Origin of the sequence: Arcticibacter eurypsychrophilus (genome assembly GCF_001730525.1) — a bacterium.
Taxonomy (GTDB): Bacteria; Bacteroidota; Bacteroidia; order Sphingobacteriales; family Sphingobacteriaceae; genus Arcticibacter; species Arcticibacter eurypsychrophilus.
In genome coordinates, this window is sequence record NZ_MDFN01000020.1 from 1 (window position 1) to 57,671 (window position 57,671).

Annotated in this window: 50 protein-coding genes (1 of these 50 running past the window's edge); 35 read left to right on the forward strand and 15 right to left on the reverse strand. The window is 37.9% G+C overall.

Annotated features, from left to right (window positions below; all coding sequences use genetic code 11):
- Positions 1-910 (forward strand): aldose 1-epimerase family protein (locus BFL47_RS11950; protein ID WP_245681359.1); only part of this gene is annotated, 910 nt, incomplete at its 5' end.
- 434 nt (positions 911-1,344) lie between these two features.
- Here the strand turns inward: BFL47_RS11950 and gltX are convergent.
- Positions 1,345-2,859: a glutamate--tRNA ligase gene (gltX, locus tag BFL47_RS11955; RefSeq protein WP_069660034.1), complete on the reverse strand. Its 1,515-nt coding sequence runs from the start codon at positions 2,857-2,859 to the stop codon at positions 1,345-1,347.
- A gap of 643 nt (positions 2,860-3,502) precedes the next feature.
- Here gltX and BFL47_RS11960 point away from each other — a divergent pair.
- The 10 genes from BFL47_RS11960 to BFL47_RS12005 all read left to right on the forward strand — a co-directional run bounded on the left by BFL47_RS11960 (position 3,503) and on the right by BFL47_RS12005 (position 17,037).
- Entirely contained in the window at positions 3,503-4,219 is a 717-nt protein-coding gene (locus BFL47_RS11960) for a phosphoadenylyl-sulfate reductase (RefSeq protein WP_069660035.1), read from the forward strand.
- A gap of 18 nt (positions 4,220-4,237) precedes the next feature.
- Positions 4,238-5,146, forward strand: a complete 909-nt coding sequence (gene cysD, locus BFL47_RS11965) for a sulfate adenylyltransferase subunit CysD (RefSeq protein WP_069660036.1) — start codon at positions 4,238-4,240, stop codon at positions 5,144-5,146.
- A gap of 98 nt (positions 5,147-5,244) precedes the next feature.
- A complete protein-coding gene (locus tag BFL47_RS11970; RefSeq protein WP_069660037.1) occupies positions 5,245-6,486 on the forward strand; it encodes a sulfate adenylyltransferase subunit 1 in 1,242 nt (413 codons plus the stop codon).
- 48 nt (positions 6,487-6,534) lie between these two features.
- Positions 6,535-9,864, forward strand: a complete 3,330-nt coding sequence (locus tag BFL47_RS11975; protein ID WP_069660038.1) for a DUF4175 family protein — start codon at positions 6,535-6,537, stop codon at positions 9,862-9,864.
- Between the two features lie 6 nt (positions 9,865-9,870).
- On the forward strand, positions 9,871-10,305 hold the full coding sequence (locus tag BFL47_RS11980) for an ATP-binding protein (protein ID WP_069660039.1): 435 nt from the start codon (positions 9,871-9,873) through the stop codon (positions 10,303-10,305).
- A complete protein-coding gene (gene ybeY, locus BFL47_RS11985) occupies positions 10,305-10,736 on the forward strand; it encodes an rRNA maturation RNase YbeY (RefSeq protein ID WP_069660040.1) in 432 nt (143 codons plus the stop codon). The genes BFL47_RS11980 and ybeY overlap by 1 nt, the downstream gene beginning before the upstream one ends.
- Before the next feature lie 77 nt (positions 10,737-10,813).
- The gene (locus BFL47_RS11990; protein ID WP_069660041.1) at positions 10,814-11,467 is read left to right on the forward strand and encodes an NAD(P)H-binding protein; all 654 of its coding nucleotides are present in this window, start codon (positions 10,814-10,816) and stop codon (positions 11,465-11,467) included.
- Complete coding sequence (locus tag BFL47_RS11995) at positions 11,464-13,323, forward strand: ABC-F family ATP-binding cassette domain-containing protein (protein WP_069660042.1); 1,860 nt, start codon at positions 11,464-11,466, stop codon at positions 13,321-13,323. The genes BFL47_RS11990 and BFL47_RS11995 overlap by 4 nt, the downstream gene beginning before the upstream one ends.
- Before the next feature lie 56 nt (positions 13,324-13,379).
- Entirely contained in the window at positions 13,380-15,239 is a 1,860-nt protein-coding gene (gene mnmG / locus BFL47_RS12000) for a tRNA uridine-5-carboxymethylaminomethyl(34) synthesis enzyme MnmG (RefSeq protein ID WP_069660043.1), read from the forward strand.
- A 190-nt stretch (positions 15,240-15,429) separates the two neighbouring features.
- The gene (locus tag BFL47_RS12005) at positions 15,430-17,037 is read left to right on the forward strand and encodes an Ig-like domain-containing protein (protein WP_170827314.1); all 1,608 of its coding nucleotides are present in this window, start codon (positions 15,430-15,432) and stop codon (positions 17,035-17,037) included.
- A 208-nt stretch (positions 17,038-17,245) separates the two neighbouring features.
- Here the strand turns inward: BFL47_RS12005 and BFL47_RS12010 are convergent, their stop codons facing one another.
- Together BFL47_RS12010 and nadB are read right to left on the reverse strand one after the other, a co-directional pair.
- Positions 17,246-17,767: a gamma carbonic anhydrase family protein gene (locus BFL47_RS12010; RefSeq protein WP_069660045.1), complete on the reverse strand. Its 522-nt coding sequence runs from the start codon at positions 17,765-17,767 to the stop codon at positions 17,246-17,248.
- A 15-nt stretch (positions 17,768-17,782) separates the two neighbouring features.
- A complete protein-coding gene (gene nadB, locus BFL47_RS12015) occupies positions 17,783-19,369 on the reverse strand; it encodes an L-aspartate oxidase (RefSeq protein WP_069660046.1) in 1,587 nt (528 codons plus the stop codon).
- Between the two features lie 575 nt (positions 19,370-19,944).
- Here nadB and nadA point away from each other — a divergent pair.
- Entirely contained in the window at positions 19,945-20,937 is a 993-nt protein-coding gene (nadA, locus tag BFL47_RS12020) for a quinolinate synthase NadA (RefSeq protein WP_069660047.1), read from the forward strand.
- Between the two features lie 151 nt (positions 20,938-21,088).
- The gene (thiL, locus tag BFL47_RS12025) at positions 21,089-22,129 is read left to right on the forward strand and encodes a thiamine-phosphate kinase (RefSeq protein WP_069660048.1); all 1,041 of its coding nucleotides are present in this window, start codon (positions 21,089-21,091) and stop codon (positions 22,127-22,129) included.
- Positions 22,130-22,274: 145 nt separating this feature from the next.
- On the opposite strand, the gene BFL47_RS12030 is transcribed toward thiL, so the two are convergent.
- Positions 22,275-23,633, reverse strand: coding sequence for a DNA recombination protein RmuC (locus BFL47_RS12030; protein ID WP_069660049.1), 1,359 nt, complete (start codon positions 23,631-23,633; stop codon positions 22,275-22,277).
- Between the two features lie 155 nt (positions 23,634-23,788).
- Here BFL47_RS12030 and BFL47_RS12035 point away from each other — a divergent pair, with 155 nt between their 5' ends.
- Positions 23,789-24,481 carry a zinc metallopeptidase gene (locus BFL47_RS12035; protein ID WP_069660050.1) on the forward strand — a complete coding sequence of 231 codons (693 nt, stop codon included), beginning with the start codon at positions 23,789-23,791 and terminating at the stop codon, positions 24,479-24,481.
- Between the two features lie 178 nt (positions 24,482-24,659).
- On the opposite strand, the gene apaG is transcribed toward BFL47_RS12035, so the two are convergent.
- Both apaG and dusB read right to left on the reverse strand, forming a co-directional pair.
- Entirely contained in the window at positions 24,660-25,046 is a 387-nt protein-coding gene (gene apaG, locus BFL47_RS12040; protein ID WP_016194172.1) for a Co2+/Mg2+ efflux protein ApaG, read from the reverse strand.
- A gap of 32 nt (positions 25,047-25,078) precedes the next feature.
- Positions 25,079-26,071, reverse strand: a complete 993-nt coding sequence (dusB, locus tag BFL47_RS12045; protein ID WP_069660051.1) for a tRNA dihydrouridine synthase DusB — start codon at positions 26,069-26,071, stop codon at positions 25,079-25,081.
- 66 nt (positions 26,072-26,137) lie between these two features.
- Between dusB and BFL47_RS12050 the strand changes: the two genes are divergently transcribed.
- Genes BFL47_RS12050 through BFL47_RS12065 form a run of 4 tightly spaced genes read left to right on the forward strand, consistent with a single transcriptional unit; the run spans position 26,138 to position 29,061 of the window.
- Positions 26,138-27,037, forward strand: coding sequence for a CPBP family intramembrane glutamic endopeptidase (locus BFL47_RS12050; RefSeq protein ID WP_069660052.1), 900 nt, complete (start codon positions 26,138-26,140; stop codon positions 27,035-27,037).
- Entirely contained in the window at positions 27,034-27,240 is a 207-nt protein-coding gene (locus BFL47_RS12055) for a putative signal transducing protein (RefSeq protein WP_069660053.1), read from the forward strand. The genes BFL47_RS12050 and BFL47_RS12055 overlap by 4 nt, the downstream gene beginning before the upstream one ends.
- Complete coding sequence (locus tag BFL47_RS12060) at positions 27,237-28,040, forward strand: phosphatidate cytidylyltransferase (RefSeq protein ID WP_069660054.1); 804 nt, start codon at positions 27,237-27,239, stop codon at positions 28,038-28,040. Before BFL47_RS12055 ends, BFL47_RS12060 begins: the two co-directional genes overlap by 4 nt.
- A 7-nt stretch (positions 28,041-28,047) precedes the next feature.
- Positions 28,048-29,061: an energy transducer TonB gene (locus BFL47_RS12065; protein WP_069660055.1), complete on the forward strand. Its 1,014-nt coding sequence runs from the start codon at positions 28,048-28,050 to the stop codon at positions 29,059-29,061.
- 15 nt (positions 29,062-29,076) lie between these two features.
- Here BFL47_RS12065 and mfd read toward each other — a convergent pair whose 3' ends face one another.
- The gene (gene mfd, locus BFL47_RS12070) at positions 29,077-32,421 is read right to left on the reverse strand and encodes a transcription-repair coupling factor (RefSeq protein WP_069660056.1); all 3,345 of its coding nucleotides are present in this window, start codon (positions 32,419-32,421) and stop codon (positions 29,077-29,079) included.
- Positions 32,422-32,848: 427 nt separating this feature from the next.
- On the opposite strand from mfd, the gene BFL47_RS12075 reads away from it, so the two are divergent.
- From BFL47_RS12075 to BFL47_RS12095, 6 genes are all read left to right on the forward strand, one after another.
- A complete protein-coding gene (locus BFL47_RS12075; RefSeq protein ID WP_069660057.1) occupies positions 32,849-33,262 on the forward strand; it encodes a DUF4199 domain-containing protein in 414 nt (137 codons plus the stop codon).
- Between the two features lie 97 nt (positions 33,263-33,359).
- On the forward strand, positions 33,360-33,563 hold the full coding sequence (locus BFL47_RS19305; protein WP_245681362.1) for a DUF2752 domain-containing protein: 204 nt from the start codon (positions 33,360-33,362) through the stop codon (positions 33,561-33,563).
- Positions 33,560-33,925, forward strand: coding sequence for an NINE protein (locus tag BFL47_RS12080; protein ID WP_069660058.1), 366 nt, complete (start codon positions 33,560-33,562; stop codon positions 33,923-33,925). The genes BFL47_RS19305 and BFL47_RS12080 overlap by 4 nt, the downstream gene beginning before the upstream one ends.
- A gap of 74 nt (positions 33,926-33,999) precedes the next feature.
- A complete protein-coding gene (locus tag BFL47_RS12085; protein ID WP_069660059.1) occupies positions 34,000-34,491 on the forward strand; it encodes a hypothetical protein in 492 nt (163 codons plus the stop codon).
- The gene (locus tag BFL47_RS12090; RefSeq protein ID WP_069660102.1) at positions 34,478-35,575 is read left to right on the forward strand and encodes a Nif3-like dinuclear metal center hexameric protein; all 1,098 of its coding nucleotides are present in this window, start codon (positions 34,478-34,480) and stop codon (positions 35,573-35,575) included. The genes BFL47_RS12085 and BFL47_RS12090 overlap by 14 nt, the downstream gene beginning before the upstream one ends.
- Positions 35,575-36,336: a zinc ribbon domain-containing protein gene (locus BFL47_RS12095; RefSeq protein ID WP_069660060.1), complete on the forward strand. Its 762-nt coding sequence runs from the start codon at positions 35,575-35,577 to the stop codon at positions 36,334-36,336. The genes BFL47_RS12090 and BFL47_RS12095 overlap by 1 nt, the downstream gene beginning before the upstream one ends.
- A 79-nt stretch (positions 36,337-36,415) precedes the next feature.
- On the opposite strand, the gene BFL47_RS12100 is transcribed toward BFL47_RS12095, so the two are convergent.
- The 3 genes from BFL47_RS12100 to BFL47_RS12110 form a co-directional block, all read right to left on the reverse strand.
- The gene (locus BFL47_RS12100; protein WP_139125816.1) at positions 36,416-37,270 is read right to left on the reverse strand and encodes a hypothetical protein; all 855 of its coding nucleotides are present in this window, start codon (positions 37,268-37,270) and stop codon (positions 36,416-36,418) included.
- A complete protein-coding gene (locus tag BFL47_RS12105; protein ID WP_083257147.1) occupies positions 37,245-38,240 on the reverse strand; it encodes a type IV toxin-antitoxin system AbiEi family antitoxin in 996 nt (331 codons plus the stop codon). The genes BFL47_RS12100 and BFL47_RS12105 overlap by 26 nt, the downstream gene beginning before the upstream one ends.
- 97 nt (positions 38,241-38,337) lie before the next feature.
- Complete coding sequence (locus tag BFL47_RS12110) at positions 38,338-39,417, reverse strand: PA0069 family radical SAM protein (protein ID WP_069660063.1); 1,080 nt, start codon at positions 39,415-39,417, stop codon at positions 38,338-38,340.
- 236 nt (positions 39,418-39,653) lie between these two features.
- On the opposite strand from BFL47_RS12110, the gene BFL47_RS12115 reads away from it, so the two are divergent.
- From BFL47_RS12115 to BFL47_RS12125, 3 genes are read left to right on the forward strand one after another with little or no spacing between them, the layout of a single operon-like run.
- Entirely contained in the window at positions 39,654-40,436 is a 783-nt protein-coding gene (locus BFL47_RS12115) for an MlaE family ABC transporter permease (protein WP_069660064.1), read from the forward strand.
- Positions 40,436-41,209 carry an ABC transporter ATP-binding protein gene (locus BFL47_RS12120; protein ID WP_069660065.1) on the forward strand — a complete coding sequence of 258 codons (774 nt, stop codon included), beginning with the start codon at positions 40,436-40,438 and terminating at the stop codon, positions 41,207-41,209. The genes BFL47_RS12115 and BFL47_RS12120 overlap by 1 nt, the downstream gene beginning before the upstream one ends.
- Positions 41,209-42,189, forward strand: coding sequence for an MlaD family protein (locus BFL47_RS12125; RefSeq protein ID WP_069660066.1), 981 nt, complete (start codon positions 41,209-41,211; stop codon positions 42,187-42,189). The genes BFL47_RS12120 and BFL47_RS12125 overlap by 1 nt, the downstream gene beginning before the upstream one ends.
- 108 nt (positions 42,190-42,297) lie before the next feature.
- Here the strand turns inward: BFL47_RS12125 and rnc are convergent, their stop codons facing one another.
- The 3 genes from rnc to BFL47_RS12140 all read right to left on the reverse strand — a co-directional run bounded on the left by rnc (position 42,298) and on the right by BFL47_RS12140 (position 44,680).
- Positions 42,298-43,026 (reverse strand): ribonuclease III, encoded by a 729-nt coding sequence (gene rnc / locus BFL47_RS12130; protein WP_069660067.1) that lies wholly within the window; start codon positions 43,024-43,026, stop codon positions 42,298-42,300.
- A 144-nt stretch (positions 43,027-43,170) separates the two neighbouring features.
- Entirely contained in the window at positions 43,171-44,424 is a 1,254-nt protein-coding gene (gene fabF, locus BFL47_RS12135; RefSeq protein WP_069660068.1) for a beta-ketoacyl-ACP synthase II, read from the reverse strand.
- 19 nt (positions 44,425-44,443) lie between these two features.
- On the reverse strand, positions 44,444-44,680 hold the full coding sequence (locus BFL47_RS12140) for an acyl carrier protein (protein ID WP_016194153.1): 237 nt from the start codon (positions 44,678-44,680) through the stop codon (positions 44,444-44,446).
- A gap of 152 nt (positions 44,681-44,832) precedes the next feature.
- On the opposite strand from BFL47_RS12140, the gene BFL47_RS12145 reads away from it, so the two are divergent.
- Positions 44,833-45,249 carry an IPExxxVDY family protein gene (locus BFL47_RS12145; RefSeq protein WP_069660103.1) on the forward strand — a complete coding sequence of 139 codons (417 nt, stop codon included), beginning with the start codon at positions 44,833-44,835 and terminating at the stop codon, positions 45,247-45,249.
- Between the two features lie 62 nt (positions 45,250-45,311).
- Positions 45,312-46,742, forward strand: a complete 1,431-nt coding sequence (gene pyk, locus BFL47_RS12150; RefSeq protein WP_069660069.1) for a pyruvate kinase — start codon at positions 45,312-45,314, stop codon at positions 46,740-46,742.
- Positions 46,743-47,063: 321 nt separating this feature from the next.
- Here the strand turns inward: pyk and BFL47_RS12155 are convergent, their stop codons facing one another.
- Together BFL47_RS12155 and BFL47_RS12160 are read right to left on the reverse strand one after the other, a co-directional pair.
- Entirely contained in the window at positions 47,064-48,644 is a 1,581-nt protein-coding gene (locus BFL47_RS12155; protein ID WP_069660070.1) for a PspC domain-containing protein, read from the reverse strand.
- A 4-nt stretch (positions 48,645-48,648) separates the two neighbouring features.
- Positions 48,649-49,002 carry a PadR family transcriptional regulator gene (locus tag BFL47_RS12160; RefSeq protein ID WP_069660071.1) on the reverse strand — a complete coding sequence of 118 codons (354 nt, stop codon included), beginning with the start codon at positions 49,000-49,002 and terminating at the stop codon, positions 48,649-48,651.
- A gap of 357 nt (positions 49,003-49,359) precedes the next feature.
- On the opposite strand from BFL47_RS12160, the gene BFL47_RS12165 reads away from it, so the two are divergent.
- From BFL47_RS12165 to BFL47_RS12190, 6 genes are all read left to right on the forward strand, one after another.
- Positions 49,360-52,578: a SusC/RagA family TonB-linked outer membrane protein gene (locus BFL47_RS12165; RefSeq protein ID WP_069660072.1), complete on the forward strand. Its 3,219-nt coding sequence runs from the start codon at positions 49,360-49,362 to the stop codon at positions 52,576-52,578.
- Positions 52,579-52,590: 12 nt separating this feature from the next.
- Complete coding sequence (locus BFL47_RS12170; RefSeq protein ID WP_069660073.1) at positions 52,591-54,081, forward strand: SusD/RagB family nutrient-binding outer membrane lipoprotein; 1,491 nt, start codon at positions 52,591-52,593, stop codon at positions 54,079-54,081.
- 21 nt (positions 54,082-54,102) lie between these two features.
- A complete protein-coding gene (locus tag BFL47_RS12175; RefSeq protein WP_069660074.1) occupies positions 54,103-54,765 on the forward strand; it encodes an immunoglobulin-like domain-containing protein in 663 nt (220 codons plus the stop codon).
- 9 nt (positions 54,766-54,774) lie between these two features.
- The gene (locus BFL47_RS12180) at positions 54,775-55,272 is read left to right on the forward strand and encodes a lipid-binding protein (protein ID WP_069660075.1); all 498 of its coding nucleotides are present in this window, start codon (positions 54,775-54,777) and stop codon (positions 55,270-55,272) included.
- 151 nt (positions 55,273-55,423) lie between these two features.
- Positions 55,424-56,182, forward strand: a complete 759-nt coding sequence (locus BFL47_RS12185) for a hypothetical protein (RefSeq protein ID WP_069660076.1) — start codon at positions 55,424-55,426, stop codon at positions 56,180-56,182.
- A 3-nt stretch (positions 56,183-56,185) separates the two neighbouring features.
- A protein-coding gene (locus BFL47_RS12190) for a TonB-dependent receptor (protein ID WP_069660077.1) crosses the window boundary here: on the forward strand, positions 56,186-57,671 show its 5' portion. Its footprint extends 1,307 nt past the window's final position; the window shows 1,486 of its 2,793 coding nt (coding positions 1-1,486); its start codon is at positions 56,186-56,188; its stop codon lies beyond the right edge, outside the window.

Sequence of the window (57,671 nt, forward strand, 5' to 3'; positions counted from 1 at the left end):
CCTTTTTTCTTTTACCGGACAACAGTATAAATTAATCTATTTTATATCCATGATAACTTTAGAAAACGATGATTTTAAAGCGGATATCCATCCGTTTGGCGCTGAACTTCATAGCCTTTACTCCAAAAAAAATAAAATTGAATACCTATGGGATGGCAATCCTGAATTTTGGCCAAGACATTCACCTGTATTATTCCCTATAGTTGGCGGATTGATAAATGATGCCTATACCTACAAAGGAACTTTATATACATTGGCCAAACATGGTTTTGCCCGTGATACAGAATTTGAAGTAGAAAGCAGTTCAGCTGACAAGGCCACGTTCCTATTAAAAAGCAATGAAGAAACATTAAAAGTTTACCCTTTTGCGTTCGAACTTCGCCTGATCTATACGTTAACGGATAGTGAGATCACCTTAACTTATGAAGTAACCAATCCTGCTCAAGAACCGATGTACTTCTCAATCGGAGCACACCCTGCATTTAAGGTCCCTTTGACTGACGGAACATACGAAGATCACTCCCTTGTGTTCAGTGAAGAAGAAGATTCGGATAGATGGTTAATTGATGGCAATTATTTAACAGAACCTGTTAAATACATGGATCACCAGTCTAAAATTGTGTTGAAGCATGATCTATTCTATGAAGATGCGGTAGTTTTTAAAGACCTTAAATCCACTTCAATTTCTATTGTGAATAATAATAATCCACATGGATTAAAGCACACGTTCAAAGGATTCCCTTATATGGGCATCTGGTCGGCCACTGATGCTAATTTTGTATGCATTGAGCCTTGGTGTGGTATCCCTGATGGCATTAAACACGATCAGAAAATAGAAAACAAAGAAGGAATCAATAAGCTGGATGGCGACAAGAAATGGTCTGCCAGCTGGAGTGTTGCTTGTTTTTAATCTTTAATTTACTTGTTTCTGATCCTTTACTTCGGATAAACAATGTTTAGCATTGTTAAAAAGCTATATCTAAAGATTAATTTTCACTTCACAAGAACTGAATATTAAACTGGAATAAACATAAGATTGATCAAGAATAGACTTTAGATCGAACATCAATAGGTACAAGATGGATCGAGAATAGATAAAAGATCGAACAAGAATAAACAGAAAGAGGCTGAATCATTGATGATCCAGCCTCTTTCTGTTTATTCTTGTTTTTTTTAAAAGTGCTTGATTAACCCTCTTGCAATCCTTCCTGTTGTTCTATCCTTTATTCGGGAGAAGAACAAACATCAAATTTATCGGGCTTTAAAAATAGCAGCCTTCCAATCCAACAAATTACAATTCTGTATAAAACACTACATTAAACAGCAGTAAGTAATCTTCTAAAATTATGCTCTAAATAGTTCAAGCGCAATTCCAATTCTTAAAATGGCTTCCTTTTCTCCAAGTACTTTTGTGATATCAAACACAGCAGGTCCATATTTACCACCTACCAGCATAATGCGGTAAGGCAGCATGACATCCCCTACTTTTAAGCTTTTTTCCTGAGCTAACTCCTTAAATTGAGCTTCCAGCTCTGCAGAAGTCAAAGCAGCACTACCAAGCAGTATTTCAGAAAATGAGTGAAAGAATTCTTCTTTTTGTTCTGTCCATTTAGGCTTAACTGAATTTAAATCGTATTCAGACGGAATTTTAAAGAAATATCCAGCTTGTTGAACAAAGTCGGTCATCACCGTACAACGATCTTTGATCATATCGATAACGGCCAGTAACTTAATCGGCTCAGCAGTGATACCATTCTTTTTAAAGACTTCATTTACAGCCGGAGCAAGTTGCTTAGCCGCTGTCTTTTTAATCCATTCGGCACTATACCACTTTGCTTTTTCAAAATCAAATTTCGCACCAGCCTTACTAACGCGATCAAGTGAAAATTTATCAATCAGTTCTTCGATACTGAACAATTCATTTTCGGTACCATCATTCCAGCCCAACATGGCTAACATATTGATAAACGCTTCCGGCATAAAGCCTAGTTCGCGGAAACCTGGAGTAACCTCACCTGTAGCAGGATCGGTCCAGCTCATGGCATATACTGGAAATCCCAATCTGGCACCATCCCTTTTACTCAATTTACCATGACCATCCGGTTTTAGGATTAAAGGTAAATGAACCCATTTAGGCATGTCATCTTCCCATCCCAGGTACCTCCAGAGCAGTAAATGTACAGGCGCTGATGGCAACCACTCTTCACCACGAAAAGCATGCGTTATTTTCATCAGATAGTCATCCACAACCACTGCAAGGTGGTAAGTAGGCATCCCGTCTGCTTTTAAAAGCACTTTATCATCAGATAATCCAGCTTCAAAACTTACTTCTCCCCGAATCAGGTCAATGAAAGAAATGGTTTCACCTTCAGGAATCTTTATACGGATCACATATGGAGTTTCCGCAGCAAGCAAACGTTGCACTTCATCTTCCGGAAGGGAAATCGAATTCTTCATGTCCATACGATGTGCATGTCCATATTGAAAGTTATTAATCTCTTTGCGCTTGGCATCCAATTCTGCAGATGTATCAAATGCGTAATAGGCATATCCTTCCTTTACCAGCCTTTCTGCGTATTCCCGATACATCGGTTTCCGCTCACTTTGGCGATATGGGGCATATGGTCCTCCTGCAACCGGACTTTCGTCTGGTTTAAAGCCGCACCAATCCAGGCAATCTAGTATGTATTTTTCAGCACCTTCAACAAAGCGATTTTGATCGGTATCTTCAATTCTTAGAATAAATTTACCACCGTGTTTTTTTGCAAAAAGGTAGTTAAATAGCACTGTACGTACGCCCCCTAAGTGCAAGCCACCGGTTGGACTTGGAGCAAAACGTACCCTTACTTTATCCATCATAATATTTAATTAAAATCCAAAGATACGCTTAATCGCATTATCCATAATATCCAGATACGCATTACCCCCCCATGATCCAATTAGCTTATAATTTTATAGCACCTATCTTTCAGATGAACCGCACCTTCTACGCACCTTCTCCGCTCGGGATTGGATTACCTGAAAGACAGGTGAAAATTAATTTGCTAAAAGTTACAAATACAATAATAAGTTGAGGCGTTTATCCTAATGGGTCCTGATAAATAAGAAACGATTAAAATGAAGGCAACCCGTTTAGAATAATTTAAAATTTTAAAAACAGAGCATTTATGAATACCCCTTAACCCAAGTTAAAATAGGTTGAGAGAAATACTTAAGATGGTTTTTATATCTTATGTATTGCAGGTAGCCAATGTTCGTTTAAGCAAATTATCTGATGCTAAAACACTTAAAAGTAATTTCAAGCATTTCAATACAAGCTTATATCTTGGTTCTTCCCAATCAAAAAAGCCCTTTATTTTAACGACCGGAAGGTATAAATAGGTCATCCCTATGCCTTATTTCAAATTTCATGCGCTATTAATAAGCAAAGTTTCTATTTTTGACTACCTTTTCTATAGATTTACACATAATAAAAATTAGAAAGGCAATTCTTTTTCATACCATGTTAGATACACTGCAAAATAAATTAGAAGATTTAGTTCCGACCTTATCGCAACTATCGCCACAAGAGGGACTTTCCTTATTGGCTCAGCAGTTTGAAGGAAAGATCATTTTTTCGACTAGTTTCAGCTGGGAAGATCAGGTTATTGCTCATATGATTTTATCGCAATCCCTTCCTGTTAAGATTTTCACATTGGATACCGGTCGTTTATTTGGTGAAACGTATTATGTTTGGAGCCGTACAAATGAGTTATACAACACGAAGATTAGTGCTTACTATCCGAACCAGGAGCATATTGAACGCTTTGTAACGGAAAAAGGTCCTAATTCATTTTATGAATCGGTAGAGAACAGGAAGTCCTGTTGTTACATCCGTAAAGTGGAGCCCCTAAAAAGAGCCTTAGCCGGAAACCAGTTATGGGTTACAGGTTTACGGGCTGAGCACTCCCCCGAAAGAGGTGACCTTCCTGCTTTGGAATGGGACGAAGGCAATCAAATATTAAAATATCATCCTCTTTTACATTGGACAACAGAGGAAGTAAAAGAATTCATAAACAAGAACGGAATACCTTACAATACCCTTCATGATAAAGGATTTGTCAGTATTGGATGCCTTCCATGTACACGTGCCATACAGCCTGGAGATGATTTCAGAGCTGGAAGATGGTGGTGGGAAGACAAGGCCAGTAAAGAATGTGGCCTACATGCTCATTCCTAATTATTAAATAAAGTTTTTATGCCGCAACATACATTGAATTATCTTGACCTGCTTGAAGCGGAGTCTATACACATTATGCGCGAGGTGGCGGGTCAGTTCGAACGTCCCTGCCTTCTTTTTTCAGGTGGAAAAGATTCGATCACACTCGTTCAACTTGCTTTAAAAGCCTTTAAACCAGGTAAAATACCTTTCCCTTTGGTTCATATTGATACCGGACATAACTTTCCGGAAGCTTTAGAATATAGGGATAGAATGGCTAAAGAAGCGGGTGCAAAACTGATTGTCAGGAAAGTGGAAGATACCATTAAGGCCAGAGGTTTAAAAGAAGCGGGGGGAAAGTTCCCTTCACGTAATGCCCTGCAGTCGTATACTTTACTGGATACGATTGAAGAGTTTGGTTTTGATGCCTGTATTGGCGGTGCGCGTCGTGATGAAGAAAAAGCGAGAGCGAAAGAACGTATTTTTTCTGTGAGGGATGAATTCGGTCAATGGGATCCTAAAAAACAACGTCCGGAACTTTGGAACTTATACAATGGTATGATTGCTAAAGGAGAAAACGTTCGTGTATTTCCGATCAGCAATTGGGTGGAGCTTGACGTTTGGAATTATATCAAACGCGAAGGCATCCAACTTCCTTCCATTTATTTTACGCATGAGCGTGAAGTAATCATACACAATGAGTACCTGGTGGCTATGTCCGAATTTGTTCGTGTAGATGAAGGCGATGTAATTGTGAAACGGAATGTACGTTATAGAACCGTTGGCGATATGACTTGTACGGCTGCGGTTGCGTCCACAGCGGCTACAATTGATGATATCATCAAGGAAATTCAACATACGAATATCAGTGAGCGCGGTGAAACCAGGATCGATGACCAGGTATCAGAAGCAGCTATGGAAGACCGTAAAAAGAACGGTTACTTTTAGTCCCTGTGTATTAACAAATTGCTCTTTCGGGAGCTTAATAATCATGATGAGGCGAATGCAATAGGCATGAGTCCTAATTTGGAAGAATAAAAATTACAATGGATTTACTTCGATTTATAACTGCCGGTAGTGTTGATGATGGAAAGAGTACCTTAATAGGGCGCCTTTTATATGATACAGATTCTATAAAGGTTGATCAGCTTGAAACAATACTAAAGCAAAGTAAAAATAAGTCTGAAGGGGAAATAGATCTTGCCCTATTTACAGACGGTCTCCGCGCGGAAAGAGAGCAAGGAATAACAATTGATGTAGCCTATAAATACTTTGCTACTGAAAAGCGTAAATTTATTATTGCTGATGCTCCAGGGCATATTCAATATACCCGTAACATGGTTACGGGTGCTTCAAACTCTGATTTGATCATCATTTTAGTGGATGCTCGTTTAGGGGTTATTGAACAAACCCGTCGTCATAGCATTATCGCTTCGTTATTGCAGATCCCGCATGTGGTGGTTACCATCAACAAGATGGATATGGTTAACTTTTCGGAAGAGGTGTATAATACCATCGTGGCGGATTATTCCAAGATGGCCGATATGCTGAAGATAAAGGATGTGACTTTTATTCCGATTTCTGCGCTGAACGGTGATAATATTGTAAACCCTTCGATCAACACCCCTTGGTATAAAGGAGAAACGTTGCTTAACCTGCTGGAGACGATCAATATAACCAATGACATCAATTATGAAGAATCGCGTTTCCCGGTACAATTTGTCATCCGTCCGCAGTCTGAAGATCTTCATGATTACCGTGGATATGCAGGAAAAGTACTGAGTGGAACCTATAAGAAAGGCGACGTTGTTACGATTCTTCCTGATGGCATTGATTCTACCATTAAAGCAGTTGAAGTTCATGGAATTGAAGTGGACGAAGCTTTCGCGCCTCAAAGTGCTGTGATCCGACTGACTGATGATATCGATATTAACCGGGGTGACCTGATTGTAAAAAAATCAAATATTCTTAAAGTATCACAAGAAATTGAAGCTACGTTATGCTGGATGGACACTAAGCCGTTAGTAGTAGGCAATAAATATCTATTGCAGGTACAAAGCAAACGAGTTCGTTGCGTGATAAAAGAGATCAACTATAAGCTTGATGTGAATACGCTTGTCAAACATGAACAATTTGATCCGGTAGGATTGAATGATGTGGTTCATGTGCTGATTAAAACCGCATCCCCTATCGCTTATGATAGTTACAACACGTTAAGGGCAAATGGTGGAGCAATTTTGATCGATGAAACGGCTCACACTACTGTTGCCGGTTGCATGCTTTCATAAAGCTACGATTTCATATTTATTCATTATCTTCGGATATGAACGGATGATATGGGGAATTCAGCCGAAAACTTTAGTGATCTCATCTCTAAGATAGATGAGTTTATCCGTAAATACTATTTCAACAAAATAGTAAGAGGATTGATATATCTGGCTGCAGCAGGATTTGCTGGATATATTATCATTACACTATCCGAATATTATGGAAACTTCAGCCCGGTGATACGGGCTGTTCTTTTATTTAGCTTTCTCCTGCTGAACAGCCTACTGTTTTTTCGATTCATCTTCTGGCCCCTCCTATCTTATTTTAAGCTTGGAAAAAGAATCAATTACCTCCAGGCATCTGAAATAATTGGAAAGCACTTTCCAACGGTTAAAGATAAGTTGATCAATACGCTGCAATTAAAGGAATTATCCTCCAGAAGCGAGGATGGGAGTCAAATTATTGAGCATGCTATTAATCAGAAGATCGCAGAACTCAGGCCTATCCCTTTTCATACGGCTATTCGCATTCGGGATAATAAAAAGTACTTCCGATATGCTTTGCCTCCTATTTTTCTGATTGTGATCATTGCATTTACAGCTCCTTATATATTCAGCGAAAGCACAGAAAGAATTCTGCATTACAAAACACGGTTTGTAAAGAAAGCGCCCTTTGAGTTTGTGGTTCTAAACGCCAATCTTCGTGCTTTTCAGGGAGAAGATTTAACGCTGCAGGTTAAGCTGACCGGGAATGAGATTCCTGATGAGATTTATGTGGAGGAGGGATTGAATACCTACAAGCTTCAGAAAGATAACCTGGTGCATTTTAAGCATGTTTTTAGAAACTTACAAAAGGATAAAACGATTCGTCTTTTTGCCGGCGAATTCTATTCGGAGCCGTATGTGCTGAAAGTGATTCAGAAGCCTTCGTTGGTTAATTTGTTTGTTAAAATTAACTATCCTTATTATTTAGGCTTGCGAAATGAAATAAGAAAGGACCTGACTGATTTAACGGTACCGGAGGGGACTAACATCCATTATGGGATAAATACCCACTACGCTACTAAAATACGTCTTCATGACGGATCAAAGCAAACCATTCTTCAACCGGTATCGCTCAATCATTTTGAGTATTCTTTAAAAGCCAGGAAAAGTATGGAATTGCGCATTGCTCCTCAAAGTACTACTTTGGTTAATGGGACTGATTTCATGTCTTTTCGGTTAAACGTGATTCCTGATGAAAGGCCAACGATACAAATTATCGAAAAAGAGGATACTCCGAATAATAAAGCGACTTCTTTTATTGGGCAGCTGGCAGATGATCATGGTTTCTCCAGTTTGAAAATTCATTACCGGGTTAAAGATCAGGGGAAACTTTCGAAAGCAAGTTCCCGAAACATTCCTGTAGATAAAAAGGCTACCCAGTATTCCTTTATTTATGCGGTTAAATCCAATGATTTCAAGCTGAAGCCTGGACAAGAGTTAGAGTTCTACATTGAGGTATCTGATAATGATGCCGTAAATGGCTTTAAATCTGCACGTAGCGAAACAATGCGGATTAAAAGGCTGACGGTTTCGCAGGTAGAAAAGAATGTGGATCAATCTACCCGGGTAACGGAGCAGAAGCTACAGCAGGCCATTAAAGAAGCCTCTCTCATTGAGCGTGAAACTAAACGGATCAAAAAAGAGCTGATGAATCAGAACAGCTTATCTTTTGATCAAAAGAAACAGGTAACTGATTTATTAGGCAAGCAGAAAGAGCTGGAAAAACTGATTGATCAGATTAAAAAGGAAAGTGAGAAAAACTACCAGGAACAGAATTCCGAGCTTTTAAATCAAGCGACATTAACCGATCAGCAGAAGCAATTGCAAAAGCTTCTGGAACAGGTGATGGATGAAAAAACGCAAGCCTTATTAAACAGTATTGAGAAAATGCTGATGGAAAACAATAAAGCCCAGACTCAGGAGGAGTTAGGCAAAATGCAATTGGAAAATAAAGGAGTTCAGAAGGAGCTGGACCGGATCCTTGAGTTATACAAACAATTGCAATTTGATCAGAAATTAACTGCTTCAATTAATGATTTGAAGAGGGCGGCTGATCAGCAAAATAAGTTAAACAAGTCTGTTGAAGAGAAGAGGTCTACTTTCCAGGACGCGGCGGCTCAGCAAGAGAAATTATCTAAAGAATTTGAGGACATTACGAAGCAGCTGGAAAGTTTAAAGAAAAAGAATGAAGAGCTGGAAAAAAGTCATCCTTTAGCAGACCTCTCGAAAGAAGAGAAAGAGGTGAATGAAGAGCAAAAGAAGAGTAAAAATAGCCTTCGGGCAAACAATGCGGATCCTGCACAAAAAAGCATGCAAAAGGCAGCGGATCAGATAGCTGAGATGGCTAAACGGATGGAGGCGATGAAGGAAACATCCAAGACATCAGAAAATAAGGTTAATCTTCAGGCGCTAAGGGAAATATTAGCCAATCTTTTAAAGTCTTCTTTTGATCAGGAATCTATATTAATAGCTACCCGTAAAAGTGTTGCTACTGACCCTTTGCTGGTAAGCCATACGCAAAAGCAGTTACAGATCCGCAATAATATACAGGTTATTGGAGACAGTTTAGCTGTTTTAAGCAGACAGATCCCTCAGATTGAATCTGTGGTTAGTCAGGAACTCAAAACGATCACTGAGCGCATTAATTATTCATTGGAGAGTATGGCTGAGCGGAGTATTCAAGAAGCGGTCAGCGATCAGCAAAGCGCCATGGCTTCTATCAATAACCTGGCATTGCTGCTAACGGAGGTGGAGGAACATCTGCAGAAAGCGATGAAGAATGCTTCATCGGGAGGTAAAGGAAGTCAGCAAAGTTTATCACAACTCGGTCAGCGGCAAGATCAGCTAAATAAAAACATGGAGAAAGCCAGGGAACAAATGAAACAAAATGGCTCCGAAAGTGGTAGAATTAGAGGTCAGGTAAATTTATCGCAGCAATTTGCAAGAATGGCTCGTGAGCAGAATTTAATCAGGCAGACCTTGCAGCAAATAAACAGAGAAATGAATAAAGATGGGCAGGGAAAACTTGGTAACCTGGATAAGCTTAGCCAGGATATGGAGCAAACCGAAATGGAGCTGGTTAATAAAAATATTCAGTCTGAAACTCTGATCAGGCAGCATGATATTTTAACCCATTTACTGGAAGCAGACCAAGCGGAAAGAGAGCGGGATTTGGATAATAAGCGGGAAAGCAAAGCGGGAATTGACCAGCTACCCGGGTACATTGAAAAGCTTAAACAATTGAAAAATATAAAATTAAAGGAGACCGAGTTATTGAAAACGGTACCGGCCGATTTAAATTTATTTTATCAATTGAAAATTAATGAATATTTTAGGTCTTTAGATTCAATTTGAACAAATATGCCACCTGATAATGTAAATGGTTCAGATAATTCCTCACTTTATACACTACAGCTTCCTTCTAAAATGGAAAGCATCACTATTGTTGAAAATTTTATTGATACAATTAGAGATGAAAATAACATTTCGGCGGAAGTATATGGCAATATGTTAACTTGCTTAAATGAGGTAGTGATTAATTCTATTGTTCATGGAAACAAACAGGATGAATCCAAGAAGGTATATATTAATTTAGAGATTGTTAACAAAAAAAGTCTGCAATTTACCGTGATGGATGAAGGGGCGGGCTTTGATTATAACAACCTTCCGGATCCTACTGCTCCTGAAAACCTGGAAAACCTAACCGGTAGGGGGATATTTATCATCAAACATTTGGCTGATCAATGTATATTCAACATGACCGGTAATCAGGTGGAACTTCACTTTAACATTTAATGAGTCAAGAAAAAATTCAATTTCATTCCGAAGAAATTACCTACATATTAAAACAGAAAGAGCATATTCGTAAATGGATTAAAGCAAGTATACGGGAGGAAGGGAAAATTCCAAGTGAGATTTCTTTCATATTTTGTTCAGACGCGTACTTGCTGAATATCAATAATCAATACCTACACCACGATACCTATACCGATATCATCACGTTTGACAATAGCGAAGAAACGGATTTGATTGCCGGAGATATTTTCATCAGTATAGACCGCATCAGAGAGAATGCTGTTACCTTTCATATATCTGAAAAGGATGAAGTTCATCGGGTACTTATTCATGGCATTCTTCATTTATTAGGTTATACGGATAAGGGGAATGAACATAAAAATTTGATGACCAGTAAGGAGAATTACTACTTATCATCGAGAACATTTTAAATCCTTTCATATACTGACCTTTCTATTATGGTATAAATCTATTATTTCCTTAGTTTTGTAAATTAAGGATACATAATTTGAAAAAGGTAATAGTAGTTGGCGGTAGCGGACTTATTGGATCTCACCTGATTCAATCTTTGTTACGCGAAGATCGTATTGAAGAAGTAGTTGCTTTGGTAAGAAAGCCATTAGATCTCATTCATGCTAAATTAAAGCAACAAATTGTATCCTTTGATGATCCAAACACTTTTTCAGAATTGATCAATGGCGATGCTGTAATGTGTTGTTTGGGTACTACGAAAAGTAAAACACCCAATTTAAAGGATTACAAAAAAATTGATTACGATTATCCATTGTTAATCGCAAAGATAGCAAGTGATCATTTTGTGCCTCAATTTCATTTAATTTCATCACTAGGCGCTGATAGTCAATCTGTTATGTTTTATACTAAGACGAAAGGTAAATTAGAAGATCGCATTAAAGCTTTAAAATTTAGATCATTGCATATCTATCAGCCTTCTTTATTGGATGGGGATCGTAAAGAAGCCAGACCAACTGAGAAAATTGCAATTGGGGTGATGAGGCTTATTAATCCCATTTTGTTGGGACCATTAAAGAATTATAGAAGCATTAAAGTTGAAACGATAGCAAATGCTATGGTTATCCAAACATTAAAAAATCTTGAGGGGACGTTTACTTATCCTTCAGACAAGATTAAAGAATTAATATGAGTATTTTATCAGGAGAACAATTAGGTCATGTATTTAGTGATGCATGGTTATTTAAAGAGCTTACATTCGGAATAGACAAAGGGCAACGGGTTTCATTAGTTGGAATTAATGGTTCCGGGAAGTCTACTTTATTAAAGATTTTAGCTGAAAAGATCGTTCCTAAAGAAGGGAAAGTGGTTAAGGAGCGAGGTCTCAATATTGGTTATTTGGAACAAGACCCTGATTTTAGCGGTCAGAAAACTATTGCCGATTATGTGTATAGTCTCGATAATAATCAACAGCAAGTAATCAGGCAATATGAAAAACTGATTGAGTTAGAGCATCCCGATCCAAAAGAGCTGGAGAGTCTGATTGATCAACTTAGCGAGCTGGATGCATGGGAATATGAACATGAGATTAAAACTATCCTTCAACGTCTATCTATTTTTGATCATGAACAGGAAATAAAAAGCCTTTCGGGTGGTCAGAGAAAACGTTTGGCATTAGCGAAACTTTTGATTGATAATCCGGATGTCTATATCATTGATGAGCCCACCAATCATCTGGATATTGAAATGATTGAGTGGCTGGAAAGCTTTCTGACTACTGGTCATAAAACGGTATTAATGGTTACGCATGACAGGTATTTCCTCGACAATGTTTGTAATCAAATTATAGAGCTGGATAAGCAACGCTTATTTAATTATAATGGTAACTATAGTTATTACCTGGAAAAGAAGTCAGAGCGTGAAGCAGACGATGCCTCTTCTCTTCAAAAGAATCGTAATTTATTAAAGAAGGAACTAGAGTGGATGAGAAGGATGCCTCAGGCAAGGGCAACTAAATCTAAAGCAAGGATAGACTCTTTTTATGAACTGGAAGCGAAGACTAAAACGACTCAGAATTTAAAGGTAGAGTTAAGTACTTCAGTTTCCAGACAGGGCAATAAGATCATTGAGATTAAAGGAGTTCAGAAAGGATTTAATGATAAAGTTTTCATTGAAGACTTCAGCTATACCTTTAAGAAAGGTGATAAGATAGGTATTGCCGGAAGAAATGGAACAGGTAAATCTACCTTGTTAAATTTAATCACGGGTCTTATTCAACCAGACGCTGGAACCATATCTATTGGAGAAACCATTGTATTTGGATACTATCAGCAGAGCGGTTTAGAATTAAATAAAGATGAACGCGTTATTGATGTAGTTAAGAATGTAGCGGAATATATCATGATGGCTGATGGAAAGACATTAACAGCATCGCAGTTACTTACACACTTCCTCTTCCCTCCTGCTAAGCAACATAACATGGTTAGCAAACTAAGTGGTGGAGAAAAGAAGCGGCTGCAATTGATGCGTGTGTTGATGAAGAATCCGAATGTCTTGATTCTTGATGAGCCTACCAATGACTTAGATATAGATACCTTAAATATACTGGAAGACTTTTTAGAACGTTATTCGGGTGTGCTTTTATTGGTATCGCATGATCGATATTTAATGGATCGGTTGACGAATCAATTGTTTATTTTAGAAGGTAATAGTAAAGTGAATATCTATTCAGGAAACTATACTGACTATCGGTTAGAAAAAGACAACGAAGTAAAGACTAAAGAAAGCAATAAAAATAGTCTTCCAGCTGTTGAGAGTTCAAAAAAGAATAAGCTTTCTTATAAGGAAGAAAAGGAATTAGAGGCGATTGATGTTCAGGTTCCTGATCTTGAGAATCAAATTCAACTATTAACCGATCAATTGAATAGTGGAATTACAGACCATCAAGAGCTAACATTACTTGCTGATGAAATTCAAAAGCTTAAAAGTCAATTGGATTTGATTAGTGTACGCTGGATAGAGTTAACAGAAATACAAGAAAATCAATAAAAGTTCCACGTGGAACTTTAAAGACATATAAACGTTCCACGTGGAACATCAATAAAATGTTTAAAAAATACGATATAATAGTTGTAGGGGCAGGACATGCAGGTTGCGAGGCAGCGGCAGCAGCTGCTAACCTGGGATCTTCTGTACTTTTGGTTACAATGAATATGGCTACTATAGCTCAAATGAGTTGTAATCCAGCAATGGGTGGAGTAGCAAAAGGTCAGATAGTTAGGGAAATTGATGCCATGGGTGGTTATTCTGGTATTGTTTCTGATAAGTCGACTATCCAATTCAGGATGTTGAATAAGTCTAAGGGGCCTGCAATGTGGAGTCCTCGTACTCAGAATGACAGGATGAGGTTTGCTGAAGAATGGCGACTTATGCTGGAACAAACTCCTAATGTTGATTTTTGGCAAGACACTGTAAATGAATTGCTCGTTAAGGGCGATCGTGTAATAGGAGTTAAAACTTCATTGGGAATTAACATTGAAGCAGGTGCAGTTGTTTTGACTAACGGTACTTTCTTGAATGGTTTAATACATATAGGAGAGAAACGATTTGGTGGAGGCCGTACAGCTGAAAAATCAGCAACTGGATTAACTGAACAGCTTAACGAATTAGGCTTTACTTCCGGAAGGATGAAAACAGGAACCCCTCCAAGAGTAGATGGAAGGAGCCTTGACTATTCCTTAATGGAAGAACAATGGGGAGATGAGACTCCTGGTAGATTTTCATTTACAGATGTAGAGGTACCGAAACAACAGAAATGCTGCTGGATTACTTATACAAATTTAGACGTTCACGAAACACTTAAGGAAGGGTTTGAAAAATCTCCTATGTTTACGGGACGAATTAAAGGCTTAGGCCCTCGATACTGTCCTTCCATTGAAGATAAAATAAACCGCTTTGCTGACCGTGATAGGCATCAGATATTTGTTGAACCAGAAGGCCTGCACACAGTAGAAATATATGTAAACGGATTTTCAACCTCTTTACCAGAGGATATACAATATAAGGCTTTAACAAAAATTCCTGGGTTTGAAAAAGTAAAAATGTTCAGACCTGGTTATGCTATTGAATATGACTTTTTCCCTCCTACCCAATTAGGTTTAACACTTGAAACCAAACTTATAAAAAATCTATTCTTTGCTGGTCAGATTAATGGAACCACAGGATATGAGGAAGCAGCTAGTCAGGGATTCATTGCCGGAATAAATGCGCATCAGAAAATTAATGACTTCCATGAATTGATAATGAAAAGGTCTGAATCTTATATTGGCGTTTTAATAGATGACCTGGTAACTAAAGGAACTGAGGAACCTTATAGAATGTTTACTTCGAGAGCTGAGCACCGCTTATTATTAAGGCAGGATAATGCAGACATCAGACTCAGTCCTATTGGTCACCAGTTAGGATTAGTAAATGATGAAAGATTAGAAAAGGTAAATAAAAAAATTGAAAATTCTGATACGATCATTAAATATTTAAAATCTACATCCATTGAGCCTTCCTTAATTAATAGTCTGTTAGAAGAACTTGGTACATCAGCTTTAACTCAAAACTTTAAACTGTTTCAATTAGTAACGCGTCCTCAAGTATCCCTAAATGACTTAAGAAAAGCAAGTACGGGATTGAATGACTTGCTTATGCAGTTCGATATTGAGACAATTGAACAGGCCGAAATTAAAGCTAAATATGAGAGCTATTTTGAGAAAGAGCTGGAAATTGTAGGAAAGATGAAAAAAATGGAAGATCAGGAAATCAATCCTAATTTTGATTATTCCGGCATGGTATCCTTATCAAAAGAGGCAAGAGAAAAATTGAAAAAGATAAAGCCAAGAACATTGGGTCAGGCTTCAAGAATATCAGGCGTTTCTCCTTCAGATATATCAGTTATTATGGTACATTTGAAATAAAAACTTAATTAATTGATATACAGTTAATTAAGTTAATCAAAAGCATACAAAAATAAGCCGTTTTAAGCGACTTAAATAATAAAGTAATACTAGTAATCCATAATCAACTTTAATTCTCTTAAATAGCCACTAAATGCTCCGTTTTGCGAAATACAGTATTTTTTTATTTTTCTCAACCCTTCTTATAATTATGCTTGGATATGGGTGCGCAAGTATCCAAACTCCAACGGGTGGACCAAAGGATAGCATCCCACCAAAGGTCTTAAAAGAGACGCCAGCAAATTTTACTACTAAATTTAAAACCAAAGAAATAAATATCCAGCTGGATGAATATTTTAAAATCAATAATGAAGCAAAGGAATTTAGTGTGTCCCCTGCTATGGATAAAAATCCTAATTTTAAAATAAAGAAGAAAATTTTAAATATAAAATTTCAGGATACTCTTGCTGCAAACACAACATATACAATAAACTTTGGTAGAGGGCTTGTTGATTATAATGAAGGGAATATATTAAAGAATTACATGTATGTATTATCAACCGGTAATAAAATAGATTCGCTTACGATTACGGGAACCGTACTAAACACCTTAACTAAAAAGCCAGTTTTAGATGCTACTGTATTTATAATACCTATAAGTCAGGATACTATTTTTGGAAAGAAGAGAGCAAATATTTTTACTACCACAGATTCTTCAGGGGTATTCAATCTTAAATATTTAAGGCCTGATACGTATAAAGTTTATGCGTTGAAAGAAGAGAGTGGAGATCGGATTTATAATTCCACCAATGAAGAAATCGGATTTTTAAAAGATTCATTGGTACTGACCAAAAATACAGCAGGTATTAAACTTGAACTGTTTAAAGAAGAAGCTAAGATCTTCCGAATCATGGATCGCAAGATAGAAAAAGATGGTAAAATACTATTTCTATTCAACAAACAATTAAACAATCCGAGCGTAAGAATAATTCAACCTAAAGAGCTGGATACATCAAAAATTACGGTATTCAGCAAAACGAAAGACAGCTTATCGCTGTGGACAGAGAATATGAATTTCGATTCTATACAGGTTGCTATTATCAATAATGGAATACCTATTGATACCAGTGTAATAAGAAGGGGTAAAAAGGATGAATATAAAAGGGAATTAAAAATAACAGATAACATTCCTAATTCAAGAATAAAACCAGGAACAGACTTAATACTTAGCTTCTCAGCACCCATAGGAACCAAAATAGATCCATCCAAGATAACGCTATTACAAGATTCAATCTCTGTAAACGGATTGAGAATATTTAAAGACACAAGCTCGACAAGCCGCTACATCTTTAAATTTCCTTGGAAAATTGAAAAAAACTATGTTTTAAAATTGGAAGAAAAAGCTTTTACCGGCTTATTTGGCGGAGAAAACAAACCTTTCGATAAGGCATTTACAAGAGATGAAGAGATAAACTATGGAAATCTCGCATTAGCCGTAACTGTTCCGGACACTGCAAAACACTATATTGTACAGCTTCTTAATCAAAATGGAGAACTCTTAAGAGAAAATCCAATCACAAAAAATACGACCGTAAACTACATCATGTATGCGATTGGCAAATACAATTTCAGGATTATTTATGATACTAATGTAAATAAGAAATGGGATACAGGTGATGTCTATTTAAAAAAATCACCTGAAAATATATGGAATGCTGGGGTAGAAATAACATTGAGAGCAAACTGGGATTTAGAAGAAAAGTTGACTATTCCTCCGGAGACGGGATCCATTCCATTAACATCCCCTCAGGGGAAATGATCTATATAATTAATCACTGTTTCTGAGTTATGATCCTCTGATTAAGTATATTTTGAAGGCAAAATTCATTTGATTAAAACCCACAAGAGAAGGGATACTTCTTATTAAGTATATTCCCAAGGCCTAATCCATTTGCTTAAAATATTTTCTCCGAAAGCATAATGCATTTAAAGGATTACTTCTATGAAGGCCTAATCCATTTGATTACCTACCCCTCCGGGGACATAATCCATTTCGAATACATAATATAATTTAATGGAAGCTGCTTCAACATCTCCCGCTGTTCATCAGTAATAGCTTTAACTTTTTTGGCAGGAACACCGGCATAGATATACCCCGTTTCACATATTGTATTTTCCAGAACAACAGAACCGGCAGCAATAATAGTGAAAGATTGTACAACTACATTATCCATTACTATTGCTCCCATACCAATTAAAATATTATCCTCAAGCGTACAACCATGTACTAAGGCGTTGTGTCCTATTGAAACGTTATTACCGATATAAGTAGCCGCTTTAAGATATGTACAATGAATCACCGCACCATCCTGTATATTTACGTTATCGCCAGCTCTAATCGCATTGACATCACCTCTAATCACGGCGTTATACCAAACAGAGCAATTGTTTCCTAAAATCACATCACCCACTATTGTACTATTTGGAGCAAGAAAACAATCTTTACCAAATTCTGGAATTATACCCTTTACAGGGACTATCAACGACATAAGCCAATTTTAAATTTATAATATGGTATCTTGAGTTACATCCTGATGAAAAGGATAATCAGTTGTAAAATGCAAACCCCTGCTTTCCTTTCTCTTTAAGGCAGATTTTATCACCATATAAGCAGTTTGAATAACATTTCTTAACTCACACAACTTAACAGAAAGTTTGGTCAGTTTGTAAAACTCTTCCGTTTCTTCATAAAGAAGACCTAAACGACGCATGGCACGGTCAAGTCTAAAATCTGAACGAACGATACCTACATAGTCACTCATTATTTTTTGCGTTTCGCGTAGATTGTGAGTAACCAGAATATCCTCATTAGAAAGCTGCGTATTCGTTTCATCCCATTCAGGAATATCAGTAGGAATACTTACATTGGCAAATTTATCCAAAGAATCCGCATAAATACGATGAGCAAAAACAAGAGCTTCAAGCAAAGAATTTGAGGCTAACCGGTTTGCCCCATGTAAACCTGTAGACGAACATTCGCCGCAAGCATATAAGCGATGAATAGATGATCTTCCATTTTTGTCGACCATAACTCCTCCACACATATAATGACAGGCAGGAGTTACAGGAATCATATCCCTGCTCATGTCTATTCCGATGCTTAAACACCGGGCGTAAATATTTGGAAAATGAGTTAAAATTTCTTCTTTAGAACGATGCGTGATATCCAGGTAAACGAAATCCTCACCAGACTTTTTCATTTCTGAATCAATCGCCCGCGCAACAATATCCCTTGGCGCTAAAGATAAACGCTCATCATACAAATGCATAAACTCCTTGCCCTCTCTATTTTTTAACACACCACCGAAGCCACGTACCGCTTCTGAAATAAGAAAAGAAGGATATTCGCCTGGATTATATAAAGCAGTAGGATGAAACTGAATGAATTCCATATTTCTAACCTTACCTTTTGCACGATAAACCATTGCAATACCATCACCTGTTGCAATAACTGGATTGGTAGTATTCGAATAAATATGACCAGCCCCGCCTGAACCCATCACTGTAACTCTGGAAAGGAATTTTTCTACCTTACCTGACTTTGTATCCAGGGCATAAATTCCATAGCACTCAATATCATCTGATCGCTTATCTACAAATATGCCCCGGTGGTGCTGTGTTATTAGTTCAACAGCAAAATAATGTGTTAATATTTCAATATTTGGATTGCTATGCACTTGCTCTAATAGGGCACGCTCAATTTCGAACCCGGTAATATCCTTATAATGAAGAACCCGGTGTTCTGAATGCCCACCTTCTTTTGCTAAATCATAAAAACCCTTGTTCGTTTTATCAAACCGGGTACCATATTCTATAATTTCTTTGATTCGCTCAGGACCTTCATTCACTACTATATCAACAATTTCCTGATTACATAATCCATCACCCGCAATTAGAGTGTCATCTACGTGTTTGTCGAAAGAATCTTGTTTATCCACAACTACAGCCACCCCACCCTGGGCGTACTTCGTGTTCGATTCATCTTCATTTGCTTTTGTAACTATCAGTACCTTACCATGTTTTGCAGCCTTTAGTGCAAAACTTAAACCTGCTATTCCAGAACCTATAACAAGGAAATCAACATCTCTCATGAGTAACTATTTTAAAAAATTAAATATAGCATTGTGTATGTTGATAACTGTAATAAAGATGTTAATTAAAGAGATAAAAGAGCTAATAAATTTTAATAACTAATCGTTACTGGGGATTTTAGGAAAATTTATTTTATTTTTAATAAAGTTTTGAGTTCAAATCAAACAGTTATTAACTTTCTGATCACATCAAATAAATCACATTATAAAATAAACGTTAAAAATTTGGAAAATATATATATCTCCTTTTAAACTACTTATCACAACTAAAGTGTTAATAACTTGTTAATATTTAAGGTATAAATCATTTTACACCATAAATTTTAGCACACTACCAACATTACTAACACACTAATAACCTATAAGATTCTTTATATATATAACTAATTATAATTATTGAGATGTTAGAAATGGATACTTTTGAGGAAATAAAGAGCAGATAATTAAGATAGCGCGTGTTTGTTTAGCGAGCCAATTTTAGAAGTAATTAAGTTGGAGATCAAAACAAAGAGCAGGCTGTTTGAAAATTTAAAATAATATCCTAGGAACAATTTATATTTACAGGAAGGTTAGAAATGAATATTTTAGAGGAGTTAAATATGAAGGGTTTCATAGAAGAGCCCATTGATCCTACTTTGGATCTATATGTTGAAATTGAAAAATTAAAAAGAGAAAAGAATGCAGTGATACTTGCTCATTATTATCAGGAGCCTGATATTCAAGATATTGCTGATTATATTGGAGATAGTTTAGGTCTTTCACAACAGGCTGCAAAAACGGATGCTTCTATGATTGTATTTGCTGGAGTGCATTTTATGGCCGAAACAGCTAAAATACTATCACCTGAAAAAAAGGTTTTGTTGCCAGATTTAAAAGCTGGATGCTCTTTATCAGACAGTTGTCCTCCTGTTCTATTCGCTAAGTTTAAAGAAAAATACCCTGATCATTTAGTCATCACGTATGTAAACTGTTCTGCAGAGTTAAAGGCATTAAGCGACATTGTGTGTACCTCTTCCAATGCAGTACAGATTGTAGAAAGCTTACCTAAAGATCAGAAAATAATATTTGGCCCTGATAAAAATTTAGGTAAATATGTGGCCAAAAAAACTGGTCGTGATCTAGTACTATGGAATGGCGCATGTATGGTACATGAAATTTTCTCCAGACAACGTATTATTAAACTACAAGAGCGTCATCCAAATGCAAAATTCATAGCACATCCGGAATGTGAAGATGCTGTTTTAGAATTGGCTGATTACGCAGGATCAACAACGGGTTTATTAAAATACACGATAAACAGTCCCGCTACCGAGTTCATAGTAGCTACCGAAAGTGGTATTATTCATCAGATGCAAAAAGAAAATCCGGGTAAAACATTTATTCCTGCACCTCCGGATAATAGTTGCGCTTGTAATGATTGCCCTCACATGAAACGTAATACACTTGAAAAGCTCTATCTTTGCATGAAAAATGAGCTTCCTGAAATAAAAATACCATTGGATATTATTGAAAAGGCAAGGGTTCCCATAGCAAGAATGCTTGATATTTCTGCCAAATTAGGATTGTAATATATCACTTAACTAATTAATTATTTAAAAGTTAAAGTAAATATAAACTGTCAAGTTAATAATAAGGAGTTGTTGCATTCAAAAAGTAACTGTGAAGTTGAAATAAAAAAGCTGGCAAATTAATAATAAGGGAAGGTTAAATTAAAGAATTATGTTTGAGAACGTCGAGAAAAGTGAAATAGATAACCTGGGTGAATTTGGTCTGATTGATCACCTGACAAAGAATATAATTCTTACCCAACCTTCAACGATTAAGGGTGCTGGAGATGATGCTGCAGTACTTAATTTCGGAGATAAAAAGACACTTATTTCTACCGATCTTTTATTAGAGGGCATTCATTTCGATCTTGCCTATACCCCCTTAAAACATTTAGGCTATAAAGCGATTCAAGTCAATTTAAGCGATATATACGCCATGAATGGTACAGCTACCCAAGTAACTGTATCCTTAGGCTTATCAAGCAAGTTTCCTATTGAAGCTGTTGAAGAGTTGTATTTAGGCATGTTGCTGGCCTGTAAAAAGTATGAAATTGATCTCATAGGAGGCGATACCTCTGCTTCTAAACAAGGTTTGGTTATCAGTATAACCAGTATTGGGTATGCGGATGAAAAAGATATTATCTATCGTAATACTGCACAGGAAGGTGATCTTATTTGTGTTTCCGGTGATTTAGGTGGTGCTTATGTAGGCCTTCAACTCCTGGAACGTGAAAAACTCGTTTACCTTGAAAATCCCCAGATTCAACCTGATTTGGAAGGTAAAGATTACATTATTGAACGTCAATTAAAACCAGAAGCACGAAGAGATATCATTTTGGCTTTAAAAGAAATGGGTGTTAAACCTACTTCTATGATTGATGTATCGGATGGATTATCTTCCGAGCTCATACATATTTGTAAACAATCTGAAAAAGGATGTAATTTATATGAGGAGAAAATACCACTTGATCCGATGACTTTTGATACGGCCAGAGAATTTAACCTAGATCCTTCCATTTGTGCTTTAAGCGGTGGTGAGGATTACGAATTGCTCTTTACTGTTAAACAATCAGACTACGATATTATTAAAAATAACCCTGATATTACTGTAATTGGACATATCACTGAACAGGCAGCGGGAATGAATCTTATATCCCGTTCTGGAAAAGTACATCCTTTGAAGGCACAAGGCTGGAATGCTTTTAATAAATAAATGATGTAAAATATGTGATGTTTATATTTATTAAAAGTATTTTTATTCCTTTATAAGCGCAAGTTTAAAATGCTTTAAATAAATTATACAATTCAAAAGAAGTAGTAGGATATACTTTAATGTCCTAAATATCTGATAAAGAGCATTATTTCTCTTCAATCAGATATTTTGAATCAATTTTCTTTGATGATTTAGCACCCAGTTTTCTTAAATTTTCTACTTTGCCAATCAAATTACCATTACCAGAGGATAATTTACCAAATGCATCCGAATAGGCGTCCTTGGCGCCATCAATCTTCTCCCCTATCTTTTTAAGATCAGTAATAAAACCAACGAATTTATCATATAAAGCACCGGCCTTTGTTGCAATGTCAATAGCATTTCTGGTTTGCTGCTCTTGTTTCCATACCGAAGATATAGTTTTAAGCGTAGCGAGTAAGGTTGATGGCGTAACAATGACCACTCTTCTACTCCAGGCGTACTCAAATAACTCTATATCATGTTTGATCGCTACAGCAAATGAAGATTCAATGGGAATAAAAAGCAATACAAAATCTGGTGAATTAATGCCATATAAATCACAGTAATTTTTACTGCACAAATTCTTAATGTGCCCCTTTATTGAATTGATGTGATCATTTAGATAAGTCAGACGATCTGATTCTTCTTCACAGTTAACCAATCGCTCATAAGCAATAAGAGACACCTTAGAATCAATAATCAGATGTTTATTATCAGGCAGATTAACGACCACATCTGGCTGAAGCCGATTACCATCTTCATCTGTAAAACTAGTTTGCTTGCTGTAACTTTCGCCTAAAATAAGTCCTGAAGCCTCTAATATCCGATCCAGAATGACCTCTCCCCAATTTCCCTGTTTCTTTGTGTCTGCTTTTAAAGCTTTGGTCAGGTTGTGTGCCTCCTCTGAAATCTGTTTATTCAAATCCATTAATTTAGAGATCTCTCCTTTTAGCACGTTCCGTTCGTCTGATTCTGCCTTATAAACTTTATCTACTTTTTGTTCAAAGAGCTTAATATTTTCCTTCAATGGATTTAATAAATTATCCAGGTTAAACCTATTGACCTCTGTAAACTTGAGTGTTTTTTCTTCCAGAATTTTACTTGCTATTAATTCAAAATCTTTATTGAACTTATCTTGATTGCGATCCATTTCTTCCTTTTGTTCCGCAATTTTTTCTTGTTGAGCCTTTAAATAACTGCGACTGCTTTCATAGGATTGAGTAATAGTTATAAATTTCTGTCTTTCTGTCTGTAACTCATCAAAAAGCCTTTCCTGCTCATGCCGTAATATCAGGGTAACCGCTTCCTTTTCTGCATTAATGTTTACAGCCCGCTCTTCAGCACGTGCTAAGTTGATGCCCATAGCCTCAGTTAATACCTGTTTTGAACGTGTTTCGCTACGCTCTGATTGTAATTTTGACCAAAAGTAAAGGTTAAATAGTATAGATAAAATTAATAGTATTATCAGATAAATAAATTCCATTTGCTAATATATTTATCATAAAGGTACTAATATTATGCACTTATGTCAGGTATAAAAGTACTATCTATAAGCAAAACAGGTACATTGTAAAATATAGGATATAAATTATAATAGGAACACTTTTTGTAATAACTTACGTATAAATAGAAGTAGAAATGGGAATTATTTTAATTATAGTCATAGCAATAGCGAGTTTTATTGTTCAGGCACGATTTAAAAACAAATTTAAGAAGTATTCGGAGACGCCTTTATCATCAGGTCTTACAGGTCGTGACATTGCGGAGAAAATGTTGAATGATAATGGTATTTACGATGTAAGGATAGTATCAGCAGAAGGCAACTTATCCGATCATTATAATCCATCAGATCGTACCGTTAATCTGAGTCCTTCCGTTTATAGTGGAAAAAGCATTGCAGCCGCTGCGGTGGCAGCGCATGAATGCGGACATGCTGTACAACATGCTAAAGCTTATTCCTGGTTGCAGTTTCGTTCAGCAATGGTTCCGGTAGTTAATATTTCTTCCAACCTGCTGCAATATGTCTTTATGCTGGGTTTAATCATGTATGCATCAAGTTTTGGCTATACGCTTTTACTTATTGCTTTCGGTGCCATGATTGTGGTCACACTATTTAGTGTTGTCACCTTACCTGTTGAGTTTGATGCCAGTAACCGTGCCCTGGCATGGTTAGATTCAAATAAAGGAATTATGCAATCAAGCGTAGAACACACTCAAGCAAAGGACGCCTTGTGGTGGGCTGCTATGACTTATGTAGTGGCTGCTTTAGGTTCGGTAGCACAGTTACTTTACCTGGCCATGATGTTGTTCGGTGGCGGTAGAAGAGACTAAGTAATCAGTCATAAAAAAAGAGGCAACCAAATGAATGGCTGCCTCTTTTTTTATGATATAAGAATGAAATATATGATAAGTGCAGCTTGTTTGGTAGCTATAGAGGTATAAATTAAAAGCTAGTTACATCAAAAATGACTCCACATGAATATGCATTACTTAAAAGCGTACAAAACTTTTAGTTTAATTTATAAGGAGATATAAGCTGAAATGAAGGAATTTCAACCTCAAATACGTCTTCATCAGCCAAACGTTTCATCGAATAGAATCCTTTCATACTGCCGATTTCAGTTTTTAAATTACATCCCGATACATATTCATGAGAAGAACCTGGTTCAATTACCGGTTGTAGACCTACCACTCCTTCTCCATCAACTTCCCTGTGCGATCCGTTTGAATCAAAAATAAACCAATGACGGCTAAGTAGCTGAAGACTGTAATCAGTCAAATTTTCTATATTTATTTTATAAACAAACATATAATGATCATTTTCAGGATTTGAGTACTCAGGTTGAAAAGTGGTTTCTACTGATATCTTAACTCCTTGAGTAGTTTGCGTGACCATAAGCATATATATTTAATTTAAGAGTTCAAATATCAAGCCATCTCTGTCTCGTATTTTTCTTTTACTTCTTCTAAAACTTCAATTATCGTATTCTGAGAATCTGATGTAACCATTCTCATCCTAAATTCCTTAAAATCGTGAAGGCCTTTGAAGTAATTGGAGTAGTGCCTTCTCATTTCAAAAATGCCTGTCTTTTCACCCTTCCACTCAATGGATTTCTGAAGATGAGTCAGGCAGTTTTCAATCCTTTCAGCTATAGTAGGACCTGCAAGATGCTCACCAGTAGCAAAAAAGTGTTTAATCTCACGGAATATCCAGGGATATCCAATAGCTGCACGGCCGATCATGATACCATCCACTTCATATTCCATTCTCCAGTTTGCCGCTTTTTCTACCGAATCAACGTCTCCGTTACCAAAAATAGGAATTTCAATAAAAGGATTTCTTTTGATGTCGCGAATCATAGACCAATCTGCACTGCCTTTATACATCTGAGCACGTGTGCGCCCATGAATAGTTAAGGCTTTAATGCCTACATCCTGTAAACGTTCTGCAACTTCAAATACGTTTTTGGTATTATCATCCCAACCCAGACGGGTTTTAACGGTTACAGGTAAATGCGTAGACTCCACTACCGCTTTAGTCATGGCAACCATTCGATCAATATCCTGCAGTAAACTAGCTCCTGCACCACGACAAGCTACATTTTTAACCGGACAACCATAGTTGATATCGATAAGATCAGGACCAGCCTTTGTCGCAATCGCCGTAGCCTCCCTCATGGATTCTATATTACTCCCAAATATTTGAATGCCTATAGGGCGCTCATATTCAAAAATATCAAGCTTTTGCAAGCTCTTGGCAGCATCACGAATTAAGCCCTCCGAAGAGATAAATTCGGTATACATCAAATCTGCCCCATTTTGCTTACATACGTAGCGAAATGGCGGATCACTCACATCTTCCATGGGCGCAAGCAGAAGAGGGAATGCACCTAAATCAATATTTCCAATTTTAACGGGCATCTTTGCTCAATACGATTATCTTTGCGATATTTTTATTATTTACAAAAATACGAAATTATTGCTATCATGCCTGAATACGGGTCAGTCAATCGTCATCCTTTAACATCACTCTTTTATCTTGTCCTGTTTATAGTACTCGGTTACGCCCTGTTTTCTGCTATGGCTATTGGTATATTATATCTATTTACAGGCTCCATTCACTTTGTTTTAGGTGCAGAGGGCTCTAAAAATATAATCTTATTCATGCAGGCCTGGGTGTCAATAGGAACCTTTGTGTTGCCGCCCATCGCCTTATATTACTACGAAAAAAAAGAAAGCATTGATTACTTACGCCTTAATACCCCTCTTTCAGGCAAATTGATCCTCCTTACCGCGATTATTATGTTTATCGTGTCCCCATTCATTGAATGGGTCATTATGATCAATCAGATGATGCATCTCCCCTCCTTTTTACAAGGAGTAGAAGATTGGATGCGCAACAAAGAAAAGGAGCTTAGTGAGCTTACCAAGCAAATACTGATCATGAAATCACCAGTTGACCTGCTGATTAATTTACTCATACTGGCGGTTATCCCTGCAATAGGGGAAGAGTTTCTTTTTCGTGGATGCTTTCAAAATATTTTCACCCGTATTACCAGGAATCAACATGCTGGCATCTGGATTACCGCGATCCTTTTTAGCGCCATACACGTACAATTTCTTGGCTTTTTTCCCCGCATGTTCTTAGGCGCTTTATTTGGCTATCTTTTCTTGTGGAGTGGAAGTATCTGGCTGGCTGTGCTGGCACATTTTATTAATAATGCCATGGCAGTAATTGGTGCCTATGTCTTACAGTTGAAGGGAAAACCGTTAGATAGCCTGGATAACCCGGATACCTCTATCTTTACAGCTGCAGGCAGCATACTATTCGCTTTGCTGATCTGCGGAGTATTCTATAAAATTTCAAAAGAAAAAATTAAATTATGATTAAAGGATGGGTAAAAATATATACCTCAACTGATTTTTTTAAATCAGAGCTAGTCAGACAGGTTTTAATTGATAATGAGATAAATGCGGTGATTCTGGACAAACAAGGATCTCCATATAAAGTATTAGGCTATGTGGAAGTATACGTACAGGAAGTCAATGAAAATAAGGCTTTAGAAATTATTACCACGAACGAATTATGAAAACCAGAGCAATAACAGGCTTTTTCTTTGTGTTAGTCATGCTTGCAGCTGTACTATTAGGGGAAAAAATATTTGCTGTTTTCTTTATTCTGCTCAGTCTCTTATGTCTGGATGAATTTTACAAACTGGTAAAAACGGATACCTTGAAACCCCAACGCATTACTGGTGCCCTTCTTGCCCTGAGTATTTTCATTCCGGTTTTACTTCATCTCAATCATTACGACGAGAAAAACAGGCTCATCATAGCCATTCCAATAGCAGTGCTCATCTTTATTTCAGAGCTTTATAGTAAAAGCAAGGTGCCCTATCAAAATATAGGTTTAACCTTTCTTGGTGTAATCCTCACGATCCTTCCTTTTTGCTTTTACGCAGGTATTGGATTTGCCGACGGATCTTATAATTTTCACTATTCTTTAGGATTTTTGATACTTTTATGGTCGAGCGATACCGGTGCCTATCTATTCGGAAGAAGTTTAGGCAAAAACAAATTATTTGAAAAACACTCTCCCAAAAAGACTTGGGAAGGGTTCTTCGGAGGGATGTTGGTAAGCTTACTGGCCGCATTTATATTGAGTACACAATTTAAAGAGATCTCTTATATACATTGGGCCATGATATCTTTAATCATTGTCATAGGAGGAACATACGGTGATTTATGCGAATCCATGCTGAAGCGCAGTTTCGATGTAAAAGATTCAGGAACGTTACTTCCCGGACATGGAGGGGTCTTAGACCGCTTTGATGGCCTGTTTATAGCAGCCCCACTTGTATATGTTTATTTAACAGTTTTTACATTTTAAGTTTCAGATGGATAACACACCTTTAGACAACGAAGAAGATTCCGAAATACAACCAGTAAGGAAAGACAAGTCTTTATGGATTATGGGGTCTATACTTGCCGTTATCATCTTGATAATGGGATACCTGACTCTTTTTTCTGAAGATCCATGGAGCTTTTTTACAAAGGAAAAAACTCCCATAGCGGTAGTGGATAACAGTTCATTACTCGATAAGAACTCCAATATGAGCGATGACGAAGTAAGGAGCTCTTTAGTCAAATTTATAGAAGCATTTTATAATGATCAGCGCAGAGGCTATTTCGATCCTCCCAGCTACTTTGCCGATATCACAGAGACTTTTTATAACTATCATAACCTGAATCAGGAACGGTTAAAAGAGATTTATTGGAAGCGCTTGTCTGATATGCATAATTTTAGCCGCACCTGGGTTGTTTCTTCATTAGATTTTATCCGTGCGGATGATAAAATTACAGCAACTTACTGGACCAGAGAAAAGTATTATCGCTCCTCAAACAGGCAGCAATACTCCGGAGATCTTAAATATGAAATCCGAATAGACGAAGAAGGTAAAATAGAATCCCTGAATGTAATTGAAACTAAAAATGAGTCTGTCTTACAATTAACTCCCGACACAATCTCTACTCCCCCAGGAGAAGACTTTAATTTAGATATCAATGTCGAAGGAACTGCGGATACAAAGGTGTATGATATGGGACAAGTCGATGTGGCTCCTGAATTCAATGGCGGACAAAAAGAGTTTACCAAATACGTCAGTTCAAATATAAAATACCCGGCCCAAGCCCGACAAAACGAAATACAAGGTAAGGTTTACCTGAGTTTCATCGTAGAAAAAGACGGCTCTCTAAACGATATCAGAGTAAAGCAAGGTATTGGTGGCGGTTGCGATGAAGAAGCCTTACGAATTCTCCAAAGTTCAGCAAACTGGAAACCTGGAATGCTGAATAACAACCCTGTACGTACGTTTTGTGTGTTTCCGCTTACCTTTCAATTAACCAATTAACGCTTAACTGAACCCTTAACCAAAGTACATCTGTTCTAATATTTCTATTGCATCATCCAGGTTATTTACGTCCTCTACAGCGATCCGCAGGGTCTTTTTAACCTCTTTCAGGTTACATTTCCTTGAATTAACCTTTACAAACTGCAGTACATTATTAAACGGTGCACTTTCAAAATAAGGAGATTGCTGATTGGGAATAAAATACCCTTTAAGCAAATTTTTCTTTAAAGAAACTTTCTCAAACCCTATTTCTTTACCAAGCCATTGCAGCTTTAAAGTCTTTAACAGTTCTTTAACCTGACGGGGAACAGGACCAAACCGATCCGTCAGTTTCTGTTCAAACTCTTGCAGCTGCTCATCCGTTTCCAGTTTAGAAATATCCGTATATAAATTATACCGTTCCGTAATATTGGTCACATAGCTATCTGGAATCAGCACTTCCAGATCCGTATCAATATGCGTAAAGGATATCGTAGGCCTGGGCTTTTCATCCTTAAACAACTCCTTAAACTCATCATCCTTCAGCTCTGCTATGGCTTCATCCAGGATCTTATGGTACATTTCAAAGCCTATTTCAGCAATAAAACCACTCTGTTCCGCTCCCAGCAAGTTTCCACTTCCCCTGATGTCCAGATCCCGCATCGCTACATTGAATCCACTGCCCAGGTCAGAGAACTCTTCAATCGCACTAAGCCGCTTCCTGGCTTCCGAAGTAAGTGTAGATAGAGGAGGACTCAGCAGATAACAGAACGCCTTTTTATTCGAACGCCCTACCCTGCCACGCATCTGGTGTAAATCACTTAACCCAAACATGTGCGCATGGTTAATTAAGATCGTATTCGCATTCGGTATATCCAGTCCGGCTTCAATAATGGTGGTAGCTACCAAAACATCAAATTCACCATTAATAAATTTCAGCATCACATCCTCCAGCGCATCCCCCAGAAGCTGTCCATGCGCAATCCCTATCCGTGCCGTCGGTACCAGTCGTTTGATTAAACCGCCCAGTTGAGGAAGGTCATTCACCCGGTTATGAATAAAAAATACCTGTCCGTGTCGTTCCAGCTCAAATTCTACCGACTCTTTTATTAAAGGCTCGTTAAAGATATGCAGCTCTGTCACTACCGGCTGCCTGTTAGGCGGCGGAGTTGCAATAATCGAAAGATCACGAGCTCCCATAAGAGAAAAATGCAAGGTTCGTGGAATAGGTGTAGCCGTAAGCGTAAGCGTATCTACATTGGCCCTGAGTTGCTTCAGCTTCTCTTTTACCCCTACGCCAAACTTCTGCTCTTCGTCAATCACCAATAATCCCAGATCCTTAAACTGAACATCCTTACTCACTAGTCTGTGCGTACCAATCAGGATATCAATCTTTCCTTCCGTAAGCCGCACTAACGATTCCTTAATCTGTTTCGAAGATTTAAACCGGTTGATATAATCTATATTACAGGGGAAATCAGCCAAACGAGCTGTAAAAGTCTTGAAATGCTGATGGGCAAGAATAGTAGTCGGCACCAAAATCGCAACCTGTTTACTATCTGAAACTGCTTTAAAAGCTGCACGAATTGCTATTTCCGTCTTTCCAAACCCAACATCCCCACAAATCAACCGATCCATCGGATGCGGCGATTCCATATCACGCTTCACATCTGCTGTTGCTTTCTCCTGATCCGGTGTATCTTCATATATAAAGGAAGCTTCCAGTTCCGTTTGCAAATAGGTGTCAGGTGGAAAAGCGGTACCATTTTGTGCCTTTCTCCTTGCATATAACTGGATCAGGTCACGGGCAATGTCCTTAACTTTTTTTTTAGTGGTCTTCTTTAACTTATCCCAGGTATCCGTACCCAGTTTATGCATGCGAGGCTGTGTTCCCTCTTTGCCTGAATACTTCGAAATGCGGTTTAACGAGTTGATGTTGACGTATAAGAGGTCATTGTCGGCATAAACCAGGCGAATCATCTCTTGCGTTTTTCCATTAACCTCTACCTTCTCCAGACCGGCATATTTTCCTATTCCATGATCAATATGGGTGATAAAATCGCCTGATTTTAAGTCCTTCAGGTCTTTCAGCGTAATAGCTTGCGACTTGGTATATCCCTTTTTAAGTTTGTATTTATAATACCGGTCGAAGATTTGATGATCAGTATAACAGGCTATCTTTTGCTCGTAATCAATGAATCCTTCCCTCAGCGACACATTAATGGGCGTAAAAGTTACTGTTTTATCAATGTCGTTGAAGATGGTATACAACCGTTCTACCTGTTTGGCTGAGTCTGTAAAGATACAGTTGGTCAATTTCACAGACTCATTCTGTTTGAAATTATGAATCAGCAGATTGAAATCTTTATTAAAAGAAGGCTGAGGTTTGGTATCAAATTCAATCACCTTATTGGCATGATAAAAGAACTGTTTACCAAATTCGATGACCGAAAAATCCTTCAGCTGATCGGCTAATAACTTCTCCTCTGTAAAATTAAACTTAGGATCAATCCATTCCTGATTAGCCTGTTTATCAGCGGCTGTAAGCCCTTTCCAAAGATCCCCCGCCTTTTTATAGCCTGATTTTAATATGTCAAGCGTAAACTGGACGTCCTTAAACCAGATGGACGTGTTCGGATCAATATATTCCAGCAGCGAAATATTATGATCCGTTAAAAACTTAGACTGTACATTCGGAACGATCGTAATGCTCTTAATACGCTCTTCCGAAAGCTGACTTTCTATCTGGAAGGTGCGGATACTTTCAATAAAATCGCCAAAGAACTCCAGTCGGTAAGGCAGATCATGCGAAAAGGAAAAAATGTCTACAATGCCCCCACGGATAGAAAACTGTCCCGGTTCATACACAAAATCAACCCGGTTAAAGTCGTATTCAATCAGAAATTCATTAATAAAATCAATGCTTAACTTATGTGATACTGCAATTTCCAGCGTATTCTTCTCCAGCGACTCACGGTTAATTACCCGTTCAGCTAAAGCCTCCGGATACGTCACAATCAATTTTCCGTATTCAGTTGCGTGGATCAGCTCGTTTAAAACCTCTGCACGTTGCAAAACATTGCCACTATCAGGTTGCGTAAATTCAAAAGGCTTGCGGTAGGAAGAAGGAAAAACAAGAATTTCCTTTTCCAATAAACTTTCCAGATCACTCTGAAAATAAGCCGCTTCATCCCGGTCTGGAAGGATAAACAGCATGTTGGTATGCTGAATAAAATAGCAGGCAGTAGCAACCATGGCATCGCTTGAACCGATGAGCCCTTTTAAATGGACTCTCTGGTTTTTAGCTGAGTTTAAGGTCAAAGCTAGACTTTCAACTCTTGAATCTTTTTTATATTGATCTAAAATATTCCTTACGTTCACTTTGTCGAATCAGTTACAAATATACATTATCAAGTTTTTATACGATAAAACGATGGTTGAATACCTCAAACCCATCGTTTTTATAACAAAGAGAAGACAATACACCTATTATTTCAGTAAAGCGAAAAGCGTAAATCCTTGGATGAACAAATATAGAAAGGACCTATAGGAAGTACGATTCACAACCCAAATCTTCCTGAATCTTCTTTATAAACAGTCTATTTTACTTAAATCTGCTATTAATCGTCATTATTGTTCTTCCACAAATCGATTGAACTACCCCTTGTTTCTTCCCAAAACCAATCAGTCTCTAAAATATTTTAAATTTTAAAAGTGCAATTAAAAGAAAATCTGTTAAGCATAAGGAACAATTATTGACACACAACTGTTAAACCCAACAATATATCTATTAAACAATTTATTTTTTATGAAAAATGCAATCAAATACGGCATCATTATAGGTCTCCTCAGTGGATCATGGATCTTTTTGCTGCATGTCATAGGAGTTTATGGGCAGCAAACGGAAATATCCGATAAGATCTCCTGGCTCGAATACGTATCGGTTATCATTCCATTTTTAGGGCTGTATTTAGGTATTAAAAATTTCCGCGACAACTACAATGGGGGAAGACTGGAATTTTTTGAAGGCATTTTTGAAGGATTCAAAATCATGCTTGTTGGCGGTATTATTGCTTCATTTTGCATGACCGTTTACGTACAGTTTGTCGCGCCGCAACTCGGAACCGATATCATGGGAAGAATTGGAGGAGCAGGAGTTGTTGGTGTTTTGTTTACCTTAGCTGTGTCGTTGATGCTCATGAATAAACAACAAACATTATAAATTGAAACCTTACGGTCATCTTTTTGAAATAACAGCTTGGGTTACTGCTCTTGGCTTGCTTGCGGTACTTAATCTCGTAGAGCATCCTCACTTTTCATTGTGCCCTTTAGCGAATCTGGGACTAACATGGTGTCCCGGTTGCGGTTTAGGTCGATCCATAGCTTCCATTCTACATGGAAATCTTTCACAATCATTTCATTACCATTGGTTTGGGATACCGGGTCTTCTTATTTTAATCTCACGTATTTCTTCGTTGGGAACGAAAATAAAAGTATATTACCACCCTAAATCAAGATTATGAACATTCAAAACATGCTTTACGGAATAAATGGTATAACTCCCGAAGAATACCAGTTTTTACTAGAAATTATTAAAGATATGGATGAAGAAAAGGCGCAGCGATTTGTCATGTTTTACTCTGGAAAACGTCAGAGCGCCGACAATCTCCTCATCTTTACCCTCCTTGGGTTTATTGGATTGGCAGGTGTTCAGCGATTTATAACCCGGCAAATTGGAATGGGAATCTTATATTTCTTTACCGCAGGATTGTGTTTCATAGGAACCATTGTCGATTTGATCAATTATAAAAGTATGGCTAATGATTTTAACCGGACAGTAGCTTTCGAATGTGCTCAAATGGTGAACATGACGTATAAAGGTTAATAGGCAAACCGTTAGCAATCCAATCTGTTTAATTTGTGTACTTTTGCCCCCTTATATATCGATAAATCAAAAACATGGCTCCAATAATCATAGCCGCTTTAGTCAGCCTGCTCATCACAGGTTTTTTTTGTTACTCCATTACAAAAGTTCTTGATCATATTGCGGAGGAAAACAGATCCATTCAACCCAAAATGATTTGGCTCTTACTTATTCCTGGTTTCAATTGGATCTGGAATTTTGTTGTAGCTACTAAATTAAGCCTATCTATAAAAAAGGAAATGGAAGCCAGAGACTTTGACGTATCGGGTAAACCCACGTTTATGCAGGGAATCCTATATGCCATTATATCTGTAATATCAGTCATCCCTTCCATTATGATCAGGTTATCAGCTAAAACACCCGAAGAATTGATCAATGCGACGAAAGCAATACCAGAGAATTTATCCATCGTTATTGAGGTCATCGGCATCATACAAATCATCCTTTTTATAACCTATTGGTCCAAGATCAGCTGGTATAAAAATATTTTGGAGAATGATGAAAAAAAGCCAAATGAAAATAATTGAGTTAACCACTTTTCTTGAAACATTAGCCCCCCTGTCCTTGCAGGAGGATTATGATAACTCCGGATTGATCGTTGGCGAACCCGATGCAACGATTACTGCTGCGATGATTTCATTGGATTGCACCGAAGCCGTTATTGACGAAGCTATTGCAAAAGGATGCAACTTCGTTATATCCCACCACCCCATCGTGTTCAAAGGCTTAAAAAAATTCAATAAAAAAAATTATGTAGAGCGTGCGGTGATGAAAGCGATCAAGTTTGATATTGCCCTATATGCCATTCATACCAATCTGGATCACGTATTAGAAGGTGTCAATGCTAAAATTTGTGCCAAATTAGGTATCAAACAGTACCGCATTCTATCCCCACGAAAAAATACCCTTAAAAAACTCGTCACCTTCTGCCCCATTCAACAGGCAGACCAGGTACGGGCAGCCATTCTTCAGGCAGGAGCAGGCTCAATAGGAAATTATTCCGACTGCAGCTTCAGTACACCAGGCACCGGCACATTCAAAGCATCAGAAAATGCAAACCCTTTTGTCGGAGAAAGAGGCGAATTGCACCGGGAAGATGAACTGCGCATCGAAATCATTTACCCTGAATTCCTGGAACGCAACATATTGATCGCTTTATTACAAGCCCATCCTTACGAAGAGGTTGCTTACGATTTGTATCCTTTAAGCAATTCCTATCAGCAAGCCGGAGCAGGAATGATCGGAACACTCGACAAACCGATAAACGAAATGGAATTTCTTCGCTTTGTAAAAGGAACCCTGAATGCAAAAGTAATTCGTCATACTGCGCTAAGAGGTAAAAATGTGCAAAGGGTTGCTGTTTGTGGAGGTACTGGAAGCTTTCTTTTGCCGGCTGCAATTGCTGCCGGAGCGGATGTATTCGTTACTGCAGATTTTAAATATCATGAGTTTTTTGACGCCGAAGGTAAAATTGTCATTTCAGACGTGGGACATTTTGAAACAGAGCAATTTACACAGGAATTGTTATTTGAAAATATTCAGAAAAAATTTCCTAACTTTGCAATCCATTTAACATCAATAGACACAAACCCCATAAAATACATATTTTAATGGAACAAACCGTAGAACAGAAGCTTAAGGCTTTATACGAACTGCAAACAATTCACACAAAGATTGATAAGATCAGACAAGTAAGAGGTGAACTTCCTATGGAAGTTTCTGATCTTGAAGATGAAGTTGCCGGTCTTGAAACGCGTATACAAAAAATCAAAGCTGATCTTGATGATCTGGAAGATTCTATCATCTCCCGGAAAAACATGATTAAAGATGCTCTTGCTAATACCAAGAGATACGAAAGTCAGCTAAACGAAGTAAAAAACAATCGTGAGTATGACGCTATTTCTAAAGAAATAGAGATCCAGGGACTTGATGTACAGGTTAGTGAGAAAAAAATAAAGGAATTTACCTTTGAAATATCCAACAAGACCCAGGTGTATGATAAAGCACTTTTTGATCTTGAAGAACGTAAAAAGGACCTTGAAGTTAAAAATTCAGAACTGGAAAACATCAAATCTGAAACGCAGAAAGAAGAGCAAGAACTTACCGTTGTTGCCGATGAAGCTGAATTAACCATTGATGCAAGATTATTAACTGCTTACAAACGTCTGCGCGGAAACGCTAAGAATGGTTTAGCGGTAGTAACCATTCAACGTGATTCATGTTCAGGTTGTTTCAACCAGATCCCTCCTCAACGTCAGTTGGATATCCGTCAGCATAAGAAAATTATCGTATGTGAGCATTGCGGAAGAATCCTGGTTGATGAAGCTTTAAGTGGTGAGCATCCGGTTGAAGAAGAAGAGTTGTATTCTTAAAAAGCATTTTAATAAAAAAAAAGAGCCTGTATCATAAATTCATGATCAGGCTCTTTTTTTTTATTAATCAAACATACCATCACTTAACTAGTTCCTGGTTCAATGTGCTTATTAGTTTGAAGCTTATTAGTTTGAAGCGTATAATTTTTAAGTCTTTAGGATCTGACGCATACATTTGATCAATTTCAAAGTCAGTAAACTTCTCTTTTCTCTTATCAAGAATAGAGATGATTTTTTGAGTCAACTCCTGCGATTGATTTAAAATGGGTTTCATTTGCCTCCCCAACATTTTAACAGCCGATAGCAACGGAATAAAGTCTTCCTCTATTAAGTCCTCAAATTCATCATCATAAATGGTATCTCCAGCAATATCAAAGTAATTCTCCAGGATATAATCGAAGTCACCCAAATCCTTTTCGAATCTATAACCATTTTCATGCCCGGATCTTAGTTTCATAATACATAGACCGGGAAGTGTGCAGATCTTAAAACTGCCATCTGCTAAATCTACAGTTTGCGCATAGTTAAGTACTTCCCTATTTCCAAAAACCGATATAGCCATTGGGGGATTTCCGTCAAGATATACTTCATTATTGTTTTCTATTCCGCCGAATGGGATTAAGTCAATCATGGTTCCGTCTTTAGAATATAACCGATAAGGCTCATCATCTTTTGTAAACCCCTCTTCTGCCACCAGGTAATCTTTTAACGTATTAAAATCTTCATAATCATTTATGTATACCGCAAAATCGACATCATTAGTAGTCCGGCGCTCAGGAAGATCATTCAGATGATTCATCCACATATCTCTGGCGAATGCCCCAATAAGATAAAAATCAATTTCAAATTTTTTGAATGCTGTCTCTAGAGATTCAAAAGTAAAATGCATTGCGCCATAGCGCATTTCCTCAAAATTGATCTTTAAGTAGTCCATCGTATAGTTTTATTGCAGTATCGATATTTCTTGGGTCACCTGTATTGATCAAGTCAGCATAAATCAATATGGGTGGAACGGTATCTTCAAGTACAGGGTTAAATTTCCAAAACTTCTTAAATAAAGTCAAATTGCCTTTCTGATCAGGTGCAAGATGATACTTTTTAATAAGATCAACTTTATTGCTACTGCTGTAGAGCGTTAACTTTCCAGGTTTTAGATAACCGGTAAGGAGATTTGCGGCAGGTTCACCTCCCCATTGTGTTTCTTCTGCTCGAATCGGAAGTTTCTTCCAGTCCTTTTCAAAACCATTGGCAAATTTAAATTGCCCGATTTCAAGAGTTGGTTTAAGTTTATGGGCGTAAGCCGCAACCCATTCTTCAAGTAATTCTTTCTTTTTTAAAAGCCGGAGTTCCTTCTTATTGTATTGCAGAATATAACCTTGTTTCTTAAGTGCAGTTATAATCTTAGTTATGTTTCCAATGGCAATACCATAATCTTCTGCCATTTGTCTATAAGTAGTATTTAAATATTTTGGATCATTTAGAAAGTGAAACACGAGTATCAATCCTGTTTTTGTAAATGCGCTCTCCTTCTTTTGTGCAATTTGAATCTCGTTCTTAAAACCTTCTACTAAAAACATCCAGTCGTTCTTTTGGATGTTGCAGTTGCCAGCAGCATCCAAATAATTTATTTGCATTGCCCTTAGCTGTGCTCTTATCCCATGATAGATAACTTCTGCAATGATCACAAATTCGCCAATCTCCTCCTTTAGCTGCTGAAACTGAACCAAGTTGATATTTTTTACCTCCCTTTTAAAAAGAGTTGGCATTCTATATTTTGTGTCGCCTCTTATCAGTTCAATTTGCCCATCACATGTTTTATGTTCATTAGTGACATACCACTTTGCCTTGATTCCTGTTTTTTCCTCAAACATTTGCAATACCAGATCAATTACACGCTCTTTCATGTTCACTTTATATTCATGTTCACTTATTTGTGAACACTAATATAAAGTGAACAAACTAGATTGCCAAATTTTAACTAAAATTTTATTTTCTAAAACATTACCTTTCCCCAAACATCGAAGTTTGCCTTCCTGAAGCAGGGATAAAATGGCTCAAATCATATCCCGGTAATCCATTGTCAGGCATGTACCGCTTAATGGAAAGCTTAAACAGCGCATGTATACTTTCCGCTATCTTCCCATCGCCACGCATTCTGGTATCCCAGCGACTATCATTCAGCTTCCCGCCATGACACGCAGCAATCATATTCAGCACCTTATTGGCTCGGTCCGGATACGCTTTCTGGATCCAATCCGTAAACACCTCGGCAATCATTCCATTTAGCCTGATCATAGTAAAAGAAGCAGCTTTAGCGCCTTCTTCTGCAGCACGCTTAATCAAAGCTGGAATCTCATCACTATTTAATCCCGGAACAATGGGCGCAACCATCAACCGAACAGGAACCCCTATAGAACTCAAGCTATTAATCACTTTCAACCTGCTATTAGCCGTTACCGTCCGGGGCTCCATCTTTTGTCTTAAACTCTCATTCAGCGAATTAATAGTAATGGCCACATGCACCAGGTTTAAAGAAGCAAGTTCCTGTAGGATATCAGCATCCCGAACAATCAGATTGTTTTTACTGATCAACCCAACCGGATGTTTATACTTCAAAAAAGTCTTCAGAAGTTCCCTTGTAATCCTCAATTTCCGCTCTAAAGGCTGATAACAATCCGTATTACCTGAAAGCATAATCGGTTCTGGCTGATAACCCGGTTTATTCAAAAAAGTCTCCAGCAAGGCAACCGCATTTCGTTTGACGATAATCTTCCGCTCAAAATCCAGTCCCGCACTGAAGCCCCAGTATTCATGCGAATTCCGCGCATAACAGTATAAACAGCCATGCTCGCATCCCTGGTACGGATTAATGGAATAATTAAAACCTACATCCGGACTCTCCGAACGGCTTACTATCGTTTTCGGAAAAGTCTCAATTAGCTGTGTAGCCGAATTTTCATATAGCTCCTCATCCAAACCTTCAATATGTTCCGTCACATACTTTGTTTTCGAAAACCGATTATGTGTATTAATCTGAGCTCCCCTGCCCTTAAAGTAATGATCGTTATTCTCGTGTGACATAAATCAAAAATACTAATATATTTAGTATTTGTAATAATTAAAACATGTTATCACTCATTTTGCATTTATCTAAAACAATTATCCAGTTAAAACATCTTAATATCAAATGATATAATAAATCAGCAAATATTGATATAAGCTATTTTATTTTGATTTAAGTTTGCGCCAAATACTAATTTCTGAACAAAAGACTATAATAGTCAGGAATGCAGAAATACAGACATTATAGTTCCTCAATGAAGAGATCAGGTAAGTATATTGTATCAAGAAAGATCGATCAGATTTTTATTAATCTGTATGATGTCTATAAATTCATCCTACGTTTTTTTAAAGAAGTTCTGTTTCCTCCTTACGAATTCAAAGAAGTTGTGCGGCAATGTTATGAGATCGGCTATAAGTCCCTTCCCTTAATCACACTTACCGGATTTATTACCGGATTGGTTTTTACCAAGCAATCGCGCCCCTCACTGGCCGATTTTGGAGCAACCTCCTGGCTTCCCAGTCTGGTTTCAATTGCCATCATAAGAGCATTAGCCCCCCTGGTAACCGCCTTAATTACAGCAGGTAAAGTCGGATCACAAATAGGTGCCGAGTTAGGATCCATGAATGTGACCGAACAAATTGACGCCATGGAAGTATCCGGAACCAATCCCTTCAAGTTTCTGGTCGTCACCCGAATGCTCGCCACCACCTTTATGATTCCCTTGTTAGCCGTTTACACCTGTATCGTCAGTCTGATAGGATCATATATCAATGTAAACCAGAATGAACAAACCAGTTATTCTTCCTTCGTAGTCAGTGCTTTGCAAAATATATCATTTCTCGATTTATTCTCTTCCATCATCAAAACAACCCTGTTCGGATTCACTATAGGAGCTGTAGGATGTTATCAGGGTTATAATTCATCAAAAGGAACAGAAGGCGTAGGAAAAGCCGCCAACTCAGCAGTAGTGGTTTCCATGTTTCTGATCTTTATTGAAGAAATACTTGTTGTGCAGATCGTAAACGCCATACGCTAATGAAGAAACAATCCACACCCATTGATGAAAGTCAGCATCTTATTTCGATCAAAGGATTAAAAAAATCTTTTGGTGATCTGCATATACTCCGGGGTATCGACCTCGAGCTGTATAAAGGTGAAAACCTGGTTGTTCTCGGTCGCTCAGGTACAGGAAAATCAGTTTTGATCAAAATTATATCCGGTTTACTCAAACCCGATGAAGGAACCGTGCATGTGCTGGGATATGAAGTAGACAAAATTTCCATCAAAGAATTACAGAAGCTCCGTTTGAAGATTGGGTTTTCCTTTCAGAGCAGTGCCCTATACGACAGTATGACTGTAAAGGAGAACCTGGAATTTCCCTTAGTACGTAATTCAGCCCATCTCACAAAAAAGGAGATTGCTTTCCAAATTGAAGATGTGCTCGAGGGAGTAGGCCTTTTACAAGCGCTCAATCAAATGCCATCTGAACTTTCCGGAGGACAACGGAAACGGATAGGAATAGCCCGGACACTCATCATGCGGCCCGAAATCATGTTATATGATGAGCCAACAGCGGGGTTAGATCCAATCACCTGTATTGAAATTAATAAATTGATTAACGAAGTTCAGGCGCAATATAACACCTCCTCTATTATTATCACTCATGATCTTACCTGTGCGAAATCTACCGGCGATCGTGTCATGATGTTATTGGAAGGACGTTTTGCCCAAACAGGAACTTTCGAAGAAGTCTTTGCCAGCGAAGATGAGCGGATTCAAACTTTTTATAAATATAATTTTACATCTTAATGGAAGCATCAGAAAATAAACGCTCGGTAGTAGTCGGAATATTTGTTTTTCTAGGAATCGTTCTTTTTGTAGCGGGCATTTTTACGCTCGCTGGTCAGCAAAAACGTTTCGTCAAGAGTATTAACATCAATGCGATCTTTGATAACGTAGCGGGACTTAAAATAGGCAATAACGTATGGTTTTCCGGTGTTAAGATCGGAACCGTTAAGAAGATTGACTTCTATGGTAGCTCTCAGGTAAAGATCCTGATGAATGTAGAAGAAGAAGCCCAGAAATACATTCATAAGAACGCAACAGCACAGATCAGTTCCGAAGGAATCATTGGGAACAGAATTATTGTCATCCAAGGAGGAAGTTTAAACCTTCCCAATGTAGAATCGGGTGATCGGATCGGTGTTAAAAAAGCTTTGGATACCGATAAAATGATGGAAGATCTTCAGGCCAATAATAAAAACCTGATCGACATCACCGGAAACCTGAGTGTGATTACTACCCGTATGGTAGAAGGCAAAGGTTCAATAGGCGCCTTACTCACCGATTCAACAATGGCAGGAAGTCTGCGCAATACAATGGCAGGTTTAAGCAGCGCCTCTCAGAACATAAACAATACAGCAGTTTCCCTATCTAATTTTTCAAACAAGATGAACCATAAAGGTGGATTAGTAGATAAGCTCTTAACCGATACAGCTGTATTTTCTCAGTTGCAGAGCTCTGTAGGTGAAATAAAAAGACTATCCCTTTCCGCAGCAACACTTTCCAATGATTTAACTACCGCAGGCGCAAAATTAAATAATAAGGACAATGCCATAGGGGTCTTACTAAATGATCAGCAAACAGCAGAAAGTTTAAAGAAAACATTGCTCAACCTGGAATCCAGTTCCGCTAAGCTCGATGAAAACATGGAAGCTTTGCAACATAATTTCCTTTTAAAAGGCTATTTCAAAAAGAAAGCAAAGGGAGAAGCGAAAGAAGTAAAATAAAAAAACAGCATACGTATAAAATTCTTGCATTCGGTAATGATTATTTTCCATATTACCGAGTGCAGAATATAAGAATTACCTCAATAACTCCTAATTAAAGCCTGAAAATTAAATTCCCATGATGATACAGGCCTTTTCTGCAGCCAATTTCTCTGCATTTTTCTTGTTATAATCTCTTCCGATTCCTTTAATTTCCCCTTCAACCAAGGCATTAACAGTAAAAAGCTTAGCACTTTCACCTTCTGCATTCGGTACGGTTTCGAAAGTCACCTCTTTTCCCTGGCGCTGGCACCATTCAATCAGCTTACTTTTGAAATTAGTTTCTGTAGTTTCAAGGGTCAAAATATCAACATGAGGTTTAATAATGTGATCCAGAAGGAAATTGCGGGTAAATTCGTAGCCTTTATCCATGTAAATGGCACCGATCAAGGCCTCAAAAGCATCACCTAATAGTGAGCTTTGCTTGGTAGGAAAACTAACAATACGGTTGTCAAACTCAATTAATTCGTCGAGACCCAGCTTTTTGGCTAGCTGATTCAGGTTTACGCGACTCACAATTTTGGAACGCATCTCGGTCAGAAAGCCTTCTGTTTTGTAAGGATAACGCTTAAATAATTCGTCTGCAATCACAGCACCCAATATAGCATCACCAAGAAACTCAAGCCTCTCGTTGCTGTTTTTGGTACCATTTTTTAAAATTATGGCAACAGAACGATGTCTGAAGGCCATGCGATAAAGCTTAATATTACCCGGAACGAAGCCAAGTAAATTCTTCATCAACGCAACGTATTTACGTTGGGGCGAGAAGTATAACTTATAAATGGAAGATATTGGCATTCGTTTTTATAAGACCTTTGTCTAAAGTCAAAAGCCCAAAGTCTTAAGAAAAGCAACAAATTATAAATCCATTTGTAATAAAATCAATTTATAAGCAGAAGCCTTCAGCAGACCCGGGACTTAAGGTAAATTTGTACTCCTTGACTAACCTTCGTACTTTTTAAAAATAACCGAGGCATTATGACCGCCAAAACCAAACGTATTGCTTTGCGCCACCCGAACTAAGCGTTTCTGGGCAACGTTAAACGTTAAATTTAATTTAGGGTCAATTTCAGGGTCATCCGTAAAGTGATTGATCGTAGGAGGCACAATGTCATTTTTAACCGCAAGGATAGCTGCAATACTTTCCACGGCACCAGCGGCGCCAAGTAAGTGACCTGTCATCGACTTAGTTGAACTAATGTTCAATCGATAAGCATCTTCACCGAAAACACTTACGATAGCTTTAGATTCACTTTTATCGCCAAGACCGGTAGACGTTCCATGAACATTGATATAATCAATATCCGCAGTAGTAAGGCCAGCATCTTTTAATGCGTTTTTCATCACCAATTTTGCACCCAACCCATCCGGATGAGGCGCTGTAATGTGATGAGCGTCAGCACTCATACCTCCACCAATCAGCTCTGCATAGATTTTAGCACCACGGGCGAGTGCATGTTCCAGTTCTTCCAGAATAATAGTACCCGATCCTTCACCTGTAACGAAGCCATCACGATCTAAATCGAAAGGGCGCGAAGCAGTTGCGGGGTCATCGTTCCTGGTTGAAAGGGCATGCATGGCATTAAAGCCACCCATTCCAGCTTCATGGATAATAGACTCAGAACCACCAGAGATGATTGCATCGGCCATACCCAATCGGATGTAATTAAATGCGTCAATCAATGCGTTTGTAGAAGACGCACAAGCAGCTACAGTAGAAAAGTTAGGACCTCTAAGCCCATACTTAATGGAAATATGTCCCGGCGCGATGTCTAAAATCATCTTTGGGATGAAGAAAGGATTAAATCGCGGCGTTCCGTCACCTTTTACAAAAGCGCTTACCTCATCCTGAAAAGTCTTTAACCCTCCAATACCAGAGCCCCAGATTACTCCGATGCGATTGGTATCCAGATTGTCAAAATCCATTCCGGAATCGATAACAGCCTCTTCAGTTGAAACGAGTGCAAACTGTACAAATGGGTCTAACTTCCTTGCTTCTTTACGATCAAGAAAGTCTTCAGGTTTGAAATTTTTAACTTCACAAGCGAAGGTCGTTTTGAACTTACTTGCGTCAAACCTAGTAATCGGAGCAGCTCCGCTTACTCCATTCAGAAGACCGTTCCAGTACTCTGGAACCGTATTTCCTATTGGGGTAAGCGCACCTAGTCCTGTTACAACAACTCTTTTCAGCTCCATTTATGCTCTGAAAGCGGGATTACTTTACGTTCTTTTCTAAGTAGGCTATCGCCTGGCCTACAGTGCCAATTGTTTCAGCCTGATCATCAGGAATTGCGACATTGAATTCTTTTTCGAATTCCATAATTAATTCTACGGTGTCCAGAGAGTCTGCTCCTAGATCGTTTGTGAACGATGCTTCAGGGTTTACTTCACTTTCATCCACACCTAGTTTTTCCACGATAATTGCTTTTACTCTTGAAGCGATATCAGACATAGTTTCTATTATTTTATATGGTTATTAATTATCTGCAAAGAAAAATAAAAAATGATAAATATCAAACCTTTTTAATTTTGGTTAAAAATGATAAACATCATAATAAGCTTTTGGTATGTTTTTGTACCTTCGCGGTGTTTTCGTATACCATTTTGAACAAATTTACACTTAAATACGAATTAGATCTAGATTTTGTTTTAATAGCAGTGACATCTTCTTTAAAAGATTACCTGTTATGTTTCAAAATCAACCGGCAAATCTTTACTGATTTTGCCCGTATTGAAGATTTATCTGTTCATTTGACCAATATTGGGGATGTGTTCTTTTCCAGGTATCATTATCAACTACCTGAATCAGAAACAGATCTGTTCTTATTGGCCAACAAAGGTACGGAGGGTTATTTGATCCCCGAAATGAAAAACGTAGATTACTTTATTTTAATTAAAAATTATATTGACGAAAACGACTTAGAGTTTATAATTGAAGGATTAAACAAACTACCGGAGATCTTAAACGCAACAGAAGTAAGTCCTCAAAAAATTAAATCAATAGAGAATATAATATTTTAAAGGAAAAAATTAAAAATGGTGTAACGTATACACTTTAACAAATAACAATAGTTTATAATAAGATGAGACAAGTTCACAAACGGACAAAAATAGTTGCCACCCTTGGGCCGGCTTCCTCTAGTAAAGAAACATTACTGAGCATGATTAAAGCAGGCGTTAACGTATGCCGCTTAAACTTTTCGCACGGAAGTCAGGAAGATCACAAAAAGGTTATTGAGATTATCCGCGAAATCAATCATCAATACAAACTTCATGTTGGTATTCTTGCAGATTTACAGGGACCTAAAATCCGTATCGGAATGGTTCAGGATGGTGGAATCAAATTAGTTAACGGTACTCAGATCACCCTTACTACCACCGAAATGGTTGGTAATAATGAGCAGATCTACATTACATATACTAATTTCCCTAAAGATGTTCGTGCAGGCGAAGTCATTCTTTTAGATGATGGAAAACTTCAAATGCGCGTTGTAGATACTAACAACAAGGATAAAGTAATTTGCGAAGTTGTTCATGGAGGAATCCTGACATCACGTAAAGGCGTTAACCTTCCAAATACTAAAGTATCGATCCCAAGTTTAACTGAAGATGACTTAGACAATTTAGAATTTGCATTAGCGAATGATGTAGAATGGATTGGATTATCATTTGTACGTACAGGAGAAGACATCATTGACCTGAAACGCATCATTAACAGGAGCGGGAAAACAGCCAGAGTAATTGCCAAGATTGAAAAACCAGAAGCAATTGAAAACATTGACGCGATCATTGCCGCAACAGACGGAGTGATGGTAGCCCGTGGAGATCTAGGTGTTGAAATGCCAATGGAAATGGTTCCGGTACTTCAGAAAATGATTGTAAAAAAATGTCTTGAAGCATCAAAACCAGTTATTGTAGCTACACAGATGTTAGAAAGCATGATCACCACTCCTCGCCCAACACGTGCAGAAGTGAATGACGTTGCCAATTCAGTATTAGATGGAGCAGATGCAGTGATGTTAAGCGGAGAAACTTCAGTTGGTGAATTCCCTGTCATTGTTATTGAAACCATGAGCAAAATCATCAAGAACATTGAAGAAACAGCTTATCCTTTCCATACACCTAAGAATTTAGACACTAAGTCACCACGTTTTATTTCTAATGCAGTATGTGGATCTGCGGTTCATCTTTCCACACAGACTCATGCAACGGGTATCGTGTCGATGACCTCATCCGGATATACCGCATTTGAAATTTCAAGTCACCGTCCTAAAGCAGTAACTTATATTTTCACAAATAATGTAGAATTATTAGGAACATTGAGTTTACTTTGGGGAGTAAGAAGCTTTTATTATGATAAGATCGATAGCACTGACAAAACCATCAGCGACGTAAATCGTATTCTTAAAGAAGAAAAGTTGATTATGCCAGGAGATGTAGTGATCAATACAGCAGCTATGCCAATCGAAAAGAAGGGTAAAACCAATATGATTCGTGTAACTATTGTAGAATAATTATGAAATACTTTTAAAAAACGGCTGTCTCTTTACTGAGTCAGCCGTTTTTTTTGTGTCTTAATTTTTTAAGATGGAAGTTGTCCCGAATAAAAAGATCAGTTTGACCCTGAACTAAGTAAAATCAAATCTAGATTAAACTAAGATTTAAATAAGGTCAGATTACCGGTGAGGCCACAGTGACGCCATGTTGAGGCCACAGTGAGGCCACCTTTTCCCGTTAAAACGTGGCGTCACTGTGGCCTCACTGTGGCCTCAACCTTGCATCAAGGGTAATTTGAGGGTCACTTGGTCACTCTTAAACTAAAATTAGTTAAGCAATTATTCCGGCTCCGTGTTCTTTTTAAAAAGCGTTTCATCCGCACATTTTAAACCGGTTTCCGTCATGATCCATTCCGAAGGCGTATTCCAGTCGCTATCTTCAGGAAGACAATCCCTTAAATTAACATCACGAATGATATTGTTCATTTCACCATCAATGATCAGGTGCGTATTGACCGGAATCTTTAGGGTGACATTCAATCCTTGGTCGCGGAAAGCCTGTTTAGGGGGGAAGGAAAGATACTTATCGAGGGTAATAGTGGAGTCAGCTTGAACGAACGAGTAGCCACTTTGCTGTGCATTCGTTAAAGCAGACTGAAAATTCCTTCCCCGTGCAGAGAAATCTTTCATGATGGTAGTCAGACTGTCGTCACTCTTTTGGACAAAGAAATGAATTTCGCCCAGATCAGCACCCATTTTCACCCGGCCATGACGACCATTGAAAGTGATATTATAGTCTACACTATCCCCTTTAGATAAAAAACGCGCTTCATTAAGCTTTAAATGGTAAACAGGATACGACTTAAGTAATGATTGTTGCTCGAAGTTGGCTTCTGTTTTAAATTCAGCACCAACTTTGGCACCATAGTAAACGGCCATACCTAAACCGGTGAGCCAAATAATTAAAAGCGCAAAGGAAGTCGTTCTTCCGGTGATCTTTCTATTAAACAACACCTTTAAGGTAAATAATATGAGGGCAATAAGTGGAATAACAATCAGAAGAGCAGCGCTAAAATAGATGGGCGACTGATATTCTGGATTAATTACGTTAAAAGGGAAGCCATCCAGCTCATTTCCATTTATGAAACCCATTACAAACAGAAGGCCTAATAGCGAAGCAAACAGTAAGCTGCAGCAGACGAAAATGACAAAGGCGCCGATAAGTTTAAAAATAATGCTCAGGAGTTTGGTAATAAAAGAGCCGGTATTTTCGCCAGCACCCCTTAAAAAGTCTTCCGCGGCATTGAAACCAGGTTTCAACCGTGTGCCGGCATCACTTATATTTTGTCTTAAGGCATCTACTTCTTCGTCGAAATTACGTTTGAAGCCTTGTAAGTTGATCGCTTCACCTTTCATGGCCATTTTTTCTGTGCGGGTTTTAGCCCTGGGAATAACAATCCATAAAATTAAGTAGACAATTAGTCCAGTGCCCCATAAAATGGTGGCGATGACCGTAATTAAGCGGACATATTTAGCCTCCATGTTAAAATAGTAACCTAAACCGGAGCAAACACCTGCAACCACACGGTCATCCATATCTCTAAATAAGGTGCGGTTTGCTTTAGGAATAGCGGAAAATTCCGTTTCGTCGGTATCGATGTCGAAATCGTTGGTGTTGCCCATTCTTGCGGTGATGTCGGATACATCCTGCAGCACAATAACTTGCTTATTTTGTTCTGCAAGGCGTTCGGTAAACATTTCGGCCAGGCGGTTTTCGATGTCCATTACAATTTCGTCGTTGTCGGATGAGAAAGCGAAATGGCGTTTAACTTCGGTCATGTAGGACCGGAGCACTTCGTAAGCATCCTCTTCAATATGGAAAACGATGCCGTTAATGTTGATGATTATAGTCTTATTCATGATATTACAGGTTTGAGGATTTGTTATTAGGAGTTCCTTCTATAGAAGTTTTGACAGCGAATTTTAATTCTTCCCAGGTGTTGTCCAGTTTTTGGAGGACGACTTTTCCGGCTTCTGTGAGCTGGTAGTATTTTCTAGGAGGACCGGAAGTTGATTCTATCCAGTTGTAACTTAGGAGCCCGTTATTTTTCAGGCGGGTAAGTAATGGATATAGGGTACCCTCAACGACGAGCATTTTGGCTTGTTTCAGCTCATTAATAATGTCGGAGGCGTATATCTCGCCACGCGAGATAATAGAGAGGATGCAGTACTCCAGTACTCCTTTCCTCATTTGTGTTTGTGTATTCTCTACTATCATGAAACAAAGATATGGTATTTATTTAGTACTATGCAATACATAGTACTAAATAAATATGTGTTTTCTTAAAAAGAAAGAAATGGTAATTTCTTATGATAACCGTAAGCATTGACAGATATCGATAAAAGTTAGTTTGAACGGCGCAGGAATGATTAAATCTCGATGGTTGTTGAATATTGAAAGCTTGATTTCGCAATATTTCTTAATTGGAAAAAGGAAATATTAAAAAAAAAATGATAAATATTAGTTTTAAATGAATAATTGTTAGAGAATTATTAAAATAATGTAAATAAAAGTTTGAAAATCGGAATAAACTCATCATTTTAGTACTTTAATCATTAATTGAAAAATACACATATGAAGCGAATTCTATCAAATTTGTTCATCTTGTTGTTGTTATGTACAAGTGTAATAGCACAAGACCGTACTGTAACAGGTACAATTAAAGGAAAGGATGACGGACTTCCGCTTCCTGGAGTGAGTGTCAGAATAAAAGGCACTACGGTCGGTACACAGACTGGATCAAATGGACAATATTCCATTAAGGTTACAAAAAGTAGCTCAATCCTAGTATTTACTTATGTAGGCTATACAACGCAAGAAGTCAGTGTAGGTTCCAAAAATGTTATTGATGTAAGTCTAGGAAATGATGCAAAACAGTTAGGTGAAGTTGTCATAACTGCATTGGGTGTATCCAGAGAAAGGAAATCCATAGGATATGCGGCAACTACTGTAGGCTCAGAAGAAATAAACCGTGCATCGCCAGGTAATTTAGCTCAGGGATTACAGGGAAAAGTTGCAGGTGTGGATATTTCAAATACTTCAGGCTCTCCAGGTGGATCTAGTAAGGTTGTTTTGAGGGGTTTTTCTTCAATTACTGGAAATAATCAGCCACTGTATGTTGTTGATGGTGTTCCTATCAATAATACTAGGCCAGGTGGAGCTGCTCCCTCAGGTACTGCAGGCGATCTTTCTCAATCTTTTGACTTTGGTAACGGAGCAAATGATATTAATCCAAATGATATCGAAAGTGTCAATATATTGAAAGGTGCTGCTGCAACTTCATTATATGGTTCAAGAGGATCGAGTGGGGTAATTTTGATCACTACTAAAAGAGGTAAAGGTGGAGATTTGAAAATTGACCTTTCATCATCTGCTGCGTTTACTAATGTATCTATTGTTCCTGAATTACAAACCAAATTTGGTCAGGGATGGGACGGTTCCTTTATTCTATCAGAAAATGGTAGTTGGGGTCCGGCTTTAGATGGACAAATTCGTCCTTGGGGCGCTATTGTTGATAATTCTCAATTATTAAAACCTTTTGTTTCAATAAAGAATAATTTTCGTGATGCTTTTGATACGGGGACAGAATATAATAACACGCTTTCCATCAGCGGAGGTAGTCCACAAGGTTCCACTTTTTTCCTTTCTTACGGAAATTTGTCTAGCGATGGGGTTCTCCCTACTGATAATGATTCATACAAAAGAAATAGCTTGTCTTTAAATGGCTCTACTAAGTATAAGGCTTTCACAGCAAGTGCTTCTATGAATTATGTTGGTAAAAATTCGAAGTCTGTTCAAACTGGTCAGGGTTCTAGTTCTGGTGCAAACTTTTATGAGGAAATTCTTCAAATCCCAGTGGATTTACCAATTTCAGATTTCAAGGATTATAAAAATACTTATTTTAACGTAGATAATTATTTTACTCCTTTTGCAGAGAATCCATATTACTCGTTGAACGAGAATGGATCAACTTTTAAAAGTAATAGAGTGTATGGCAACGTTGATTTGAAATACAAGGCATTTGATTGGCTTACTTTTCAGATTCAACAAGGTGCTGATATTACAAATGCAAATGATAAAATATGGCATGCGAAAAATGAGCCTTCTCCTGGTAGCTGGAACGCTGGCGCCAATGTGGAAGGTTATCCTAGAGCTGCTGATGTTGGTGATGTGGTTGAAGGTTCTGAACGCTATTTTGAGTATGATTCTAAAGTACATGCAATATTTGATACAAAGATAAGTTCAAAATTTCAACTGAACGGACTTGTAGGATTGAACTTCAATGACCGGGGAAGCCGGGTTCTTTACACTTCAGTGGAAAACCTAACTATACCTGGGTTTTATCAGTTGTCTAACTCATTAAATAGCCCTACTAGTACTGAAAGATCAACACATAGAAGATTATTAGGCGTTTATGGTACTGCTACTTTGGGATATGATAGCTTCGCTTATTTGTCTTTAAATGCTCGAAATGACTGGAGTTCAACCTTACCTCAAGGTGATAACAGCTTCTTTTATCCTGGAGCAAATCTTGCTTTAGTATTGTCTGATGCATTTGATATGTCTAGCGCTAAGGTTAGCTTATTTAAGCTTAGAGCAAGTTGGGGACAAACAGGTAGTGATACCGATCCTTATAGAATCTATGATATATTAAGATCTTCAGTTATACCAGTTAGGGGGGCGGGAACAACAATCACTTTCCCAATTGCTGGAGTAGCAGGTTTCGATATTTCAAACACAATCAACAATGCTCAGCTAAAACCGGAAATAAGTACTGAAACTGAGTTTGGAACAGAGCTTCGGTTTTTCAATAACAGGGTTGGTTTAGATTTGGCATACTATAATAAGATCACAGATGATCAGATTTTGCCAATAGATGTTTCTCCTTCTTCTGGATACAATTTTGCAATCGTAAATTTCGGTAAGGTACGTAATCGTGGTATTGAGCTTGCTGTTAACGGAACTCCTATCAAGTCGAAGAATTTTACCTGGGATATTGCTTATACCTATACAAAAAATCGAAACATAGTGTTGGAATTGCCAGTAGGATTGGATAAAGTAATATTAGAAACAGCGTACGATGCAAATTTAGTAGCTAGAGAAGGTCAGCCTTTAGGTGTTTTTGAAGCCCCGGTTGCTAAGACAGATCCAGAAGGAAGAATTGTTGTCAATCAAGCTAATGGAATGCCAGAGGTTGGAGATGACGCTTATTATGGTTCAATACAACGAAAGTTTACAATGGGTTTATCTAATTCGTTTACCTATAAAGCTTTTAATCTAGGATTTACTTTAGATTACAGAAAAGGTGGTGTATTTTATTCAGGAACGGCTGATTTACTAAACTTTGTAGGTAATGATGTAAAAACAACTTATAATAATAGGAATACTTTCATTGTGCCTAATTCTGTTGCTGCGGTTACTGATGATGCAGGAAATGTTTCCTACGTTGAAAATACGGTACCAGTTGCAGAGGATTTTATTGATGATTATTACTATACTTCTACTAACCGTGGAATGGCCTATAATAATCGTATTCTTGATAAAACGTTCTTCAAGCTGCGGGATGTTACCTTGAGTTATTCTCTTCCGAAAAGCATTGCTTCCCGCTTAAAAGTGGATCGTGCTACTTTTACTGTTTATGGAAGAAATCTTTATACCTGGTTGCCTTCTGGAAACAGAACAATTGACCCTGAAGTCTCAAATTATGGTAATGACCTGACAAGTGAATTTGGTGAGTTTAGAACTGGTCCGTCTACACGCTCTTTAGGAGCTGCTTTAAAAGTAACTTTTTAGTAATACAACAACATGAAAAGAATTTATATAAATATTAGAATATATATCATAATTGCTGCTTTGATCGGCTCGTCCGGATGTAAGAAGATACTTGATATAAATGAAGATCCAAATAATCCAGGAGTAGAGAATGCGACTCCGGAAGTATTATTTCCTTCAGCTGTTATGTCTTCTGCTGGTATGATTGGCGGTCAATTAGCCATTGTGGGTGGAATTTGGTCTCAGTACTGGGCAAATAGTGCTGGTTCATCTCAGTATAGGTCAATTGATGGTTATAATTTAACAGGATCATCAGAAGAGGTAAATTATCCATATCAGCAACTGTATGCTGGTGCTTTAAGTAATTATCAGCTGGCAATTACAAAATCGGTGGAACGAAATGATTGGCGCTATAATCTAATGGCTACAGTTATGAAAGCATACACTTATGAAGTACTTGTCGATTTATATGATCAAGTGCCATATTCAGAAGCTTTGCAAGGTGGGGCAAATCTTCAACCAAAATTTGACGATGGGTATACCATCTATACAAGTTTACTTACTGAGATTGATGCTGCCCTTGCGCATGATTACAGTAATGAATTTACTCCTTTGCAAAAAACCACGGACTTTGTGTTTGCTGGTAATATGGATAATTGGGTGAAATTTGCCAATACATTAAAGCTTAAAATGTATTTAAGAATGGTAAATGCTAAACCTGCTGAGGCTCGTGCTGGTATACAAAAACTATATGCAGATGGAGCTGAGTTTTTAGATGCAGATGCTGGTGTTAATGTATTTACCGATAGTCCTGATCGTAGTAATCCTTTTTATGAGTTCAACATAAGAAGATTAAATACTGCTGTTAATATACGAGCCAGCTATACTTTCGCTAGTTGGTTAAATGCAAATGGCGATCCTAGAGCTGCAACTTTTTTTGCTAAAACAACTGCTCCTGTTATTGGAATTCATCAGGGTGATTATACCTCGACTGCTATTCAGGAACCTACCTACAATAGTGCTGATGTATTTGTGCAACATGCTAATGACCCTGTATGGTTTATTTCTGAAGCTGAATCTTATTTTATGCAGGCTGAAGTTTTAGAACGGTACTCTGCTGGAGTTGGTGCAAAAGCAATGTATGATGCAGGTGTTGATGCAGCGTTTGCTAGTGCGGGAGTTAGCCGTGGTAGTTTATATCCTTATCCTGTATCCGGAACTTTTGAGCAAAAACTGGAAGCAATTATCGTTCAGAAGTGGGCATCTTTTCCTGGTTCTCATGCTCTTGAAGGCTTTTTTGAGCATAACAGAACAGGTTATCCTAGTACAAGTACAAATAGTGCAGGTGCTTACATCAATTCTAAGTCCGAAGGTTACACTCCTGGTAAATGGGTATATTCTCGAAACAGCTCCATTGGAAATAGTTTCCCTAAGCGATTAGTCTTTCCAGATTACGAAAGAGATAGAAACGCCAATACGCCTGTAGAGGTTGGTATTGGTACTAAGGTTTGGTGGGCTAAGTAATTATAATTTAAGAATTTAAGTATGAAAAAAAATATAAATTTAATCGCTCTGTTGCTTCTAAGCATAAGCATATTTTCCTGCAAAAAGGATGACTTTAATTATCCGGAGGGTCATGTTGGGATCTCGAAGATTACAAACTATCCAATAATCACGTTAAAGGGTGATTTGTTGACTTTTGTAAACCAGGGGACGACTTATACAGATGCTGGGGTAACAGCTATGGTTGGTGAAACTTCTGTTGAATTTACCTCTTCAGGAACAGTTAATACTGCTGTTCCCGGAGTCTATGTTATTGATTATGCAGCTAAAAATGAGGATGGCTTTGCAGCAACAGCTTACAGAAGTGTGATCGTGATGTCTACATCTGCTGATATACCTAACCATAATTATAGCGGAACGTATGATCGGTATGCCGGAGGTTCACCTAATGGTCAAACGTCTACATGGACGAAAACGGGTAATGGTGTTTATACGGTAGCAAATCCTGGAGGTGCAACTGGAGTAACAGTTACAGCAGTAAACTATTCTGGTAACCTAATTGCTATCCCTCAACAAGAGACCAGTGCAGGTACAATGTCTTCTTCTGGGGGTGTTTATAATCCGACAGCTAGTCCGCTTCAATATGTATGGACTATTTTAAATGCTACTTATGGAACTAGTCCAAGAACATTCGTAAAAAAATAATCTAAAAACATGAGAAATAATAAAATATACATACTTATTACAGCGCTGGCAATTGTATTTCTAGGCTCTTGCAAAAAGGATCCTGAAGTTGGAGGAACGGCAGTTGAAACAATGGCTGGAACATGGTGGGTGCAAAGTGAAGAAGTTGGGGCTAGTTACTTTCAATTTGCGACTTATAATACATCAGCTAATTCGACAACTGAAATGTGGCTGGATGATTTGAGTTCTTTTTGGGGAAGTGCTTCTCTTGGAAGAGTTGCGGGAAAAGTGAACGTTGATTTAACGAATCAAACATTTTCTGTAGCCAAAACGACTAATACAAACACGGGTTATCCGGTATCTTTTACTGTTTCTAATGGTAAAATTATTAAAGGTGGCTCAATTGGTCCAGTATCTAAGGCAGTAACTGACTCTATTTACTTTGAAGTTGAATATACTGATGATCCAGGTACTGTTTATCATATGTCAGGCTATAAGAGAACGAAGTTTTCTGAGGATGATCATTAATTAGATTTATATAGTATAATTTGGACAACCCTACTCTATTTAGAGTGGGGTTTTTTTAGTATTGAGCAAATTAAAATTTCTATTTAGGTCATTTTTTGCTTAAATATATAGATTATGTGTAACTTGTTCTGTTTATTAAACCGTATCTAACTTGACGTTAAATATTTTCAAGGTGTCTGTCGCCATAAAGGTTATATTATCAATTTTACTGATCTTTTCTTTTTCCCCCGGTAAAGCGTTTTCTCAATCGCCTGTAGCTGATAGTGTTTATTACTCGAAAGCTGTCAGTGGTCTTCTTAACTATTACCAGAATTCTCCTGACAAAAAATTAGTGCTTTATAATGGACCTGAACATCGGGGCTATTTTAGGCAGATTAAGGGTTTTGCCTATTTTGATACGGATAAAATGGTGGAAGGGAATGTGCATTATGACCATGTTTGGTATAAGCTCCCTCTCCTTTATGATTTGGTTATGGATCAGGTTATTATTCTTCATTATGATGGCTTATATAAACTATCTCTTATTAGTGAGAGAGTGGATCAATTCAATATGAATGGGCATTTTTTTAAGAAAATAGGTGATACTTACCTGGACTCTAAATTGTTTCCGGGGTTTTATGAAGAGATTTATGCAGGTGATTCTATTTCTTTGTATGCCAGGAGAAGTAAAATGATTTCTGAGCTGCTCAACATGCAAAGTCTGGAACGTGAGTTTATAAGTAAAAACCAGTATTATTTTTTGATCAGGGGCTCTTATCACCCTGTGAATTCTAAGAAAGAGATGTATGCCCTGCTTGGCAATAAAAAGAAAGAGGTGGCAGTCTATCTTAGAAAAAATCATGTGAAATTTAGAAAAAGTAAAGAGGCTGCTTTGGTAATTGCTTCCAAAAAGTATGATGATAAACTTTAACCTATGCGCCTTTCCTACTCGCTAATCTTTCTTTCTGCTTTTCTGTTTTTTGGTCTGGCGCAGCTTTGTGCTCAGGATAAAAAAGGCCCTCTATTGTCGGAACAATTTGATCGGGTTAAGGTCTCTGAGTTTGCGGACTATTTAGAGAAAGCTGCGGATTGCAAGATCTACTACGATAGCACTGCTTTTGATAGTCTCCGCGTTAGTGTAACTTTTGAAAATATGCCGCTTGATGCGGTGCTTACCCGTGCTTTTTTGAATACGAAGATTAAATATGCAATTGACTTTGAGAAACATGTGTTTCTGAGTCTGGACCAGGAACTTGTTGTTGGTCTGCCTGAGGGGTTTTGGGATAATAGTGGGATTAAGGCTCCTCTGACAAATGAAGAGCCGCCTTTAATTTCTGAGTTCCTGGTGGACGTAGACAAGAATACTGCTGTGGCATCATCGGCTAATAAGGTGTATACGATTGGGAACCGGACGGCAACGTTTAAGAAAGGAAACGTGACGCTGGCGGGTTATATTAAAGAGGCGAACAGTGGTGAGCCGGTAATTGGGGCTAGTGTATATATTGAGTCTCCTCGAATTGGCGTGAGTACGAATCAGTCCGGTTATTACTCGATCAGTCTTCCTGCTGGCAGGCATGTGCTGAATATTCGTTTTATCGGAATGCGGGATGCTTCAAGGATCATTAATTTGTTTTCGGATGGCAAACTGGATATTGAGGTTATTAATCAGGTTCGTTCTTTAAATGAAGTGAAGATTTCGGCTGAGAAGATTGCGAATATCAGGAATACGCAAATGGGTGTGGAGAAACTGAGTATGGCTACCATCAAACAGATCCCTACGGTATTTGGGGAGCCTGATATTTTAAGGGTGATCCTGACTTTGCCGGGTGTGAAGTCTGTGGGGGAAGCGAGTACGGGCTTTAATGTCAGGGGCGGCGGTACGGATCAGAATTTGATCTTATATAATGATGCAACTATATACAACCCTTCGCATTTGTTTGGCTTCTTTTCGGCCTTTAACTCAGACGCGATAAAGGATATTGAACTGTATAAAAGTAGTATTCCGGCTAAATTTGGCGGAAGGATCTCTTCTGTGCTGGATGTGCATAGCCGGGAAGGGAATAATAAAAAGTTTGCGGGTACGGCTGGGATTGGCTTGCTAACGAGTCGCATTAATCTGGAAGGCCCGATTATTAGGGATCGAACTTCGTTTATGATTGGCGCCAGAACGACTTACTCAGATTGGCTGTTAAGGGAATTGCCTGCAAAATCGGGATATAAGAATAGTAAGGCTGCTTTTTCGGATATTGATCTGCATCTGCATCATAAGTTTGATGATCAGAATAGTTTGTCGATAACCGGGTATTTAAGCAGCGACCGGTTTAATTTGAATAGCGATACAGTTTATAGATATTTCAATACGAATGCTTCGCTAAAATGGAAACATATTTTTAATAACAAGTTCAACGGGAGTATTTCAA

Coding starts and splice junctions, on each gene's coding strand:
- BFL47_RS11960 (WP_069660035.1), top strand. CDS start 3,503: ATGTTAGATACACTGCAAAATAAATTAGAAGATTTAGTTCCGACCTTA.
- BFL47_RS12155 (WP_069660070.1), bottom strand. CDS start 48,644: ATGAATAAGACTATAATCATCAACATTAACGGCATCGTTTTCCATATT.
- BFL47_RS12165 (WP_069660072.1), top strand. CDS start 49,360: ATGAAGCGAATTCTATCAAATTTGTTCATCTTGTTGTTGTTATGTACA.
- BFL47_RS12010 (WP_069660045.1), bottom strand. CDS start 17,767: ATGTCGTTGATAGTCCCTGTAAAGGGTATAATTCCAGAATTTGGTAAA.
- gltX (WP_069660034.1), bottom strand. CDS start 2,859: ATGATGGATAAAGTAAGGGTACGTTTTGCTCCAAGTCCAACCGGTGGC.
- BFL47_RS12095 (WP_069660060.1), top strand. CDS start 35,575: ATGGAACAAACCGTAGAACAGAAGCTTAAGGCTTTATACGAACTGCAA.
- BFL47_RS12055 (WP_069660053.1), top strand. CDS start 27,034: ATGATTAAAGGATGGGTAAAAATATATACCTCAACTGATTTTTTTAAA.
- BFL47_RS12030 (WP_069660049.1), bottom strand. CDS start 23,633: ATGGAATTTATTTATCTGATAATACTATTAATTTTATCTATACTATTT.
- BFL47_RS11975 (WP_069660038.1), top strand. CDS start 6,535: ATGGGGAATTCAGCCGAAAACTTTAGTGATCTCATCTCTAAGATAGAT.
- BFL47_RS12005 (WP_170827314.1), top strand. CDS start 15,430: ATGCTTGGATATGGGTGCGCAAGTATCCAAACTCCAACGGGTGGACCA.
- pyk (WP_069660069.1), top strand. CDS start 45,312: ATGAGACAAGTTCACAAACGGACAAAAATAGTTGCCACCCTTGGGCCG.
- nadA (WP_069660047.1), top strand. CDS start 19,945: ATGAATATTTTAGAGGAGTTAAATATGAAGGGTTTCATAGAAGAGCCC.
- BFL47_RS12175 (WP_069660074.1), top strand. CDS start 54,103: ATGAAAAAAAATATAAATTTAATCGCTCTGTTGCTTCTAAGCATAAGC.
- BFL47_RS12125 (WP_069660066.1), top strand. CDS start 41,209: ATGGAAGCATCAGAAAATAAACGCTCGGTAGTAGTCGGAATATTTGTT.
- BFL47_RS12075 (WP_069660057.1), top strand. CDS start 32,849: ATGAAAAATGCAATCAAATACGGCATCATTATAGGTCTCCTCAGTGGA.
- cysD (WP_069660036.1), top strand. CDS start 4,238: ATGCCGCAACATACATTGAATTATCTTGACCTGCTTGAAGCGGAGTCT.
- thiL (WP_069660048.1), top strand. CDS start 21,089: ATGTTTGAGAACGTCGAGAAAAGTGAAATAGATAACCTGGGTGAATTT.
- apaG (WP_016194172.1), bottom strand. CDS start 25,046: ATGGTCACGCAAACTACTCAAGGAGTTAAGATATCAGTAGAAACCACT.
- BFL47_RS12100 (WP_139125816.1), bottom strand. CDS start 37,270: ATGGACTACTTAAAGATCAATTTTGAGGAAATGCGCTATGGCGCAATG.
- ybeY (WP_069660040.1), top strand. CDS start 10,305: ATGAGTCAAGAAAAAATTCAATTTCATTCCGAAGAAATTACCTACATA.
- BFL47_RS12160 (WP_069660071.1), bottom strand. CDS start 49,002: ATGATAGTAGAGAATACACAAACACAAATGAGGAAAGGAGTACTGGAG.
- BFL47_RS12085 (WP_069660059.1), top strand. CDS start 34,000: ATGGCTCCAATAATCATAGCCGCTTTAGTCAGCCTGCTCATCACAGGT.
- rnc (WP_069660067.1), bottom strand. CDS start 43,026: ATGCCAATATCTTCCATTTATAAGTTATACTTCTCGCCCCAACGTAAA.
- BFL47_RS12035 (WP_069660050.1), top strand. CDS start 23,789: ATGGGAATTATTTTAATTATAGTCATAGCAATAGCGAGTTTTATTGTT.
- mnmG (WP_069660043.1), top strand. CDS start 13,380: ATGTTTAAAAAATACGATATAATAGTTGTAGGGGCAGGACATGCAGGT.
- BFL47_RS11980 (WP_069660039.1), top strand. CDS start 9,871: ATGCCACCTGATAATGTAAATGGTTCAGATAATTCCTCACTTTATACA.
- BFL47_RS12090 (WP_069660102.1), top strand. CDS start 34,478: ATGAAAATAATTGAGTTAACCACTTTTCTTGAAACATTAGCCCCCCTG.
- BFL47_RS12060 (WP_069660054.1), top strand. CDS start 27,237: ATGAAAACCAGAGCAATAACAGGCTTTTTCTTTGTGTTAGTCATGCTT.
- BFL47_RS12065 (WP_069660055.1), top strand. CDS start 28,048: ATGGATAACACACCTTTAGACAACGAAGAAGATTCCGAAATACAACCA.
- BFL47_RS11995 (WP_069660042.1), top strand. CDS start 11,464: ATGAGTATTTTATCAGGAGAACAATTAGGTCATGTATTTAGTGATGCA.
- dusB (WP_069660051.1), bottom strand. CDS start 26,071: ATGCCCGTTAAAATTGGAAATATTGATTTAGGTGCATTCCCTCTTCTG.
- BFL47_RS12180 (WP_069660075.1), top strand. CDS start 54,775: ATGAGAAATAATAAAATATACATACTTATTACAGCGCTGGCAATTGTA.
- BFL47_RS12115 (WP_069660064.1), top strand. CDS start 39,654: ATGAAGAGATCAGGTAAGTATATTGTATCAAGAAAGATCGATCAGATT.
- BFL47_RS12170 (WP_069660073.1), top strand. CDS start 52,591: ATGAAAAGAATTTATATAAATATTAGAATATATATCATAATTGCTGCT.
- fabF (WP_069660068.1), bottom strand. CDS start 44,424: ATGGAGCTGAAAAGAGTTGTTGTAACAGGACTAGGTGCGCTTACCCCA.
- BFL47_RS12140 (WP_016194153.1), bottom strand. CDS start 44,680: ATGTCTGATATCGCTTCAAGAGTAAAAGCAATTATCGTGGAAAAACTA.
- nadB (WP_069660046.1), bottom strand. CDS start 19,369: ATGAGAGATGTTGATTTCCTTGTTATAGGTTCTGGAATAGCAGGTTTA.
- BFL47_RS12050 (WP_069660052.1), top strand. CDS start 26,138: ATGCCTGAATACGGGTCAGTCAATCGTCATCCTTTAACATCACTCTTT.
- BFL47_RS12110 (WP_069660063.1), bottom strand. CDS start 39,417: ATGTCACACGAGAATAACGATCATTACTTTAAGGGCAGGGGAGCTCAG.
- BFL47_RS12080 (WP_069660058.1), top strand. CDS start 33,560: ATGAACATTCAAAACATGCTTTACGGAATAAATGGTATAACTCCCGAA.
- BFL47_RS12120 (WP_069660065.1), top strand. CDS start 40,436: ATGAAGAAACAATCCACACCCATTGATGAAAGTCAGCATCTTATTTCG.
- BFL47_RS12105 (WP_083257147.1), bottom strand. CDS start 38,240: ATGAAAGAGCGTGTAATTGATCTGGTATTGCAAATGTTTGAGGAAAAA.
- BFL47_RS11970 (WP_069660037.1), top strand. CDS start 5,245: ATGGATTTACTTCGATTTATAACTGCCGGTAGTGTTGATGATGGAAAG.